51 protein-coding genes, 1 pseudogene and 2 riboswitches (2 of these 54 running past the window's edge) are annotated in these 56,931 nt (G+C 67.1%); of the genes and pseudogenes, 10 read left to right on the top strand and 42 right to left on the bottom strand.

Annotated elements, in window-relative coordinates; all coding sequences use genetic code 11:
• The 4 genes in view from eno to FHR21_RS13070 are tightly spaced (at most 28 nt apart) and all read right to left on the bottom strand, a layout consistent with a single transcriptional unit that may run on beyond the window.
• Positions 1-479 carry the 5' portion of a phosphopyruvate hydratase gene (gene eno, locus FHR21_RS13085; protein WP_184099004.1) on the bottom strand. The gene continues 820 nt to the left of window position 1, outside the view, so 479 of the gene's 1,299 nt are visible here — the first part of the coding sequence; the start codon lies at positions 477-479; its stop codon lies off the left edge, out of view.
• Positions 476-1,456, bottom strand: a complete 981-nt coding sequence (locus FHR21_RS13080) for a phosphotransferase family protein (protein ID WP_184099002.1) — start codon at positions 1,454-1,456, stop codon at positions 476-478. The genes eno and FHR21_RS13080 overlap by 4 nt, the downstream gene beginning before the upstream one ends.
• On the bottom strand, positions 1,457-2,587 hold the full coding sequence (locus FHR21_RS13075) for a lysophospholipase (protein ID WP_221235166.1): 1,131 nt from the start codon (positions 2,585-2,587) through the stop codon (positions 1,457-1,459).
• 28 nt (positions 2,588-2,615) lie between these two features.
• Complete coding sequence (locus FHR21_RS13070; RefSeq protein WP_184099000.1) at positions 2,616-4,250, bottom strand: long-chain-fatty-acid--CoA ligase; 1,635 nt, start codon at positions 4,248-4,250, stop codon at positions 2,616-2,618.
• A gap of 151 nt (positions 4,251-4,401) precedes the next feature.
• Between FHR21_RS13070 and FHR21_RS13065 the strand changes: the two genes are divergently transcribed.
• Entirely contained in the window at positions 4,402-4,836 is a 435-nt protein-coding gene (locus FHR21_RS13065) for a MarR family winged helix-turn-helix transcriptional regulator (RefSeq protein WP_184098999.1), read from the top strand.
• Here the strand turns inward: FHR21_RS13065 and FHR21_RS13060 are convergent.
• Positions 4,833-5,408: an NADPH-dependent FMN reductase gene (locus tag FHR21_RS13060; RefSeq protein WP_184098997.1), complete on the bottom strand. Its 576-nt coding sequence runs from the start codon at positions 5,406-5,408 to the stop codon at positions 4,833-4,835. The two genes, FHR21_RS13065 and FHR21_RS13060, sit on opposite strands and share 4 nt — an antisense overlap.
• 75 nt (positions 5,409-5,483) lie before the next feature.
• A complete protein-coding gene (locus FHR21_RS13055) occupies positions 5,484-5,990 on the bottom strand; it encodes a MarR family winged helix-turn-helix transcriptional regulator (RefSeq protein WP_184098995.1) in 507 nt (168 codons plus the stop codon).
• A 128-nt stretch (positions 5,991-6,118) separates the two neighbouring features.
• Here FHR21_RS13055 and leuD point away from each other — a divergent pair, with 128 nt between their 5' ends.
• Complete coding sequence (gene leuD, locus FHR21_RS13050) at positions 6,119-6,703, top strand: 3-isopropylmalate dehydratase small subunit (protein WP_184098993.1); 585 nt, start codon at positions 6,119-6,121, stop codon at positions 6,701-6,703.
• Here the strand turns inward: leuD and leuC are convergent.
• Positions 6,700-8,118, bottom strand: a complete 1,419-nt coding sequence (gene leuC / locus FHR21_RS13045; protein WP_184098991.1) for a 3-isopropylmalate dehydratase large subunit — start codon at positions 8,116-8,118, stop codon at positions 6,700-6,702. The two genes, leuD and leuC, sit on opposite strands and share 4 nt — an antisense overlap.
• 201 nt (positions 8,119-8,319) lie before the next feature.
• On the opposite strand from leuC, the gene FHR21_RS13040 reads away from it, so the two are divergent.
• Together FHR21_RS13040 and FHR21_RS21175 are read left to right on the top strand one after the other, a co-directional pair.
• Positions 8,320-9,231: a DMT family transporter gene (locus FHR21_RS13040; protein ID WP_184098989.1), complete on the top strand. Its 912-nt coding sequence runs from the start codon at positions 8,320-8,322 to the stop codon at positions 9,229-9,231.
• Between the two features lie 231 nt (positions 9,232-9,462).
• Positions 9,463-10,431: a helix-turn-helix domain-containing protein gene (locus FHR21_RS21175; RefSeq protein WP_184098987.1), complete on the top strand. Its 969-nt coding sequence runs from the start codon at positions 9,463-9,465 to the stop codon at positions 10,429-10,431.
• A 5-nt stretch (positions 10,432-10,436) separates the two neighbouring features.
• Here FHR21_RS21175 and FHR21_RS13030 read toward each other — a convergent pair whose 3' ends face one another.
• From FHR21_RS13030 to FHR21_RS12885, 30 genes and pseudogenes are all read right to left on the bottom strand, one after another.
• A complete protein-coding gene (locus FHR21_RS13030; RefSeq protein ID WP_184098985.1) occupies positions 10,437-11,996 on the bottom strand; it encodes a fatty acid--CoA ligase in 1,560 nt (519 codons plus the stop codon).
• A gap of 104 nt (positions 11,997-12,100) precedes the next feature.
• Positions 12,101-12,718 (bottom strand): DUF938 domain-containing protein, encoded by a 618-nt coding sequence (locus FHR21_RS13025; RefSeq protein WP_184098983.1) that lies wholly within the window; start codon positions 12,716-12,718, stop codon positions 12,101-12,103.
• Positions 12,719-12,732: 14 nt separating this feature from the next.
• Positions 12,733-13,185, bottom strand: a complete 453-nt coding sequence (locus tag FHR21_RS13020; RefSeq protein WP_184098981.1) for an ABA4-like family protein — start codon at positions 13,183-13,185, stop codon at positions 12,733-12,735.
• A 94-nt stretch (positions 13,186-13,279) separates the two neighbouring features.
• Positions 13,280-14,800 carry an aminomethyl-transferring glycine dehydrogenase subunit GcvPB gene (gene gcvPB, locus FHR21_RS13015; RefSeq protein ID WP_246427216.1) on the bottom strand — a complete coding sequence of 507 codons (1,521 nt, stop codon included), beginning with the start codon at positions 14,798-14,800 and terminating at the stop codon, positions 13,280-13,282.
• Between the two features lie 32 nt (positions 14,801-14,832).
• A complete protein-coding gene (gene gcvPA, locus FHR21_RS13010) occupies positions 14,833-16,191 on the bottom strand; it encodes an aminomethyl-transferring glycine dehydrogenase subunit GcvPA (RefSeq protein WP_184098976.1) in 1,359 nt (452 codons plus the stop codon).
• 3 nt (positions 16,192-16,194) lie between these two features.
• The gene (locus FHR21_RS13005; protein WP_184098974.1) at positions 16,195-17,016 is read right to left on the bottom strand and encodes a glycosyltransferase family 2 protein; all 822 of its coding nucleotides are present in this window, start codon (positions 17,014-17,016) and stop codon (positions 16,195-16,197) included.
• A gap of 76 nt (positions 17,017-17,092) precedes the next feature.
• Positions 17,093-17,464: a glycine cleavage system protein GcvH gene (gene gcvH, locus FHR21_RS13000; protein WP_184098972.1), complete on the bottom strand. Its 372-nt coding sequence runs from the start codon at positions 17,462-17,464 to the stop codon at positions 17,093-17,095.
• 2 nt (positions 17,465-17,466) lie between these two features.
• On the bottom strand, positions 17,467-18,621 hold the full coding sequence (gene gcvT, locus FHR21_RS12995) for a glycine cleavage system aminomethyltransferase GcvT (protein WP_184098970.1): 1,155 nt from the start codon (positions 18,619-18,621) through the stop codon (positions 17,467-17,469).
• Positions 18,622-18,675: 54 nt separating this feature from the next.
• A riboswitch (glycine riboswitch) is annotated at positions 18,676-18,781 on the bottom strand.
• A 2-nt stretch (positions 18,782-18,783) separates the two neighbouring features.
• Positions 18,784-18,873, bottom strand: a riboswitch (glycine riboswitch).
• A 63-nt stretch (positions 18,874-18,936) separates the two neighbouring features.
• Positions 18,937-19,596, bottom strand: a complete 660-nt coding sequence (locus FHR21_RS12990; RefSeq protein ID WP_184098968.1) for a Rossmann-fold NAD(P)-binding domain-containing protein — start codon at positions 19,594-19,596, stop codon at positions 18,937-18,939.
• A gap of 54 nt (positions 19,597-19,650) precedes the next feature.
• Positions 19,651-20,823 (bottom strand): deoxyguanosinetriphosphate triphosphohydrolase, encoded by a 1,173-nt coding sequence (locus FHR21_RS12985; RefSeq protein WP_184098966.1) that lies wholly within the window; start codon positions 20,821-20,823, stop codon positions 19,651-19,653.
• Positions 20,820-22,514, bottom strand: coding sequence for a tetratricopeptide repeat protein (locus FHR21_RS12980; protein WP_246427218.1), 1,695 nt, complete (start codon positions 22,512-22,514; stop codon positions 20,820-20,822). Before FHR21_RS12980 ends, FHR21_RS12985 begins: the two co-directional genes overlap by 4 nt.
• Before the next feature lie 80 nt (positions 22,515-22,594).
• Positions 22,595-24,070, bottom strand: a complete 1,476-nt coding sequence (gene ftsZ / locus FHR21_RS12975) for a cell division protein FtsZ (RefSeq protein ID WP_184098962.1) — start codon at positions 24,068-24,070, stop codon at positions 22,595-22,597.
• Between the two features lie 151 nt (positions 24,071-24,221).
• Positions 24,222-25,478, bottom strand: coding sequence for a cell division protein FtsA (gene ftsA, locus FHR21_RS12970; protein WP_184098961.1), 1,257 nt, complete (start codon positions 25,476-25,478; stop codon positions 24,222-24,224).
• Position 25,479: 1 nt separating this feature from the next.
• Positions 25,480-26,418 (bottom strand): cell division protein FtsQ/DivIB, encoded by a 939-nt coding sequence (locus FHR21_RS12965; protein WP_184098959.1) that lies wholly within the window; start codon positions 26,416-26,418, stop codon positions 25,480-25,482.
• The gene (locus tag FHR21_RS12960) at positions 26,415-27,338 is read right to left on the bottom strand and encodes a D-alanine--D-alanine ligase (protein WP_184098957.1); all 924 of its coding nucleotides are present in this window, start codon (positions 27,336-27,338) and stop codon (positions 26,415-26,417) included. The genes FHR21_RS12965 and FHR21_RS12960 overlap by 4 nt, the downstream gene beginning before the upstream one ends.
• A pseudogene (murB, locus tag FHR21_RS12955) lies at positions 27,335-28,219 on the bottom strand (UDP-N-acetylmuramate dehydrogenase); the annotation flags it as partial. The pseudogene murB and the gene FHR21_RS12960, both read right to left, overlap by 4 nt.
• A 104-nt stretch (positions 28,220-28,323) precedes the next feature.
• On the bottom strand, positions 28,324-29,757 hold the full coding sequence (murC, locus tag FHR21_RS12950) for a UDP-N-acetylmuramate--L-alanine ligase (RefSeq protein WP_184098955.1): 1,434 nt from the start codon (positions 29,755-29,757) through the stop codon (positions 28,324-28,326).
• Positions 29,757-30,935 carry an undecaprenyldiphospho-muramoylpentapeptide beta-N-acetylglucosaminyltransferase gene (murG, locus tag FHR21_RS12945; protein ID WP_184098953.1) on the bottom strand — a complete coding sequence of 393 codons (1,179 nt, stop codon included), beginning with the start codon at positions 30,933-30,935 and terminating at the stop codon, positions 29,757-29,759. Before murG ends, murC begins: the two co-directional genes overlap by 1 nt.
• Positions 30,936-30,945: 10 nt before the next feature.
• Positions 30,946-32,163 carry an FtsW/RodA/SpoVE family cell cycle protein gene (locus tag FHR21_RS12940; RefSeq protein WP_246427205.1) on the bottom strand — a complete coding sequence of 406 codons (1,218 nt, stop codon included), beginning with the start codon at positions 32,161-32,163 and terminating at the stop codon, positions 30,946-30,948.
• A 17-nt stretch (positions 32,164-32,180) separates the two neighbouring features.
• Entirely contained in the window at positions 32,181-33,485 is a 1,305-nt protein-coding gene (murD, locus tag FHR21_RS12935; protein ID WP_184098949.1) for a UDP-N-acetylmuramoyl-L-alanine--D-glutamate ligase, read from the bottom strand.
• Positions 33,482-34,552, bottom strand: coding sequence for a phospho-N-acetylmuramoyl-pentapeptide-transferase (gene mraY, locus FHR21_RS12930; RefSeq protein WP_184098947.1), 1,071 nt, complete (start codon positions 34,550-34,552; stop codon positions 33,482-33,484). The genes murD and mraY overlap by 4 nt, the downstream gene beginning before the upstream one ends.
• Positions 34,552-35,928 (bottom strand): UDP-N-acetylmuramoyl-tripeptide--D-alanyl-D-alanine ligase, encoded by a 1,377-nt coding sequence (locus FHR21_RS12925; RefSeq protein ID WP_184098945.1) that lies wholly within the window; start codon positions 35,926-35,928, stop codon positions 34,552-34,554. The genes mraY and FHR21_RS12925 overlap by 1 nt, the downstream gene beginning before the upstream one ends.
• On the bottom strand, positions 35,925-37,364 hold the full coding sequence (locus FHR21_RS12920) for a UDP-N-acetylmuramoyl-L-alanyl-D-glutamate--2,6-diaminopimelate ligase (protein ID WP_184098943.1): 1,440 nt from the start codon (positions 37,362-37,364) through the stop codon (positions 35,925-35,927). The genes FHR21_RS12925 and FHR21_RS12920 overlap by 4 nt, the downstream gene beginning before the upstream one ends.
• Positions 37,364-39,058: a peptidoglycan D,D-transpeptidase FtsI family protein gene (locus FHR21_RS12915; protein ID WP_184098941.1), complete on the bottom strand. Its 1,695-nt coding sequence runs from the start codon at positions 39,056-39,058 to the stop codon at positions 37,364-37,366. The genes FHR21_RS12920 and FHR21_RS12915 overlap by 1 nt, the downstream gene beginning before the upstream one ends.
• Positions 39,059-39,064: 6 nt before the next feature.
• Complete coding sequence (locus FHR21_RS12910) at positions 39,065-39,706, bottom strand: hypothetical protein (protein ID WP_184098939.1); 642 nt, start codon at positions 39,704-39,706, stop codon at positions 39,065-39,067.
• Positions 39,700-40,680, bottom strand: a complete 981-nt coding sequence (gene rsmH / locus FHR21_RS12905) for a 16S rRNA (cytosine(1402)-N(4))-methyltransferase RsmH (protein WP_184098937.1) — start codon at positions 40,678-40,680, stop codon at positions 39,700-39,702. Before rsmH ends, FHR21_RS12910 begins: the two co-directional genes overlap by 7 nt.
• Positions 40,677-41,177, bottom strand: coding sequence for a division/cell wall cluster transcriptional repressor MraZ (locus tag FHR21_RS12900; protein WP_184098935.1), 501 nt, complete (start codon positions 41,175-41,177; stop codon positions 40,677-40,679). Before FHR21_RS12900 ends, rsmH begins: the two co-directional genes overlap by 4 nt.
• A 276-nt stretch (positions 41,178-41,453) precedes the next feature.
• Positions 41,454-42,590, bottom strand: coding sequence for a Gldg family protein (locus tag FHR21_RS12895; RefSeq protein WP_184098933.1), 1,137 nt, complete (start codon positions 42,588-42,590; stop codon positions 41,454-41,456).
• Positions 42,587-42,982 carry a hypothetical protein gene (locus FHR21_RS12890; RefSeq protein ID WP_246427204.1) on the bottom strand — a complete coding sequence of 132 codons (396 nt, stop codon included), beginning with the start codon at positions 42,980-42,982 and terminating at the stop codon, positions 42,587-42,589. The genes FHR21_RS12895 and FHR21_RS12890 overlap by 4 nt, the downstream gene beginning before the upstream one ends.
• Complete coding sequence (locus tag FHR21_RS12885) at positions 42,979-43,947, bottom strand: cysteine synthase A (RefSeq protein ID WP_184098931.1); 969 nt, start codon at positions 43,945-43,947, stop codon at positions 42,979-42,981. Before FHR21_RS12885 ends, FHR21_RS12890 begins: the two co-directional genes overlap by 4 nt.
• Positions 43,948-44,142: 195 nt before the next feature.
• Here FHR21_RS12885 and FHR21_RS12880 point away from each other — a divergent pair, with 195 nt between their 5' ends.
• Positions 44,143-46,212, top strand: a complete 2,070-nt coding sequence (locus FHR21_RS12880) for a TonB-dependent receptor (RefSeq protein ID WP_184098929.1) — start codon at positions 44,143-44,145, stop codon at positions 46,210-46,212.
• 40 nt (positions 46,213-46,252) lie between these two features.
• Here the strand turns inward: FHR21_RS12880 and fabG are convergent, their stop codons facing one another.
• The 3 genes from fabG to FHR21_RS12865 all read right to left on the bottom strand — a co-directional run bounded on the left by fabG (position 46,253) and on the right by FHR21_RS12865 (position 48,895).
• Positions 46,253-46,993: a 3-oxoacyl-[acyl-carrier-protein] reductase gene (gene fabG / locus FHR21_RS12875; protein WP_184098927.1), complete on the bottom strand. Its 741-nt coding sequence runs from the start codon at positions 46,991-46,993 to the stop codon at positions 46,253-46,255.
• A gap of 26 nt (positions 46,994-47,019) precedes the next feature.
• Positions 47,020-47,958, bottom strand: coding sequence for an ACP S-malonyltransferase (fabD, locus tag FHR21_RS12870; RefSeq protein ID WP_184098925.1), 939 nt, complete (start codon positions 47,956-47,958; stop codon positions 47,020-47,022).
• Between the two features lie 109 nt (positions 47,959-48,067).
• The gene (locus tag FHR21_RS12865) at positions 48,068-48,895 is read right to left on the bottom strand and encodes an LD-carboxypeptidase (protein WP_184098923.1); all 828 of its coding nucleotides are present in this window, start codon (positions 48,893-48,895) and stop codon (positions 48,068-48,070) included.
• 156 nt (positions 48,896-49,051) lie between these two features.
• On the opposite strand from FHR21_RS12865, the gene FHR21_RS12860 reads away from it, so the two are divergent.
• From FHR21_RS12860 to rplI, 4 genes are all read left to right on the top strand, one after another.
• Positions 49,052-50,440: a Mur ligase family protein gene (locus tag FHR21_RS12860; RefSeq protein WP_184098920.1), complete on the top strand. Its 1,389-nt coding sequence runs from the start codon at positions 49,052-49,054 to the stop codon at positions 50,438-50,440.
• Between the two features lie 159 nt (positions 50,441-50,599).
• Positions 50,600-50,959: a 30S ribosomal protein S6 gene (rpsF, locus tag FHR21_RS12855; protein WP_184098918.1), complete on the top strand. Its 360-nt coding sequence runs from the start codon at positions 50,600-50,602 to the stop codon at positions 50,957-50,959.
• A gap of 13 nt (positions 50,960-50,972) precedes the next feature.
• Positions 50,973-51,197, top strand: a complete 225-nt coding sequence (gene rpsR / locus FHR21_RS12850) for a 30S ribosomal protein S18 (protein WP_003040094.1) — start codon at positions 50,973-50,975, stop codon at positions 51,195-51,197.
• A 13-nt stretch (positions 51,198-51,210) separates the two neighbouring features.
• Positions 51,211-51,855 carry a 50S ribosomal protein L9 gene (rplI, locus tag FHR21_RS12845; protein WP_184098916.1) on the top strand — a complete coding sequence of 215 codons (645 nt, stop codon included), beginning with the start codon at positions 51,211-51,213 and terminating at the stop codon, positions 51,853-51,855.
• A gap of 108 nt (positions 51,856-51,963) precedes the next feature.
• On the opposite strand, the gene folE is transcribed toward rplI, so the two are convergent.
• Positions 51,964-52,563, bottom strand: coding sequence for a GTP cyclohydrolase I FolE (gene folE, locus FHR21_RS12840; RefSeq protein ID WP_184098914.1), 600 nt, complete (start codon positions 52,561-52,563; stop codon positions 51,964-51,966).
• 436 nt (positions 52,564-52,999) lie between these two features.
• On the opposite strand from folE, the gene FHR21_RS12835 reads away from it, so the two are divergent.
• Entirely contained in the window at positions 53,000-56,047 is a 3,048-nt protein-coding gene (locus FHR21_RS12835) for a TonB-dependent receptor (protein WP_184098912.1), read from the top strand.
• A gap of 114 nt (positions 56,048-56,161) precedes the next feature.
• On the opposite strand, the gene FHR21_RS12830 is transcribed toward FHR21_RS12835, so the two are convergent.
• A protein-coding gene (locus FHR21_RS12830; protein WP_184098910.1) for a TonB-dependent receptor crosses the window boundary here: on the bottom strand, positions 56,162-56,931 show its 3' end. Its footprint extends 1,849 nt past the window's final position; only the last 770 of its 2,619 coding nucleotides appear in the window; its start codon lies beyond the right edge, outside the window; the stop codon is at positions 56,162-56,164.

The following is a 56,931-nucleotide window of genomic DNA, read 5'->3' as shown; positions in this document are numbered from 1 at the left end:
GTGCGCCGCCCGGCATGCGCGCCGCCGCCGAAAATCTGGATTTCGGGAAGCGGCACGCGCACCTTGCGCCCCTCCGCCAGATAGCGCCACAGCGGCTCGCGCGCATCGGCGGCCGCGGCGTGCAGCACCGCCATCGACACCGCGACAACAGCGTTCGCGCCGAGGCGCGCCTTGTTCGGCGTGCCGTCGAGGTCGCACAGCAGGCGGTCAACCGCGGCCAGATCACGCGCGTCCATGCCGGCGATAGCCCCCGCAATCTCGGCACCGATCCCGGCGACCGCGCCATTGACGCCATAACCGCCAAACGCGTCGCCGCCGTCGCGCAGGTCGATCGCTTCATGCGCGCCCCGCGAGGCCCCGGCGGGGGCGATGGCGCGGCCGACCGCGCCCGATTCGAGCACGACCTCGGCCTCGACGGTGGGCCGGCCGCGCGAATCCCAAAGCTGGCGGCCTGTGACGGAGGCGATACGCGAAGTCATGCAGAAGTCCTTTTCCAGTGGGCGACGAGCGCGTCGACAGGTGCGAGATCAAGCAACAGCGCGCGCGCCTGATCGCGCACGATGCGCTTGTGGTCCGGGTCGGTCAGATAGGGGGCGGGCGACTTGCCTTCGACGCGCGCGAGAAGCAGCGCGGCGGTCAGTTTTCCAGCGCGGGGCAGAAGGTCGGCGGGGTCTTCCCAGTCGATCCCGCTGCGATAGGCAGCGACCAGCGTGGCCGCCGCTGTATTCAGCCGCGCATCGGCCAGCCACACCGCCTTCAGCAGCAGATGCGTCGTGCAGAAGGCGAGATCGAAGGCCGGATCGCCATAGACTGCGCATTCGGCGTCGAGGAACACCGGGCCGTCGGCGGCGACGAGGATATTCTTGGGGCTGACGTCGCCGTGCACCAACGCGATCTTGCGCGCCGACAAATCATCCGCGAGCGCGCGCAAGACGGGCGCCAGCTCGGCGTCGCGATCGGCGACATGGAGCAGGAAGGGATCGACGCGCAGCGCACGGAACATTGCATCGGTCGGGAAGGCCGTGCGGTCAGCGGCGCTGTTCGCCGTCGCGGCATGCACTGCGGCGATCCGGGCTCCCACCCCTGCGGCGAAATCGGCATTCACGCGCCCGGCGGTGAGTTCGTCCTTCCAGACCGGGCAATCCGGCAGGAAGCGCATCGCAAAGCCATAGCCCGGCAGCTCGGCGAGCACCTCGGGCGCCATGCGCGGGTCGACACTCCTCGCCCGCTTCAACCAGCGCACCTCGCTCGCCCCGCGCTCGACGGGCGCGTGCCATTCGGCGGCGACGCGGAGCTGTCCGAGCGGGCGCTTGACGACGACCGGCCCCGATGGTGTCTCGACCTTCCATACGTCGCACGACACGCCACCGGTCAGCGGCTCGAGAGCGACCTCTCCCTCTCCGACCAAGCCGGCACCGCGTAGGTCCGCGATAATGTCGGCGCCGGCCATCGCCATTTACAGCTTCTCCCGAATCCACGCACCGACGAGGTCGGCAGCGTTCTGTCGCTCCTCGATCGAGTCTTCGAAATAATGCGCGCCCTTGATGAGTTCGATCTGCTTGTCGGTCGAGCCGAGGAAATCGAAAATCTTGCGCGCGTCGCTCGGGAAAACGCCGGTGTCGGCCGTCCCCTGCACGACCAGCGCCGGTGTGTCGTGCTTGGCTAGATGCGGCTGACCCTGGCAGGGCGAGGTTTCGAGGCTCCACATGTTGAGCCAGGTCTTGATGGTATTCGCGCGCCCGATGCTCGGCGTGCGGTTGGCAATCGCCGGGTCGCCGCGATAGCACCAGTTGGGCTTGCGATCCGACGGGTCGATCGCGGGATCGACGCAGCGAATGTCGCCCCAGCAGCGGAACATCGGAAAGATGCGGTCCGGAATACCCGCATCGTTAAGGCGCTTGAGCTCCGCCTTCGCCCAGTCGGTGATCCGCTGGTTCCGCGCACGTTGCGCGGCGCGGTATTTGGCGATGAACGCATCCGAATAGGGCGGGCCGTTGTCGGAGTTGAATGGGTCGAGTTCGGGGTCGGTCAGGGTCGGATCATTCTCGTTGATCACCGACGCGTCCATCCAGTCGGTCAGCACTTCGGGCCGCCCCTGGTGCGCGTTGAAGCTGATATAGAGGTCGCCCTTGATGATCTGGGCGAGCGCGTCCTGTCCCGCCGACGGCAGCCGGTCGGTCAGCGTCGGCGCGATCGCTTCGGCCTGATAGGCGCCCATCAGCGAGCCGCCGCCCGAATTACCGAGGATGACGATCTGCTCGACGCCCGCTTCTTCCTTCAACCACTTCATGCCGACGCCGATGTCGAGCACCGCATGTTCGAGCAGGAACTGGTCCTCGACGCCGCGATAGCGCGTATTCCAGCCGAGGAAACCGAAACCCTGCCGCGCGAAATAGGGGGCGATATAATGCTCGGAAAAGTCCACATTATAATGGGTGGCGATGATCGCGACCTTCGGACGCTTGCCCGCCTCGGTCCAATAGATGCCCTGGCACGGATGCCCGCCCGCCTGGATGCGCGGCGCGGTCGGCGACACGCGGCCGATGAATTGCGCGTCCAGTCCTTCGATCCCGTTCGGGTCCACCATCATCGTCTCTCCTGATTGTCTGCTTGGGTCAGCGGGTCACGTCGAAAGGCAGCGTGTAGCCCTCCAGCCCGGCACGGATCGCCTTCTTGTCGATCTTGCCGGTCGGGCCGAGCGGAATGCTGTCGACGAACAGCACGTCGTCGGGCATCCACCAGCGCGCGATCTTGCCATCGAGATAGGCCTTGAGATCATCGGCCGAGGCCTGCGCGCCGGGCTTGAGTTCGCACAGCAGGATCGGGCGCTCGTCCCATTTGGGATGCGCGACGCCGACCACCGCGGCGTTGGCGACGGCTTCATGCCCCATTGCGATATTCTCGATCTCGATCGAGCTGATCCACTCGCCGCCCGATTTCACCACATCCTTGGCGCGGTCTGTGATCTGCATATAGCCTTCGGCGTCGATCGTGCTGACATCGCCGGTGTCGAAGAAGCCCTCGGCGTCGAGCACATCGCCGCCCTCGCCGCCGTAATAGGCGCCCGCAATCGTCGGCCCCTTGATCATCAGCCGCCCCGGCGTCCGACCGTCGTGCGGCAGGCGGTTTCCGTTATCGTCGACCAACTTCATATCCAACCCGCAGAGCAACCGGCCCTGCTTGAGCTTGTAGGCCATCTGCTCGTCGTCGGGCATGGCGGCGACCGATGCGGTCGGCACCGATACTGTTCCGAGCGGCGAGGTTTCGGTCATGCCCCAGCCCTGGATGACGTCGACGCCATAATCGTCGCGGAAGGTGCGAATGATCGATTCGGGGCACGCCGAGCCGCCGATCGTCACCCGCTGCAGCGTCGTGAAGCGCTTGCCGTTCTCCTGCATGTACTGGAGCAGCATCTGCCACACGGTCGGCACCGCGGCCGAATAGGTGACGCCCTCCCGCTCGATCAGATTGTAAATGGATTCGCCGTCCATCCGCTGCCCCGGCAGCACGAGCTTCGCGCCGACCGCGGGCGCCGAATAGACGACGCCCCAGGCATTGGCATGATACATCGGCACGACGAGCAGCACCGTGTCGCGCGCCGACAGCGCGAGCGCGTCGCGCTGCAAGGTCATCAGCGCGTGGATGTAATTGGAGCGGTGCGAATAGAGCACGCCCTTGGGATTGCCAGTCGTCCCGCTGGTGTAGCAGAGGCCGCAGGCGACATTCTCGTCGAAGTCGCCCCATGCATATTCGGCGGGCCGGCCGGCGATCCAGTCGTCGAAGGCGATCGCATCGAAGCTGGTCTTCGGCAGCGATGCGCGGTCGCAAAAGAAGATGACCTTCTCGATCGACGGCACCTGCGGCAGCAACTCTTCGACCAGATCGGCGGTCGCGGGGTCGGCGATCAGCAGACGGTCGCCGGCATGGTTCGCGATATAGGCGATCTGCTCGGGGAAGAGCCGCGGGTTGAGCGTGTGGAGTACGACGCCCATCCCCGCCGCACCGTACCAGGCGGCAAGATGGCGAGCACCGTTCCAACCCATCGTCGCAACGCGGTCGCCGGGCTGTATCCCCTCCGCCGCGAGCGCGTTCGACACGCGCTTCGCGTCCGCGCGGATGTCGGCATAGGTCGTTCGCGTGACGCGTCCCTCGGCATCGCGCGATACGATCTCGCGCCCGCCATGCCAGTTCGCCGCATGGTCGATGATCCGATCGACCGTCAGCGGCACATTCTGCATCAGACCGTCCATGCCGCGCGTCTCTCCCATATCCTCGACATAATAGATAGTATACTAAGTATTTTCCTATTGCAACGCCGCTCTGCCTTGCGCCGCCTTTCCTGCTCTTCTAGCGTGGCGGTGCCGACGCGCCGTCGGCAACAGGGGCTATCGTCGGCGTCGCATGCGCACCAATCAACTCATCATCGCACTTTTTCAACGCTTCTGCTGGCTCGACGAAGGCCTGCAGGCACGGCTTCACGACCGCGGCTGGCCCGACATCAGCCGGCCGCAATCGATGGTGATGACGAATATCGTCAGCGGAATCGTCCGCCCATCGGATATCGCCCGCAATCTCGGCGTGTCGCGTCAGGCCATCCACAACACGATCAACCAGATGGTCAAGCTCGGCATGGTCGAACTGGCGCCCGACCCGGAGGATCGGCGGCACGTGATCGTGTCGTTGACCGAAACCGGGGCACAGATGCGGCAAGACGCCCAGCGGGCGATGGATCAACTCGCCGACCAGCTCGCCGAGCGGCTGGGGCACGAACGGTTCGACGCGCTGCTCGCGACGCTCGAAGCCGACTGGGGCGACAATATGGAGCGGCAGCCCTAAGCGGAGAGAGCGCGCGCCACGGCGACCAGCCGCGCGGCGGTCAGGTCGACCAGCGATGCCGGCAGCGCCTCCTTGAGATGACCGTCTTCGTCGAAGGCGGCATGCGCGTTCGGGATGAGCACCTGCTCGGGGATCACCAGCGTCTGGATCGTCGACAGGATCTGACGCAGGTGAATCAGCCCACGTAGCCCGCCGAACGGGCTGATCGACGCCGCCATAATCGCGCTCGCCTTGCCGCGGTAGGCGCTGAGCGCCACGAGCGATTCGCCCCCCGTCGGGCGCGACGCCCAGTCGATCGCATTCTTGAGCAGCGGCGAAACCGAGCCATTATATTCGGGCGACACGAAGAGCAGCCCGTCCTGTGCCGCGAATATTTCCTTCAGCCGCTGCGCATCGGCGGGGAAAGCGCCGGCCTCGATCGCGGCCGAATAAAGCGGCAGGTCGAAGTCGGCGAGGTCGACGTCGGTCACCGCAGCGCCCTGCGCTTGCAGCGCGCGGATTGCGAGCTTGCCGAGCATCCGGTTGAACGACCCTTCGCGCGTGCTTCCCACGACGACCGCAATCTTCGCCAATTGTCCCTCCCGGTCCATAATGATTAGAATGCTAATCTATTTTGGAAAGGATCTGCAACCCTTTTGACGCGACGATCAGGCCTTGATGTCGGACAGCGTCGGAAGCTTGGCAGTCTCATCGGCCAGATTGGCGATCACCCGCCGCATCAGCACCCGCAGCGTCTCGACCTCCTCGTTGGTCATGCCGCGGGTCGCGACCTTATGCACCTCGGCGTTCAGTGGTGCGAGGATCAGTTCGAGTTCCTTGGCGTGCGGCGTCAGATGGATGAAGGTCTTGCGGCGATCCTCCGCCGTCTTCTTGCGCGTGATGAAGCCGGCTTTCTCCAGCCCCTTGAGCGCGACCACGGTCGTCGGCTCGCGCATTCCCACCCGCTCGCTGAGTTCGCGCTGCGTGATCCCGTCCTCGCGCCACAACTGGCGCAGGAAGCGCCATTGCCCTGCCGATACGTCGTGCTCCAGCGTGCTGCGCTCCAGCAATCGCGAAAAGGACCGGAAAACGATGCGGGCGAGATAGCCGATGCTGTTTTCCGGGTTGGTGTAATATTCCGCCGGATGCCGGAAAGGCTGGTTCTTCTTTGCCAAAAGATTCTCCCCTTTGCCCAAACCTTAGAGCCCTATGATTCAAGCGGCAATAGCTTCCGCCCGCCGATATCATTGGACAGCATCCCGATTCCAATATACTTAGTATACTAAGTTTTGGAACGGGACATATGGAAAAATTCGATCGACTGACCGCCCCCCCTGCCCCGTTGTCCCTCGCCAATGTCGATACCGACATGATCATCCCGGCACGCTTCATGAAGGCGTTGTCGCGCAGCGGGCTCGGCCGGCATCTCTTCCAGGAACTGCGCTATGCGGCCGATGGAGCGGAGCGCGGCGATTTCATCCTGAACCGCGGACCATGCCGGCACGCCCGGATATTGATCGCCGACCGCAATTTCGGATGCGGCTCGTCGCGCGAGCATGCCGTGTGGGCGCTCGCCGATTTCGGCATCCGCTGCATCGTCGCGCCAAGCTTTGGCGACATATTCTCGAACAATGCGCGCAAAAACGGCCTGCTGCTGATCCGTCTTCCCGAGGCGGCATGCGAAGAACTGCGCGACGCGGTGACGCGGGCGCAATATGCGCCGATCACCATCGACCTCGTCGAACAGAAAATCCGGCTCGCATCGGGTGAGGCGATCGCGTTCGTCGTCGATCCGGACGACCGGCGGACGCTGATGGAAGGGCTGGACGACATCGCCCGCACGCTGCGGCACGAAGCTGCGATCGCATGCTTCGAGGCGCGCGCCTAAGCCAGGCTCGCCGGATCGGCGATGCAGCCGGCAATGGCGCTCGCAGCGGCGAGCGCGGGACTCATCAGATGCGTCCGTCCGCCCCGCCCCTGCCGATTCTCGAAATTGCGGTTCGATGTCGCCCCACAGCGTTCGCCGGGCTGCAGCCGGTCGGGGTTCATGCCGACGCACATCGAGCATCCGGGCTCGCGCCAGTCGAACCCCGCGGCGCGCAGTACGGCGTCGATGCCCTCCGCCTCCGCCTGCCGCTTGACCAGCCCCGAACCGGGGACGACCATCGCGCGGACGTGCGGCGCGACGCGACGGCCGCGCACGATGTCGGCGACGATACGCAGATCCTCGATCCGGCTGTTGGTACAACTGCCGATGAAGACCCGGTCGAGCGCGGTTCCGGCGATATGCTGCCCCGGCGACAGGTCCATATAGGCGAGCGCCCGCTCGGCCAGCCCGCGCGCCTCGGCGCTCGGCAGCGACGCCGGATCGGGAATCCGCCCGCCGATACCAACGACCTGCGACGGATTGGTTCCCCAACTGACCATCGGCCCCACCGCGCCCGCATCGAACAGAACTTCGCGATCGAATATAGCCCCCGCGTCGGTTGGCAACCCGCACCACTCTGCCAGCCGCTCGTCCCATGCCGCGCAGGCCGGCGCCGCGGGACGCCCCTCCAGATAAGCGAAGGTGGTTTCGTCGGGCGCGATCAATCCGGCGCGCGCGCCCATCTCTATGCTGAGGTTGCACAGCGTCATCCGCGCTTCCATCGACAGCGCGCGCACGGCGGAGCCCGCATATTCGATGACATGGCCGGTCGCCCCGTCGACTCCGATCAGGGCGAGCAGGTGAAGGGCCAGATCCTTGGCATGGACGTGCGGCGCCAGCCGCCCCTCGACGCTGATCCGCATATTGCGCGACTTGCGCTGGCGGATGGTCTGGGTCGCGAGCACATGCTCGACCTCCGACGTACCGATCCCGAACGCGAGGGCGCCGAACGCGCCGTGGGTCGAGGTATGGCTGTCGCCGCAGACGATCGTCATTCCCGGCTGCGAACGTCCCTGTTCCGGGCCGACGACATGGACGATGCCGCCCCGCCGATCGCCCATCGGGAACGCCTCGATCCCGAAACGACGCGTGTTGGCGGCCAGCGTTTCAAGCTGGGCCCGCGCCTCCGCGTCGGCCGTGCCCGCCGGCCCCGCCGCCTGCCCGGCGGTCGGCACGACATGGTCGGAAAGCGCCAGCGCCAGTTCGGGCCGTCGCGCCGGACGACCCGCGGCGGCGAGCGCCGCGAAAGCCTGCGGCGAGGTGACCTCATGCAGCAGGTGGAGGTCGATGTAGAGCAGCGTCTCGCCATCGTCCTCGGCGACGGCATGCGCGTCCCAGATCTTGTCGTAAAGCGTGCGCCGGGGCGACCTTGTCATGGAGATATCTGCCCCATATCCGAAAATACTTAGATATCTAACTTATAGACTTTGCGCAGCCGATGGGGCAAGGGCTTTTCCGGAAGCGTCACCTACGCAAGCGCGCCGCCACCACCGATATCGCCAATCCGTCCCTTTGCTTCAAAGCCTGGAAAGACCCGCCTTGACCGATCGCAGCCCCGCCGCGCGGAAATCGCCGGAATGAACCCGATCTGGCTGCCCGCCTCGCTGCTCGGCGGCCTGTTCCAGGCATGGCGCACCGCGCTTCAGGAGCGGCTGCGCGCAGAACTCAGCGTCAGCGGGGCCGGGCTGGTGCGCTATCTTTATGGCCTGCCCTTCGCGATCCTGTTCGCGGTGCTCTGGCTCTCGGTCCGCGGCGATTCAGTGCCGCCGCTCACCTCGGCTTTCCTCGGCTTCGCAGTCGCCGGCGCACTCACCCAGATGGCAGGGACGATCCTGCTCATCATGGCTTTCGGCCATCGCGGCTTCGTGGTCGGCACCGCCTTTTCCAAGACCGAGGCCATTCAGGTCGCGCTGGTGACGGCGCTGTTCCTCGACGAGCATCTGCCCCCGCTCGCATGGGCCGGAATCCTGCTGGGCGTGGCCGGTGTCTTGACGCTGGCGCTCGCGGGAAGCGGCCTTACCGCCCGCCAGCTCGGGCAGGCGTTGCGCCAACCCGCGGCGCTCTGCGGACTGGGTGCAGGGTCGATGTTCGCCCTGGCGGCCATCGCGATCAAATTCGCCACCGCCAAACTGGCCGGGGTCGATACGGTCGGGTCGGCGCTCGTCTCGTTGGTCGTGGTCATGACGATCCAGAGCGTCCTGCATCTCGCGTGGATCGTCGCCCGTGACCGCGGCACGCTGCGCGCGGTCGGGCGGTCCTGGCGCAATTCCGCGCAGGTCGGGCTGCTTTCGGCGCTCGGCTCGGCCTGCTGGTACACCGGCTTCGCGGCCGCCCCCGCCGCGCTGGTACGGATCGTCGGGCAGGTCGAGGTGATCTTCACCATCGGCTTCGCGCGATTCTATCTGCGCGACACCATCCGCTGGCACGAAGTCGTCGGCCTGCTGCTCGTCGCGGCAGGCGTGATCTTCGCCCTTCTCGCCGCGATGTGAAGGCGTGGCATCCGCCGCCGGGCGGAAAATCCAGAGCATGAGGCGATGCCATCCCACCGCCTCATGCTCTGGTTCCCGCCCGACCTCCCAAGGCCCCCACCAGCATCGGCGCTAGCATGTGGCTCGCGACAGGCGTTAGGCCGACAGTCTCATCCATTGGGCCGGACGTCTCACGATTGATTGACCCGCCCAACGAACGGCACTAGCTTTACGAGCAGAGGGGGACCGGGTGTGGGGGAGGACAGCCGCTCGCATTGGCAAGCCGCGCGCTTCATCGGCGTGACCACCGAGGTTGCGCCCGTGAAGGAACGGTTCGACTTCTGGCATGCGCTGTTCCCGCACATCGACATGCGGCGCACCACAGGCGAGGACGGCTATTGCGCCGCGGCCTTGGCCTGCGCCGGCGATGACGGCATCGCCTTCACCGATCTGGTCTGCGCTCCCACGGCATCGCGCTTCTACGATGGCCGGGTCGATCATATGCAGCTTTGCGTCATCGCAGAAGGTCAATTCGGGGTCGTCCATGGGCGAGACGAGCGCCTGTGGCTCGGTCCAGGGGCCGGACTCCAACTGCTCGATTGCCACCGCACGGCGCAGACCTATTCCGAGATCAGCTATCGCGCCTATCATATCACGCTGCCGCGTGCCGCGGTCTATCGGGCGATGGGCGGCGATCCGATCGCAGGGACCGGCGCCCTCCGCTCGCTACCCGATACGCCGCTCGCCCTGCTGCTCAAGGATCAGCTCGGTGCGCTCGCACGCCATGGCCCGAACATGAATGCGGCAGAGGCGGCGGCGGCGATGAAGCTGCTCAGCGGTCTGGCCCTCACCTTTCTCGAGGGGTTCAACACATCCTTAGAGGATGAAAGAAAACGCATCGGCGATGCGCATTTCGCCAGCGCCTGCCGACTGATCGAGGCGCAGCGGGGTGACGCGGGATTGACCGCCGATACCATCGCGCAGTCAATCGGCTGCTCACGCGCCAGCCTCTACCGGCTGTTCGAGCAGCGTGGCCTGTCGGTCGCCGAGCATATCCGCGCTGTCCGGCTCAATCACGGCCGCGCACTGCTGCGCGACCCCCGGCTCGGCATCGGCGATATTGCGCTGCGTTGCGGCTATGACGATCTGTCCGCCTTCGGCAAGGCATTCCGTCGCCGCTTCGGCATGACCCCGCGCGACTGGCGGATGACCGTCAGCTAACCCGCTCAGTTCACCATTCGCTCATAGCCTTCCCAATAGGGCGCGCGCAGGTCCTTGCGGAGGATTTTGCCGGAGGCGTTGCGCGGCAGCGCCGCGATCATGTCGACGCTGCGCGGCGCCTTGAAGGCGGCGATGCGGTCGCGGGTCCAGGCGATGATGTCGTCCTCCTCCACCGTCATCCCCGGCTTGGGCACGACCACGGCCTTCACCGTCTCGCCCCATTTGTCGTCCGGGATGCCGATCACCGCGACCTCCTGCACCGCGGGGTGACCATAGATCGCGCTCTCGACTTCCGCCGGATAGACATTCTCGCCGCCCGTGATGATCATGTCCTTCACCCGGTCGTGGATATAGAGATAGCCGTCTTCGTCCATATAGCCGGCGTCGCCGGTGCGGATCCAGCCATCGCCCGTCATCGTCTTTGCGGTCGCCTCGGGCAGATTCCAATAGCCCTGCATATTGTTCGACGAGCGGGTGACGACCTCGCCCACCTCGCCCGTCGGCACCTCCGCGCCATCGGCCCCGACAATCCGGATCTCGACGCCGGGAAGCGGCTTGCCGGCCGAACGCATCCGCTTGTTGCCTTCGGGGTCGTGATCCTCGGGCGGCAGCATTGAAATGGTGCCTGTCGTTTCTGTCATTCCGTATGCTTGGATGAACTGGGCGCCGAACATCTGAATGCACTGGCGCAGCAGTTCGAGCGGGATCGGCGCGGCGCCATAGAGGATATATTTGAGCCGGCTGTAATCGACGCTGCCGCAGCGCGGATGGAGGAGCAGCATCTGAAGCGCCGCGGGGACGATGAAGAAACGGGTGACGCCGTGCTGTTCGACCGCGTCGAACACGCCGTCGGGGTTGAATTCAGCGAGGATGACGCCCGGCAGCCCCGCCGCGAGCGCCATGATGCCCAGCCCGGTGCCCCCGATGTGCGCGCAGGGCATGGCGACGAGCACCGCCTCGTCATCTTCCCATTTGGTGTAGGGCATGTCGAGATCGGCGGAATGCTTGCGCAGCCCGAAGAGGTTGGTGTTGGTAAGCACCGCGCCCTTCGGGTTGCCGGTGGTTCCCGAGGTGTAAAGCTGAAGTACCGCATCGTCGCGGCCCGACGGCGCGAAGGCGATGCGCGCCGCCGCATCGATCATCGCGCGCGCGGCGTCGGCGCCGACGATCCTCGGACCGTGGTCGAGCCGCCCGGCAAGCTGCTGGGGCACCCCGTCGAAGCCGGGGCCGGTGAAGACGATCTTCGCCCGCGTATCGTTGACGATGAACGCCCATTCGGCGGGCGACAGGCGCCAGCCGATCGGCGCCATCACGATCCCGGCGCGCGCCGCGCCGAAAAAGAGGGTGAAATAGAGGTCGCTGTTCTTGCCGATCCAGGCGATGCGATCACCCTTCTTCAGCCCTGCGGCGAGCAGCGCGCTCGCGACCCGCGCGGTGCGATCCTCGATCTCGCCATAGGTAAAGACGCGACCCTCCTCGCGCATCGCTACACGGTCGGGCCGGTCCTCCGCCCAATGGGTGAGAAATTCGTCGAAGGTAAACAGCGCCGACACATCGCCCGCCATGGCATCGCTCTCCCGAATCGCGTTGCGTTTTGCAATCGAGCGAAACGTAAAGCCTGCAAGCGCAAGGTAAAGCGCCGATCGGTCTACCCTGTCAGCTCTGACAGTCAGCGCTTGCGGAACAGCAGCATCAGATTGTTGGCCGGCATCGCGCGGCGCTCGGCAAAGACGAGCCCGGCTTCGATGGCGGCAGCCTTGACACGCTCGAGGTCGCGCAGCCCCCAGTCGGGGTTGCGGGCGCGCAGATTCGCGTCGAAATCGAGATTGCTGGGCGCGGTCGGCACCTCGGGGTCGAGATAGGGGCCGTAGAGGATCAGCGGCGCGCCGGAACCGAGCAGCGCCGCGCTGCCCGTCATCAGCCCGAGCGCCGCCGCCCAGGGGCTGATATGCACCATGTTGATGCACAGCACCGCGTCGGCGCGATCGAGCGGCCAGTCGGCAGCCGCGGCGTCGAGAGACAGCGGCGGCGCGACATTGGCCGGCCCCGCCTCCGCGCTCCACGCGGCAATCGAGACCAACGCGTCGGGGTCGGAATCGCTCGGCTGCCAGCGAAGCTGCGAAAAGGCGGCAGCGAAATGGACGACATGCTCGCCCGACCCGCTCGCAATTTCGAGCACCATGCCCTCCGCCGGCAACCATTCGCCGAGCACCGCGGCAATCGCATCGCGGTTGCGCAGCGTCGCGGGGGCGTGGCGGCGGGCACCGCGCCCACTATCCCTGGGCATCCAGGGCTGCGGGCTCACTTCGCTCGGGCCAGTGCACGCGCGCGGCGCTCACGCACGATCAGCCACGCGAGCAATCCGACCGGCCCGGCGAGCAGCGTCAGGACGAGGAAGGGGAATTGGACGATGCGGCTGAAACCCTTCTGATCGGCGTCGCGCGCGATCCACATGCCGGCGAACAGGTCGAAGGCGAGATAGTGAACCCAGCCAACCAGCATGCCGCCCTTGGTCGCGAACAGCGCCATCACCCCGGCGAGGCTGGTGAAATCCATCGCCGCCTTCGGCCCTTCGGCATCCCACCCGCCGAAGACGAGCCCGCCAAGCAGGATCGCATAGGTCAAGCACAGCAGCGCGACGCCGACATAGAGGATGAGCGAAAGGATGCGCGGCCCGCGCGGCAGGAAGGCGAGCGCGGCCCAGCCGAGCAGCGCCCAGCCATTGGTCAGCGAATAGAGCGTTTCCCAGCTCATGCCCGTTCTTCCCCTCTATCCGCCATCGCGCCCCACCGCGGGCTTTGCGTCCTGCCGCCAACGCCCCCAGCCTTCGCAGGAGCGACGATGATGGTCAATCGCCGGCCGCGCCATCACTCCAGCTCAGCACAGGCCGCCGCGCCGCCAGCGTCTCGTCAAGGCGCGCGCGGGGAGCGAAATGCGGCGCGGACTTGAGCGCGGGGTCGCCATTCTTCGCGCGCAAGGCGATGCTGCGCAGCGCGCCGATGAACTGGTCGAGCACCGCCTTGCTCTCCGTCTCGGTCGGCTCGACGAGCATCGCGCCATGGACCACGAGCGGGAAAAAGACCGTCATCGGATGATAGCCCTCGTCGATCAGCCCCTTGGCGATGTCGAGCGTCGAGAAGCCTTCGGCCAGGCCGCGATCGCTGAACAGCGCCTCGTGCATGCACGGGCCGGAGGCACCGAAGGGCGCGTCGAGCACATCGTCGAGGCTGCGCAACAGATAATTGGCGTTGAGCACCGCATCCTCGGCCACCTGCTTCAGCCCGTCGGCGCCGTGGCTGAGCATATAGGCGAGCGCGCGGGTGAACATGCCCATCTGACCGTGGAAAGCGGTCATGCGTCCGAAGGTCTTCGGGTGATCCTCGCCCGCATTCTCCTCTTCGATCAGGCGGAAGCTTTCCCCGTCCTTCGTGACGAAGGGCAACGGCGCGAAGGGCGCGAGCGCCGCCGACAGCACGACCGGACCCGAACCGGGCCCGCCGCCGCCGTGCGGGGTCGAGAAGGTCTTGTGCAGGTTGATGTGCATCGCATCGACGCCGAGGTCGCCGGGACGCACCCGCCCGACGATCGCGTTGAAGTTGGCGCCGTCGCAATAGACGTATCCGCCCACCGCGTGGACGGCGTCGGAGATCGCCTTCATGTCGCGCTCGAACAGGCCGCAGGTGTTGGGGTTGGTAATCATCACCCCGGCGACGTCAGGACCCAGTCGCGCCTTCAGCGCCGCCAGATCGACGCGGCCTTCCGGGGTCGCGGGGATATCCTCGACCGCGAAGCCCGCGAAGGCGGCGGTCGCGGGGTTGGTGCCATGCGCGCTTTCGGGGACGAGCAGCACGCGCCGGTCCTCGCCGCGCGCTTCGAGCGCTGCCTTGATGCAAAGGACGCCGCAAAGTTCGCCATGTGCACCCGCCTTGGGCGACATGGCGACGCTATGCATCCCCGTAAGCGTGATCAGCCATTCGGCCAGTTCGTGGATCACCGCATAGGCGCCCTGCACCGTTTCCTGCGGCTGGAGCGGGTGGACGTCGGCGAAGCCCGGCATCCGCGCGACCTTTTCATTGAGGCGCGGATTATGCTTCATCGTGCAGCTTCCGAGCGGGAAGAGGCCGAGGTCGATCGCATAATTCTGTCGCGACAGGCGCGTGTAATGCCGGACCGTTTCGGACTCGCTGAGTCCTGGCAGGCCGATAGGGGCGGAGCGCGCGAGCGCGCCGAGGTCGGCGGCGGGAGCGTCTTCGTCGAAATCGACGCCGGTGGTTCCGGTCGAGCCGATTTCGAAGAGCAACGGCTCCTCGAGCATCAGCGCGCGGTTGCCGGTGAAGGTCGTCGTGTCGTCGGCGCCGCCGGCGTTCATTTCGGGACGCCAGCCGGCGGAGTTGAGCGCGGTCATGCCAGCACCTCCTTCAGCGCCGCGGCAAAGGCGGCGATATCCTCTTCGGTCACGGTTTCGGTGACGGCGACGATCAGTCCGTTCGCGAGGCCGGCATTGTCGGGATAGAGGCGACCAAGCGAGACGCCGCCGAGAATGCCCTTTTCGGCGAGCGCGTGGATGACCGGGCGCGCTTCAACGGGCAGCAGGAGGGTGAATTCGTTGAAGAAGCCGCGGTTCAGCACCGACACGCCCGGCACCTTCGCCAATTCGGCCGCCGCCGCCTTGGCGCGACCATGGTTGATCGCTGCGAGCCGGCGCAGTCCAGCCTCGCCGAGTAGCGTCATGTGGATGCTGAAGGCCAGCGCACAAAGACCGGAATTGGTGCAGATATTGCTCGTCGCCTTTTCGCGGCGAATATGCTGCTCGCGGGTCGAGAGCGTCAGCACGAAACCGCGCTTGCCGTTGGCGTCGACGGTTTCGCCGCACAGGCGGCCCGGCATCTGACGGACATATTTGCTCTTGCAGGCGAAGAGGCCGACATAGGGGCCGCCGAACTGGAGCCCGACGCCGATCGATTGTCCCTCGCCCACCACGATATCGGCGCCCATTTCGCCGGGCGACTGAATCAGGCCGAGCGCGACCGGTTCGGTGACCACCGCGACCAGCAGCGCACCGGCCGCCTGGCACGCGGCGGCGAGCGCGCGCATGTCGTCGATGCGTCCGAGGATGTCGGGATATTGGACGACGACGCAGCTCGTCTCCTTGTCGACCGCGGCGGCGAGCGCTGCCCAGTCGGTGCCTGCCTCCAGGCTGGGATCGCCGTCGACCAGGCTGTCGCCGGTATATTTCGCCATCGTCCGCGCGACGCTGCGATAATGGGGATGGAGCCCCGTCGAGAGCAGCGCCTTGCTGCGGCGGGTGACGCGCCGCGCCATCACGATCGCTTCCCAGCAGGCGGTCGATCCGTCGTACATCGACGCATTGGCGACGTCGGTGCCGAGCAGGCGCGCAACCTGGCTCTGGAACTCGAACAGCATCTGCAACGTGCCCTGCGCGATTTCGGGCTGATAGGGCGTGTAGGCGGTCAGGAATTCGCCGCGCTGGATCAGATGGTCGACGCTCGCCGGGACATGGTGGCGATAGGCGCCGGCACCGAGGAAGAAGGGACCGTCGCCCGCCGCATGGCTTTGCCGCGAAAGCGCTGCCATATGGCGCTCGACGGCAAGCTCGCTCGCGTGGGCGGGCAAGCCCTCGATCGGGCCGGACAGCCGCGCCGCGGCAGGCACATCGACGAACAGATCGTCGATCGACGACGCGCTGACCGCGGCGAGCATCGCCGCGCGATCGTCGGGCGTGAGGGGAAGGTAACGCATGGACTACTCCGGATCGGAAACGGAAGGGGCGGAAAAAAGCGGTGCGAGATCGGCGAGCGACCCCGCGAAGGTGGCGGGCCCGCTGTGGCTGGTGCGAACCCAAGGCGCGAGCCAGATGCGAAAACCGGCCGCGCGTGCGCGATGGCAAAAGGCGTAATCTTCCGACAATTGCAGGCGGCTGTCGGGCTCGATCATCGGCAGGAACAGGCCGCAGACCTCTTCCCCCACCCGCGCATTCACGCGGTCGCGCGGCTCGACGCGAAAGACGAGCTCGGCATGCCGCGCGCACAGCGCCTCCAGCACGTCGCGCCCGACCAGCATGAAACCGCCCCCGAGTTGCAGCAGCTCGACCGGCTCATTCAGCACGAAACGCTGGTTCGCGTGCAGGAAGGTCAGCGCGAAGTCGCCCGTATAGCGGGCGAGCTCAGTCGGATCGCCGCGCGCCAGCCCGCGGTCGACCGCCCGCGCGACCTGCGCCCAATTGACCATCCGCCGCGGCACCGGCGCGCCCAATATCCCGCACTCGGGGCGCTCGGCCATCGCCGCGACCATGGCGAAGATATCCTCGGCCGCGAAATCGATGTCGTCGTCAACGAACAAAAGATGTGTGCAATCGCTCTGCAGAAAGATGTTCGTCAGCATATTGCGCGCGCGGTGAAGCTGCGGCTCGTGCAGGATGAACTCGAAGCGGAGCGGGACGCCCCGCGCCGCGGCTGCCGCCGACAGCGCCAGCACCGCGCGCACATAGCCGCCCTGCGCGCCGCCATAGATGGCGGTCGCGACCATCAGCTTGCAGCCGGCGAGCGCGGGCTCGGCAGCCGTCATGGGCCGGGTGCCAGGGACGCGCGGCGATGCGCCATCACGCTATCCTCCCCCTTCCCGCATCGGGAAGGGACATGGGTCACAGACCGTCGCAGAACTGCTTGTAGGCGGCGGCATTCATCAGACCGTCGAGCTGGCTCTTGTCGGCCAGCGTCATGCGGAAGAACCAGCCTTCGCCTTCGGGGTCGCTGTTGACCAGCGCCGGGTCTTCCTCGAGCTGGCCATTGCCCTCGGTCACGACGCCGTCGACAGGGGCGTAGACGTCGCTTGCGGCCTTGACCGATTCGACCACCGCCGCATCGCCGCCCTTCGCCAGCTCGGCGCCGGTGTCGGGCACCTCGACGAAGACGATGTCGCCAAGTTGGCCCTGCGCGAAGTCGGTGATCCCGACCGTCGCGACATCGCCGTCGACGTCGATCCATTCATGCTCTTCGGTATAGTAACGCGGCATCGTCAGGCTCCCATTTTACGAACATAGCGGTGCGGAACGAACGGCATGGCGGCGACCGCGACGGGGACGCGCTTGCCGCGCACCTCGGCCGCCAGCGCGGTGCCCGGCGCGGCGTGATCGCGCGGGACATAGCCCATCGCGATCGGCGCGCCGACGCTGGGCGCGAAACCACCCGAGGTGACGATGCCGACCTCGCGGTTCCCGTCGAACAGCCGGGCGCCCTCACGCACCGGCAGCTTGCCCTCGACCGTCAGGCCGACGCGCTTGCGCGGTGCCCCGTCGGCCAGATGGCCGAGGATGCGCGCGGCGCCGGGGAAATTCGCCTCCTCGCGTCGGCGCTTCGAAATGGCAAAGCCCAGATCGCCCTCGACCGGATCGGTCGCCGGGTCGAGGTCATGGCCATAGAGCGGCAATCCCGCCTCTAGCCGCAGCGAATCGCGCGCGCCGAGCCCGATCGGCCGGACCGCATCATTCGCGCAGAGCGCGTCGGCGAGCGCCGCGACATGCTCGGCAGGCACCGAAATCTCGAACCCGTCCTCGCCGGTATAGCCCGACCGGCTGACCCCCAACCGCACCTCGCCCCACAGATAGGGGCCGGCCTGCATGAAGACGAGCCGGTCGACGGGGACGATATCGTCGAATTCGGGTCGGATGCCGAGCGCGGTCAGGATCTCGACCGCCTTCGGCCCCTGCAGTGCGAGCAGCGCCTGATCGTCGAGCAGATTCATGTCGACCGCGTCGGGCAGATGCTCGCGCAGATGGGCGATGTCGTCCCATTTCACCGCGCCATTGACGACCATGTAAAGGCTGTGACCGGTGTTGGTGATCATCAGATCGTCGAGAATGCCCCCGTCCTCGGCCAGCAGCAGCGAATAGCGCATCCGGCCGGGCTTCAGCGCCGAAATGTCGCCGGGGACCAGCGTTTCGAGCGCCTCGGCAACGCCGTCACCGCTCAGCACGAGCTGACCCATATGGCTGACGTCGAACAGGCCCGCGCTTTCGCGCGTCCACAGATGTTCGGCCATGATGCCTTCATACTGGATCGGCATGTGATAGCCGGCGAATTCGACCATCCGCGCGCCCTTCGCGCGGTGCCAGGCGTCGAGCGGCAGCGTCGCGATCGCTAGCTCTTCGCCCATTTCCTCGGTTTCGCTCATCGCGGCCTCCCGTCGTTGACATGGCGCGGCCCGGCCCGGTGCCGCCCGTTTCGCCATGCCCCCTCTGTCACGGGAACCTGAGAGTTTTCCTCCGCGATGGCACGGAGTTACCCCTTCGGTGGTCGCGGCGCGAGCCACGACGCTTTCCAGAGCGTCCTCCGGCGCGCGGTCCCTGAGACCTGAGAGTTTCCGGGGCGGTTGCTCCTTCGGTGGCGAGGTTCGGGTTTCCCCGCCCCCGCGCTCTCCCGCGCGGCCGGCCGAATCTCTTGCGAGCTCCGACGGACGCCCGAGCCTTGGCGGCGCCCTTTCGCAGAGTCAATCGGCGAGCGCGCGGATCGAGTCGTTTTCGTGGACATAGGTGCCCGGTTCGCGCCGAGCCGCGAGCGCGAGCATCGCCCGCGCGACGATATCCGCCGGTATCGACCGATAGCGGCGCAGCGAGCCGTGGAGCAGCGCGTCGGTGAGCGGCGCGGCCATCATAGCAATCCCCTCGCCGAGCCGCGCCGGTCCCTCGCGAGCGCCCATCAGCAGACCGGGGCGCAGGATATCGAGGCGCCCGAAGCCGAAGGCGCGCAGCCCCTCCTCCATCTCGCCCTTGGTGCGCAGATAGAAATTGCCGCCCTTCGCCGATGCGCCGACCGAGCTGACGACGATCATGTGCGCGGTACCGCCAAGCCGCGCGCCATGGGCGGCGGCGAGCACGAGGTCGCGGTCGACCGCGCGAAAGGCCGCGCGCGATCCCGCCTGCCGTATCGTCGTGCCGAGGCAGCAGATCAGCGCCGCGGGGCGCTCGGCGGCGAGGATATCGCCCCAGCGCGCCGGCGGTGCAACAAGCCGCGCATGATGGTCCGGCAGATCGTCGACCTCGCGCCGGGCGAGCAGGGTCAGCACACGCTCGCCAGCGGCGCGGACGACCGCCCGGCCGACCAGGCCGGTGGCGCCGACGAGGAAAATATCGTTATCCACGACAGGCATTCTACCGGCCTGTCCGAACGAAGCGAGTATATTCGCCTCCCCGGGATTCGGATGTCAGGCGTGCGCCAATTCCGGCGGCACCGCATCGCGCCCGTAAATTTCGGCATAGCGGTCGATCGCGAAACGGTCGGTCATGCCCGCGATATAGTCGCCGATATGGCGGATCGTCGCGGGCTCGCCCGCAGGCAGACGCCCCGCCCAGTCTTCGCCCATCCGCTGCGGGTCGTCGACATAGGCGGCGAAGAGGCGGCCGACGACCTGCTTCGCGGCGTCCGCCGCCGCGACCTGCGACGAATGGTGATAGAGGCTGGCATACATGAAGCGCTTGAGGTCGCGTTCCTCCGCCGCGAGGTCGGGCGAGAAGGTGCCGAGCGTGCGGCCGGCGGCGCGTACCTCGGCGACACTGGCGACGCCCGCCTCCGCAATATTCGCCCGCGTCGTCGCGATCACGTCGTTGACCATCACCCCGATCTGATCGCGCACCAGTTCGCGCAGCAGCCGGTCGCGCGGCGCGCCGGGGAAACGTCGCTCGACCGCCGCATAATTGGCCGCGACGAACGGCTGCGCCATCAACTGGTCGAGGTCGAGCAGTCCGGCGCGCAGCCCATCGTCGATGTCGTGATTGTCATAGGCGATATCGTCGGCGACCGCCGCGATCTGCGCCTCCAGGCTCGCGTGACTCGTCAGCTCGAGCGGAAATTCGGCGTCGATGTCGGCGAGCGCCCAGCCGGGGCGGCGCACCGGGCCATTATGCTTGGCGAGCCCCTCGAGCGTCTCCCACGTCAGGTTGAGCCCGTCGAAGCGCGGATAGGGACATTCGAGCCGCGCCAGCGTGCGCAGCGTGTGGCCATTATGGTCGAAGCCGCCGTGCGCCTGCATCGCCGCCTTCAGCGCATCCTCCCCCGCATGGCCGAAGGGCGGATGGCCGATATCGTGCGCGAGGCACAGCGCCTCGGTCAGGTCCTCGTTGAGCCCTAGCGCGCGGGCGATGCCGCGCCCGATCTGCGACACCTCGATACTGTGCGTCAGACGGACGCGATAATGATCGCCGTCGGGGGCGACGAACACCTGCGTCTTGTGGCGCAGGCGGCGAAAGGCGATCGAATGGATGATGCGGTCGCGGTCGCGCTGAAAATCGTCGCGCGGCCCGCGCACGACGCGGCCGGGCTCCCCAAGATAGCGCCCGCGCGTCGCCGCGGGATCGCTGGCGCACGCCGCGACGGTCACGTCAGCGGCTCGACGATTTCACCGACTTCGCTGTCGAACAGAAAGCCGTCGCCCTCCGCCTTCTTGTAGTCCGCGAGCCAGGCCTGCGCGCTCTTGCGGTCCTTGAACGGCCCGACGAGCAGGCGGCGGGTCTGGCCCCAGTCGGCGGTCGAGCCCGACTGCCCCTTGAACAGCGCGGCGTTACGCTTCGCGAAGCGATTGTAATCGAAGGCGAGCGCCTTGAGGTTCGACCCGGTCGCGATCTGCACCCAGACGCGCGCGGGGTTAGCCTTTTTCTTCTCAGCCTCTGCCCTCGCCTTTGCCTCGGCTTCGGCTTTTGCTTTCGCCGCCGCCTCTTCCTTTTCGCGCTTGGCCGCCTCGGCGGCTTCGGCCTTGCGCTTGTCTTCGAGCAGCCGCGCGAGTGTGTCGGCGCCGACCGCATTGTCGGGCTTCGCCATCTCCTCGGGCGGAATCTCGATCGAGCTGACGATCTCCGCCAGCGAGGCGAGCGGCGCCGCCGCTGTCGGTGCGGGTGTTGCTGCAACGGCGGGCGGCGCGGTGCTGGCGCCCGGACGGGCCGCGCCATTGCTTCCCATGTCAGCGATCGAGAAGCCAGGGCCGACCGGACCCGAATCGCGATCGACGGCAACGCCGATAGGAGCCGGTGTCGGCGTCGGTGCCGGTTTGGACACGGCAGTTGCCGGAACCGGTGCAGGAGTCGGCGCGGGCCTGGATGCGGCCGGCGCAGGCGTTGGCACGGGCGTGCGCCGAACCGCGACCGCGGCAGGCGCGGGCGCTGGCGTCGGAGTGGGCGCTGCCGCGGTGGCCGGCCTTGCTGCCGCGGTCCGCCTCCGGCTCGCCGTCGGTGCGGGGGTCGGCGCAGGGGTTGCCGCGGCCATCTGGACCGGCGGCCGCCGCGGACCGAGCTCGCCCGAGGGGAAGCGGCCGAAATGCGCCGCGGCGGCCATTTGCGCCGGATTGAGCCGGTCCATGCGGAGAAGATAGGGCAGGATATTCTCGGCGAGCTGCGGCGGCAGCGTCGCGCGTACGATCTGCGTCGCCTCGTCGTTGCGTCCGTTCATCGCGAGGATCATCGCGCGCGAGCGCCACGCCGCGCGATCCGACCGGCGAAGCTGCGGCGCGAGCAGCGCGACTGCGCGGTCGGGGTCGCCGCTGATGCCGAGTGACAGCGCATAGCGCCGCGTCAGCTCGTCGCTCGGCGCTGCCGACAGCGCGAGTTGATAGTCGCGCTGCGCCTGATCCTGCTGCCCGAGCAGATCGCGCGCGAGCCCGCGATCGGCGAGGAAGAGCCGTTCGGGCGCCCCGAGCAATTGCGCCTCGCCGAAATAGTCGAGCGCGCGGGTCGGATTTTCGAGATGGACCATCACCGAACCGAGCGTCGCCTTGACCTGGCCGTCGCGCGACGCCGCCTTTTCGGCGCGGAGCAGGAAACCTAGCGCGGCGCGGTAATCCTCGAGGTCGATCGAGGCGCGACCCGCGTCGAGCAGCGCCCTGGCGTCATTGGCATTGGCGGCGATGCGGCCGAGCGCGGAGGACAGCAGGGTCCGCGCCGCGGTGCGCCGATCCATCGCCGCCTTGGTCGCGGGATCGGGCGGCTTGATCTGTGCCGCGGCCGGCAGCGCGAGCGCCGACGCAAGCAGCAGGCCGAGCACGCGAGCGCGGCGCCGCGCGTGTCCCGGCCTGGCCGTCAAATGTGATCGCCGCATGGGCCAATCATCCCGTTTCCGGGCCGCCCCGCCCATTTCTCTGCGGCGGCCGTCCGATAGCCCCGTTACTGGTTGTTCTGACGCCCCAGGAAGCGCGGGATATCGACGCCGTCGTCCTTGCTTCCCTCATCCGCCTCGGGTGCCGCTCCGCCGCGCGAGAGGCGCGACATCCGCTCGAACAGCGTGCCGCCGCCGACCGACGCCCGCGCGGGCGGTTCGGGAGCCTGCGCAAGCGCGGGGTTGGCGTTCGCCGGCTCAGGTGCCGGAGCCGCCGCCTGCACCTCGGCCTCGCCAAGCACGAGTTCGTCGGCGGTATCGTCATAGGTCGCGGCGACCTGCGACAATTCCATCGGCTCCTCTTCGGCGGCAACCTCGGCCTCGGCCGTGTCGTTCAGCGAAAAGCCGGGGACGGGATCGCGATCCTCGGCAACCGGAGCCGCTTCGGTTTCGGTCGCGGCGAACGGCACTTCCTGAACCTCGGGTTCGATCGACTCCTCGGCGACCGGAGCGGGCGCCGCCGGGCGCGGGGCGAACGAGAAGCTGCGCGCCGCGGGCGTGGGCGCCGCCTGCTCGCCGGTGCCGTCGATGCCGGTGGCGACCACTGACACGCGAATCTTGCCTTCCAGAGATTCGTTGAAGGCGCTGCCCCAGATGATGTTCGCGTCGGGATCGACCAGTTCGCGAATATGGTTCGCGGCCTCGTCGACCTCCATCAGGCGCATGTCCTCGCCGCCGACGATCGATACGATGACGCCCTTGGCGCCCGCCATCGACACGCCGTCGAGCAGCGGGTTGGCGATCGCCTTCTGCGCTGCCTCGAGCGCGCGACCGTCGCCTTCGGCCTCGCCGGTGCCCATCATCGCCTTGCCCATCTCGCGCATCACGCTGCGCACGTCGGCGAAGTCGAGGTTGATGAGGCCGGGCATGACCATCAGGTCGGTGATACCGCGCACGCCCTGCTGCAACACCTCGTCCGCCATGCTGAACGCTTCCTTGAAGGTCGTGTTCGGGTTGGCGACGAGGAAGAGATTCTGGTTCGGGATGACGATCAGCGTGTCGACATGCTCCTGCAGCTCGGCGATGCCGGTCTCGGCGGAGCGCATGCGGCGCTGCCCTTCGAAGGTGAAGGGTTTGGTCACGACGCCGACGGTCAATATGCCCTTGTCGCGCGCGGCCTTCGCGATCACCGGCGCCGCGCCGGTGCCGGTGCCGCCACCCATGCCGGCCGCAACGAAACACATGTGCGCGCCGTTCAGCGCTTCCTCGACCTGGTTGATGCTTTCCTCTGCCGCGGCGCGCCCGACCTCGGGTCGCGAGCCGGCGCCGAGGCCTTGGGTGATCTGTGTCCCCAGTTGGATTCGCCGTTCGGCCGGCGAAGCGTTGAGCGCCTGCGCATCGGTGTTGGCGACGACGAAATCGACGCCCTCGACCCGCGCCGCGATCATGTTGGCGATGGCATTGCCGCCCGCACCGCCGACGCCGATCACCGCGATGCGCGGCTTCAGCTCGTCGACCTGCGGCGGGCCAATATTGATGCTCATCCGATATTCTCCCTGCAGCGGCGAACCCTTGCCGCCTGCCTTACCATGCGACCCACCAGACGGTGGTCCTGCCGCCCGGATTCCAGTCACCGCATTGCACTATTGTGACGCCGGAATCACCCAAAAAATTAACCTTTCGCGCTCGCTGCGATCAAAAACTGCTTTTGAGCGCCGCCGCCAGCCGATGAAGGATCGACGCGCCCTTCGGACGGTGGATGTCCTGCGCCATCATCGGCAGATCGCGCAGGTCGACCGGGTCCGACGCCGCATAGAGAACCAGACCCGCGAGCGTCGCGAAAGCCGGTCCCGAATGCGCATCGGGCAGGCCGTGCAGCCCACGCGGTCGCCCGATGCGCGCGGCCCGGCCGAGCGCGCTCTGCGTGTAGTCGGCGATCCCTTTCAGGTCGGCGCCGCCGCCAACGAGCACCACCTGACGCCCGACTGGCCCGACGAAATGCAAATCCTTCAGCGTCCGGCCGATCTCGCCCATCATCGCGTCGAGCCGCTGACGGATCACCGCGACGAGCTGCGCGCGATTGATGCGCGGCGATTCGGCGCCGGCCGGCGCGCCCGGATCGAGTTCGATCACCTCATTATTGTCGCGCGGGCTCGCCGAAGCCGAGCCGTAGAAGCTCTGGAGCCGCTGTGCCTGACTGCGACGGATGCCGAAGGCGGAGGCGATGTCGTCGGTGATGTCGCTGGCGCCGAAGGGCAGCGACGCCATCTCGACGAGCATGCCGCCCGCAAAGAGCGACACGGTCGTCACCGCCGCGCCCAGTTCGACGAGCGCGACGCCAAGGTCGCGTTCCTCGTCGGACAGGCAAGCGAGCCCCGCGGCGACCGGCGAGGCGACGACCGCGTTGACGTCGAGATGCGCCTGCCGAACCGCGGCCTCCAGATTCCGCACCGGCGCGCCGTCGGCCATGATGATGTGGATGTCGACCCCGAGCCGGTCGGCGTGGAGGCCGATCGGATTCTTGACCCCGGTCAGCCCATCGAGCGTGTAGAGCGCCGGCTGCGCGTGCAGGATCATCCGCCCCTCAGGGTCGATGCCGGCGCGGCCTGCGGCAAGCAGGTCGTCGATATCCTCCTGCTCGATGCGGTGGCCGCCAAGCTCGCTCTCGATCGGCGCCACGTCGCTCAGAAGGCTGCCGGCCGAAAAACTGACCCACACATCGTCGATGTTCAGCCCCGCGATCCGCTCGGCCTGTTCGATCGCTTCGCGCACGATATGCTCGGTCTGCTCCATGTCGGCGACGTAACCGCGCTGGACGCCCCGGCTTTCGCGCTGGCCGGTACCAAGCACGTGGAGCTGACCGTCGGCGGTCTGCCCCGCAATCAGCGCGCAGACCTTCCACGACCCGACGTCGAGCGCGGTGATGATCTTTTCGATGCGCGGCGGCGCCATATTATCCCTCGTTCACCGAACTGGCAGCCAGGGCTTCGGCAGCGTCGCGCGCGTCGTTCAGCTTCGCGGGCGCCACCTGCCCCTCGTGCGGCAGGCGTAGCACGAAACGGCTCGGATCGCGCATGTCGAAGCGCAATATGCCGCGCCCGAGCAGACGGTTGGCGCCGTCCATATGCGCGAATTTGGCAAGTGCCTTCTTCGCTTCGGCCTCGCCTTCGGGAAGCGACAGCGTCTCCCCGCTGCGAAAGCGCAGGTCCCAGCGCCGGTTGCCGACCCAGGTCGCACCCGCCAGCAGTTCCTTGAGGCTGCTCGCCTCGGCGAGCAGCCGGTCGAGATCCTGCGACCGCTGGTTCGCGTGCGGCCCGATGACGAGCGGCAGGTCGGGCATCGTCGCGACGGTGACCGGTTCGAGCACCACGCCCTTTTTGTCGATCAGCGACAGCCGACCATTATGCTGCCAGATCGCGGCCGGCGTGCGTTCGACGATATCGACGACAAGCGTGTCGGGGAGCCGCCGCGATACCCGCGCATCCTGAATCCACCCATATTTCATCAGGTCGGCACGCACGCCTTCCAGATCGACCGCCGCCATCGAGCGGTCCTTCTGCGCGAGCGCGATGTCATAGACCTTGAGCCGGTCGATCCGCTCGGCCCCGACGACCTCGACTTTCTTCACCTGAAAGCCGGCACGGGCGACGGCCTGCGCCCATTCCTCGTTGATTTTCGCCGTGACGCCGGTCGCGTGCGCGCCCACCGCGATCAACGCCGCGAGACTGACGCCGATCGTCCAGTTGGCCACGCGCTGGAGCGTCGCGGGGCTGACCGGCAGCGCATTGATGAAGGCGTCGAGGCGCGAGGTCTGAACCTTGCGCCGCTTTTTCGGCGTCCGCGCCGGGCGGCGCGGCGGCGCCTTGGCGCGCTTGATCCGGGTGCTGCTCATAACGCTTCCTCCACGATGCGTTCGACGAGCTCGGCATAGTCGATGCCGATCGCCCGCGCCTGTTCGGGCACGAGGCTCAGGGGTGTCATCCCCGGCTGGGTATTGACCTCGAGCAGGAAAATACCCGCAAGGCCATGCTCGTCGTCCCAGCGAAAATCGGACCGCGAGGCACCCTTGCAGCCGAGCAAGCGGTGCGCCTCGAGCGCGAGGCCCTTCATCCGCTCCGCTATCTCCGCCGGCACGTCGGCGGGGCAGACATGTTGGGTCAATCCGGGCGTATATTTGGCATCATAATCATAGAAGCCCGTTTTCACCAAAAGTTCGGTCACCCCGAGCGCCTGATCGCCAAGCACCGCGACGGTGAGCTCGCGCCCCTTGATGAAGGGTTCGGCGAGCAGACGGTCGAACTCCTGCCAGGGGCCCACCGCCTCTCGCGCGATCGGATTGCCGTAATTGCTGTCGTCCTTGACGATCGCAACGCCGACCGACGAGCCTTCGTTGACCGGCTTGAGGACATAAGGGCGCGGCAAGGGATCGGTCGAAAAGATACTTTCGCTGTCGACCATGACCCCCGTCGGCATGGGCACGCCATGTGGCACGAGCGCCTGCTTCGTCAATTCCTTGTCGATCGCGATCACCGAGGTAACGAGTCCGCTGTGGGTATATTTGAGGCCCATCAGGTCCAGCATGCCCTGCACCGTCCCGTCTTCGCCGGGAACGCCGTGGAGCGCGTTGAACACGATGTCGGGCTTCGCCTCGGCGAGCCGCAGCGCGACGTCGCGGTCCATGTCGATGCGCGTAACCCGATGCCCGCGCGATTCGAGCGCGTCGGCGATGCCTTGGCCGCTCGACAGCGACACCTCGCGCTCGGCCGACCAGCCGCCCATCAGGACGGCGACATGCCACGGCCCCCGGCTCACTTCGCCACTCCCACGCGCTGAATCTCCCATTGCAGGTCTATGCCGCTCTTCGCCTTCACGCGGCGGCGCACTTCTTCGCCCAGCGCTTCGATGTCGGCGCTGGTGCCGGTGCCGGTGTTGATCAGAAAATTGGTGTGCTTCTCGCTGACCTGCGCGCCGCCGACCGTCAGCCCGCGGCAGCCGGCCGCGTCGACGAGTTGCCACGCCTTGTGCCCATCGGGGTTCTTGAAGGTCGAACCGCCGGTCTTCGAGCGCAGCGGCTGCGAGGCTTCGCGGCTCGCCGAGATGCGGTCCATCTCGGCCTGGATCGCCTGCGGCTCGCCTGGACGGCCGCGGAAGGTCGCACCGATCACGACCGCGCCCTCGGGCAATCCGCTGTGGCGATAGCTGTAGTCGAGATCGGTGAGCGCGAGCATGCGGCGTTCGCCCGTGCGCAGCACCACCTCAGCCTCGACCAATATGTCCTTGACCTCGCTGCCGTAAGCGCCGCCGTTCATGCGCACGAAGCCGCCGACGGTGCCGGGAATCGAGCGCAAGAATTCGAGCCCCGCAACTCCCGCGTCACGCGCGGTCGAGGAGACGAGAATGCCCGATGCGCCGCCGCCGCAGCGCAGCATCGTCGCGTCGATGGCCTCGACCGTCGCAAACGCCTTGCCGAGCCGAACAACGACGCCCGGAAAGCCGCCATCGCGGACAATCAGGTTGGAACCGAGGCCGAGTGCCATGACGGGAATGGCGTGATCGAGGTCGCGGAGGAAATCGGCGAGATCATCGGCGTCCCTCGGCTCGAACAGCCAGTCGGCGGGACCGCCCGACTTGAACCAGACCAGTGGAGCCAACGGAGCGCGAGGCGTTAGCTTGCCGCGGACATTCTCAAATGCCGTTTGCCCTGAGCTTGTCGAAGGGCCGCTCTTCCTTCTTTCCGTCGCAGAAGAAAAAGACTGTCCTTCGACAAGCTCGGGACGAACGGTTTTGGGATCGGAGGTCATTGCTGTCCCTCCACCGCCGCCGCCAGCCCCGCCGCAACCTTTGTGATGTCGCCGGCACCGAGACAGATGATCTTGTCGCCCGCGCCGATGGCGTCCGAGCGGATCGCTTCGGCGACCGCGGCGGCGAGCGCGGCGGCGTCGGCGACGGTCGCGGCGTGGCGGTGGCCGCGGTCGCGCAGGCCCGCGACCAGCGCGTCGGAGGACACGCCCTCGATCGGCGCCTCGCCTGCCGCATAGACGGGAAGCGCGAGGACTATGTCGGCGTCGTTGAACGCCTGCTGGAAGTCATCCATATGATCGCGCAGCCGGGTGAAGCGATGCGGCTGGACCACGGCAACGACGCGCCCCGCCCCGACGCCCTCGCGCGCAGCGGCGAGCACGGCGCGGATTTCGACCGGGTGGTGGCCGTAATCGTCGATGACCGTCACGACACCCTCACCCGCCGCGATCTCGCCGACCTTGGTGAAGCGGCGCTTGACGCCCGCAAAACCGTTGAAGCCGGAGGCGATCTTGTCGTCGGAAACGCCCATGTGCAGCGCCACCGCGATCGCAGCGAGCGCGTTCTGCACATTGTGGCGTCCCGACATCGGCAGGTGGATGCCCGGAATCGTGCGGCTATCGCCATCGCGGTCGCGCACCACGACGTCGAAGCGGTTACCGTCGGGGCACGGCGTCACATTGGTGCCACGCACGTCGGCCTGGGCCGAGAAGCCATAGGTGACGATGCGGCGGTCGCGGATGCGCGGAATAATCGCCTGCACCTCGGGGTGATCGAGACAGAGCATCGCGGCGCCATAAAAGGGCACATTCTCGATGAACTCGACGAAGGCGGCCTTGATCGCGTCGAAGCCGCCATAATGGTCGAGATGTTCAGGATCGATGTTGGTGACGACCGCGACCGTGCCGTCGAGGCGCAGGAAGCTGCCGTCGCTCTCGTCGGCCTCGACCACCATCCAGTCCGACGCTCCGAGCCGCGCGTTCGATCCGTAATTGTTGATGATCCCACCGTTGATGACGGTCGGGTCGATCCCGCCCGCATCGAGTAGCGCCGCGACGAGGCTGGTGGTCGTCGTCTTGCCGTGCGTCCCCGCGATGGCGACGGTCGACTTGAGGCGCATCAGCTCGGCAAGCATCTCGGCGCGGCGGACGATGGGGATGCGCTGGGCGAGCGCCGCCTCGACCTCCGGGTTGCCGCGCTTGACCGCAGTCGAGGTGACGACGACGGCGACGCCCTCGACATTCTCCGGCGCGTGGCCGACCGCGACCTTGATGCCGCGCTTCCTGAGGCCTTCGACGACGTAGCTGTCGGCGATATCGCTGCCCTGCACCTGATAGCCGAGATTGTGCATGACCTCGGCAATGCCCGACATGCCGATACCACCGATGCCGATGAAGTGGATGATGCCGATGTCGGTCGCGACGCCGCGCATCAGCTCGCCTCCCGCCGTGCCGCCGCGACACCCGCCGCCTTGCGCTGCGCGCTCGCGCCGACACGGATCACGTCCATCAGCGGCGGCGGCGCAAAGCTTTCGACGAGATCGGCGAGGTCGCGCGTCGCTTCAGGAAGACCGCAGCGCGCGGCGTTCTCTGCTGCGGTTTCGAGCGCGCCGCGTTCGAGTGCCATGCGCTGAATCTGCTTGGCGAGCGCGGCGGGCGTGAAGTCGCCTTGCGGAATCGACTGCGCGCCATGCGCCTCGACCAGATCGACGACGTTCCAGGTCTGATGATCGTCCATCGCATGCGGATAGGGCACGAAGATCGCGGGGCGTCCGGCACAGGCAAGCTCGGCGACGGTCGAGGCGCCGGCGCGGCCGATGAACAGATGCGCCCAGCGCAGCCGTTCGGGCAGGTCGGCGATATAGGGCGCGCATTCGGCGGCGACGCCAAGCTCGGCATATTTGCCGCGCACCGCCTCCAGATCCTCCTCGCGCGCCTGCTGGACGACCTGCAACCGTTCGAGCAGCGCCTTGGGCAGCATCGCGACGGCGGCGGGAACCACGTCGGACAGGATGGTCGCGCCCAGGCTGCCGCCAACGACGAGAAGGCGCAATATGCCGTCCTCGGGCAGCGGCGGATAGCCGTCGTCGCGGATCGCGATCACCTCTTCGCGCACCGGATTGCCGGTCAGATGGCGCTTCATCGCGAGCTTCTCGGGGAAGCGATGAATGTTGCGATAGGCGACCGCGATGCCGTCGACGCGCGACGCCATCAGCCGATTGGTGCGGCCGAGCACGGCATTCTGTTCGTGGATCACGCTCGGCCTCTTCGTCGCCCGCGCCGCGAGCAGGCTGGGAAGCGAGGGATAGCCGCCGAAGCCGACGACGACCGCGGGGTCGAATTCGCGGATCAGGTCGATGGCCATGCGGCGCCCCTTGCGAATCGCGAGCGCGGCCTTGAGCCAGCCGGCGGGGCCGCCGGTCACGCGGCCGGCGGGCAGGACATGCACCTCCACCTCCGCCGGGGCGCCGGGAATCTTCAGGCCGCGGTCGTCGCTGACCAGCGCGACGCGATGCCCGCGCGCGATCAGTTCGCCGGCGAGCGCATAGGCAGGCAGCATATGGCCGCCGGTGCCCCCGGCGGCGAGCAGGAAGTGGCGCGTTGCGGTCATTTCGGGGCGCTCATTTCTTGTTCCAGTTGCGGGTCATCGACACCCGCGCCGCATAGGGGTTTCGCCGGGTCAGCGACAAGAGCAAACCCATGCCGATCGACAGCGCGATGAAGGAGGAGCCGCCATAGCTGATGAAGGGCAGGGTCATGCCCTTCGACGGAAAGAGCTGGGTGTTCACCGCCATATTGATGATCGCCTGTCCCCCGAACTGCGCGATCAGCGCGGTGACGGCGAGGATCAGGAAGCTGTCCTCCTCGTCGAGCAGGCGGACGAGGACGCGGACGATGATCGCCAGATAGAGGATCGCGATGGCGATGCAGGCGATGATCCCGAACTCCTCGCCGATCACCGAGAAGATATAGTCGGTGTGCGCTTCGGGAAGCTGGAACTTGGCGAGGCCGGCGCCGGGGCCGGTACCGATCAGCCCGCCTGCGGTCAGCGTCGCATGCGCCTTGTCGACCTGATAGCTGTCGCCGCTTTCGAACAGCCAGATGTTGATGCGCTGCTGCGCGACCGGATAGAAGAAATAGGCGAGCACGATGCCGGCGATGCCCGCCGCGCCGAGCATCGCCATGATCCGCATCGACAGGCCGGCGACGAGGACGAGCACGAACCAGGTCGCGGCGAAGATGATCGTCTGGCCGAGGTCGGGCTGGCCCATCAGCAGCACCGCAATCACCCCGGTCAGCACGAAGGAGAGCGGGACCACGGGCAGGCTCTGGTCGTGGAGGCGGAGCGACAGGACCCATGCGAGCGACACGGCGAAGAAGGGTTTCAGGAACTCCGACGGCTGGAGCCGGAAGACGCCGCTGCCGATCCAGCGCTGCGCGCCGTTCACCGCGGTGCCGATCAGCGGCACGAGGAACAGCAGCGCGGCGAAGGCGATCGTGCCATAGATGGCGAAGCGCCGCGCCTGCGGCTTCGGCAGCATCGAAACCCCCAGCATCACCGGCACGCCGACCATGACCCACATGAGCTGGCGATAGAAATAATAGAGCGGGTCGAGGCTGGCGGTCGTGGTCGACAGCTTTTGCGCCGCGACCGGGGAGGCGGCGGCCACCGCGACCAGCCCGATCGCGACCAGCATCGACACGAGCAGCAGCAGCACGCGGTCGATTTCCCAGAACCACAGGCCCAGCGGGGTGCGGTCGGCACGGCTGAGCCGCGGGCCGCGCCGCTTGACGCTGCGGGCCGCCGCGATCACCGGCCGTTCGGCTGTCCTGTCCATCGGGTCCATCCCTCCGCTCATACCCTCAGCGCCTTGACGATATCGCGGAAACTGTCGCCGCGCGCTTCATAATCGCTGAACTGGTCGAACGAGGCGCAGGCGGGCGACAGCAGCACGATATCGCCCGGCACCGCCGCCGCGGCGGCGTGCGCCACCGCAGTCGCCAGATCGCCCGCCATGTCCACGGGAATGGCATCGCCGATTTCGTCGGCGAACCCCTCCATCGCCTCGCCGATCAGATAGGCGCGCTTGACGTGGCCGAACCACGGCCGGCAGGCCGCGAGTCCGTCGCCCTTCGCCTGCCCCCCCGCGATCCAGTGCAAACGCTGGTCCGGCGCCGGCGGAAAAGCCGCCAGCGCCGGTGCAGCGGAAGCCGCGTTGGTCGCCTTGCTGTCATTGTACCAGCCGACGCCACGGGCTTCGCCGATCCATTCCATGCGATGCGGCAACGACCGATAGGTCGCGAGGCCGCATTCGATTGCTTCGTCGCCGAGGCCGAGCACCCGGCACACCGCGATGGCGCAGACCGCATTCTGCGCATTGTGCGGCCCCTGCAGCGCGGGCCAGCGCGCCTGGTCGACGGGGTCGATATCCTTCGCCGAGACGCGGTGGAGACGATGGTTGATGCGCCCCGCGATCGCCTTCGACGGATCGTCGTCGGTCGCTACGATCGCGACCTGGTCGCGGTGCTGGAGTGCGAAGAGCCTCGCCTTCGACGCGGCGTAGCCGGCAAAGCCGTCATAGCGGTCGAGATGGTCGGGCGTCAGGTTGGTCAACACCGCAACATCGCAGGCGAGGCTGTGTGCAAGATCGATCTGATAGCTCGACAGTTCGAGCACATAAACGCCCCCTTCCGGAAGCGGGTCCCGGGCGAGGATCGGCAGGCCGATATTGCCGCCCATCAGCGCGGGAATGCCGGCGCTTTCCAGCATGTGCGTGACGAGCGCGGTCACGGTGGACTTGCCGTTGGTGCCGGTGATGCCGACGACCCGGTGCGCGGGCAATTCGGCAGCCACCTCGGCGAACAGCTCGATATCGCCGATCACGGGCACATGCGCCGTGCGGGCGTGGGCGGCGATCGGGTGGCGGTTCAGCGGCACGCCGGGCGAGACGACGACGCCCGCGAAGCCGATCAGGTCGATCTCCAGCGGATCGCCGATGTCGGCGCCCAATGCCATCGCCGCGTCGCGCGCCTCCTCGCGCGTATCCCAGGCGGTGACGCCGGCGCCGCTGGCGACCAGCGCCTCGACGGTCGCCAGCCCCGAGCGCGCCAGTCCCAGCACCGCATAGCGGCGACCGGCAAAGGCGCGCGAGACGATCACCGCAGCTTGAGCGTCGCGAGCCCCGCGAGCGCGAGGACGATCGAGACGATCCAGAAGCGGATGACCACGGTCGATTCCGGCCATCCGAGCTGCTCGAAATGATGATGGATCGGCGCCATGCGGAAGACGCGCCGACCGGTCCGCTTGTACCAGAAGACCTGGATGATGACCGACAGCGCCTCGACCACGAACAGCCCGCCAACGAGGACCAGCACCAGCTCGTGCTGCGCGGTGACCGCGATCGTCGCGAGCGCGCCGCCCAGCGCGAGGCTGCCGGTATCGCCCATGAACACCGCCGCGGGCGGGGCGTTGAACCACAGGAAGGCCAGGCAGGCGCCGATAATCGCGGCGGCAAAGATCGCAAGCTCCCCCGCCCCCGGCACATGCGGGATGCCGAGATAGCCGGCGAACTTGGCGTTGCCCGACAGATAGACGATCAGCAGGAAGGTCAGGCTGGCGATGATAACCGGAAAGGTCGCCAGCCCGTCGAGCCCGTCGGTCAGGTTCACCGCATTGCCGAAGCCGACGATCAGCACCATCGCGAAGATATAATAGAAGGGACCCAGCGGGATATAGATGTCGCTCAGGAACGGCAGGTACAGGTCGGTGCCGGTGCGCGAGACGATCAACAGCACCGCGATGCCCGCGATGATGAATTCCAGCAACAGCCGCACCCGTCCCGGAATGCCGCGGTGGCTGCCCTTGGTCACCTTGTCGAGATCGTCCATGAAGCCGACCGCCGCGAAGCCGCCGGTCACGAACAGGCAGGCCCAGACGAAGCGATTGGACAGGTCCATCCACAACAGCGCGGAGATCATCAGCGCGATCAGGATCATCAGCCCGCCCATGGTGGGCGTGCCCTTTTTGGCGAGGTGGCTCTGCGGCCCGTCGTCGCGGATCGGCTGCCCCTTCCCCTGCCGCATCCGCAGCATCAGGATAAAGCGCGGGCCGATCCACAGCCCGATGATGAGCGCTGTCGCCACCGCCGCCCCCGAACGGAAGCTCAGGTAGCGAATGAGGTTGAGCGCCCCCGGAAAGCCAAGCCATTCCGCCAGCCAGTATAACATCAATAGTCCCCATGGGTCAGCGCCGTCACGACATGCGACAGGCCGACGCTGTTCGATCCCTTGACCAGCACGATATCGCCGGCACGGATCACGTCCCCCAGCCGCGCGGTAGCGGCCGAGTGGGCGGCCACATGCTCGAAATCGATGCGCCCCTCAAGCGCTTTGGCGAGCGGCGCCATCTCTTCGCCGACAAGCAGGGCGAATTGCACTCCGGCTGCGACGAGCGGAGCGGCGAGACCGGCGTGCCAGGCATCGCCCCCCGGGCCCAGTTCCTTCATGCTCCCAAGGATCGCAACCTTGCGGCCTGCGGATTCGCTCCCGAGTTGCTCGATCGTCGCCGCCATCGACGCCGGGTTGGCGTTATAGCTTTCGTCGATCAGCAGGATCTCACCCCCCGCGACGGGCAGGCGGTGCCGCGCGCCGCGCCCCGCTAGCCCGCCCATTTCCGCGAAGGCGAGGCCCGCGGCGGGCAGATCGCCGCCGACCGCCTTGACCGCGGCGAGCACCGCAAGCGCATTCGACACCCAATGCGCGCCGGCCTGCGCGATGGTGAAGCAGAGTAGCGCATCCTGCACCTGCGCCGTGACCAGCGATCCGCCCTTGCCGTCCGAAAGCCAGTCGACCGCTCGAACGTCGGCGCCCTCGCCCAGCCCGAAGCTGACGATATGCCCCGCATGTTTTTCCGCCTTGGCGCGCAGCCGTGCATAATACGGACTGTCGAACGGGACGATCGCGGTGCCGCCGGGCTCGAGCCCCTCGAAAATCTCGCCCTTGGCGTCCGCAATCGCCTCTTCGCTGCCGAAATACTCCATATGCGCGGGGGCGATGGTGGTGACGATGGCGACGTGCGGACGCACCATGCGGGTCAGCCCGGCCAGTTCGCCCGCATGGTTCATCCCCATTTCGAACACGCCATAATCGGCCGAAGCCGGCATGCGCGCGAGGCTGAGCGGCACGCCGACGTGGTTATTGTAGCTCTTGACCGAGCGGTGCGCCTTGCCGGGGCGGAAGCGGTCGAGTGCGGCGAACAGCGCTTCCTTCGTCCCCGTCTTGCCCGCCGAGCCGGTGACGCCGACGATCCGCGCGCGGCTGCGCGCGCGCGACGCGACACCGAGCGCATTCAGCGCCGCGGCGCTGTCCGTAACGCGGACATGCGGATGGTCGACGGCGGTTTCGCAGAGGATTCCGGCGGCACCCGCGGCAATCGCCTTGTCGATGAATTTGTGCCCGTCGGTCGCCTCACCCTTCATCGCGATGAAGAGGTCGCCCTCAGTCACCTCGCGCGAATCGAAGGCGACGCCCTGCACCGCGAAGTCGGCGCTGGCGGTGCCGCCGGTTGCCGCCGCGAGAGCGCGCGCGGTCCACAGCGCGCTCATGCCGCTACCTCGCGCGCGACGGTCACATCGTCGAAGGGGATGACCCGCATCGCGTCGCCCGCGCCGACGATCTGGCCCTGCTCGTGTCCCTTGCCGGCGATACAGACGATGTCGTCGGCGCGCGCCTCGGCGATCGCAGCGGCGATCGCGGCGCGGCGGTCGCCGATCACCCGCGCATCGGGCGCGCCCACGGCGATGGCGTCGCGGATGGCGGCGGGGTCCTCGCCGCGCGGATTGTCGTCGGTGATGATCGCGACGTCGGCCTTGGCCGCCGCGACGCGGCCCATTTCGGGGCGCTTCGCCTGATCGCGGTCGCCGCCCGCGCCGAAGACCAGGATCAGCCGTCCGCTCGCATGCGGGCGCAGCGCGTCGAGCGCGGCTTCGATCGCGTCGGGGGTGTGGGCATAGTCGATATAGACCGGCGCGCCGGCGCGGGTGATCGCCGCGCGTTCGAGCCGCCCGCGCACCGGCTGGAGCCGGGCGAGATTGCCGAGCGTCTGCGCCGAATCGCCCCCGGTCGCGATGACGAGCCCCGCCGCGACGAGTGCATTGGCCGCCTGATAGGCGCCGATCAGCGGCAGCGTGACCTTTCGGGTCAGCGGCCCCGCCGCGATGGTCAGCGACTGGCCGAGCTGGGTCGGCTCGCGCGCGATCAGGCGCAGGTCCTCGCCATGCGCACCCACCGTCATGATCCGCAGACCGCGCTCCCTTGCTTCGTGCTCGGCCGCCGGCGACCACGGATCGTCGCTCCAGATCACGGCGGTGCCGTCCGCGTCGACCACCTCGCGGAACAACCGCATCTTCGCCGCCATATAGGCATCCATGTCGCCATGATAGTCGAGATGGTCGTGGCTGAGATTGGTGAAGGCGGCCGCCTTCACCGGCAGGCCTTCGGTGCGATACTGGTCGAGGCCGTGGCTCGACGCCTCGAATGCCGCGTGGGTCACGCCTTCGGCGGCGAGGCCTGCCATGTTGGTGAGGAAGGTGACGATATCGGGCGTGGTCAGCCCGGTCGACGCGCTGTCGTTCGACGTCGTGATGCCGAGCGTGCCGATCGAGGCGGCGTGAAAGCCCGCCATGCGCCAGAGCTGGCGCGTCATCTCGACCGTCGAGGTTTTGCCGTTGGTGCCGGTCACCGCGACGCAGGTTGCCGGGAAGCGGGGAAAGAAGCGTGCGGCGATACGGGCGAAGGCGCGGCGCGGATTGGCGTCGGCGACATGGACCGCACCCGCCACCTTCGCCTCGGGCCGCGCGACGACAGCGATCGCCCCTGCCCCGACCGCCGCAGGAATGAAATCCTCGCCGTTGAAGCGTTCGCCGACGAAGGCGCCGAAGATCGTTCCGGGCGCGACCTTGCGATGGTCGATCGCAAGGCCGGTGACGACCGAATCGGCATCGCGCGCCGGCATGGTGTCGAGCAGCGCCGACAACCGCATTATTTCTTGTCCCCGTTTCTCCACAGCAGCGGGGTCAGCTCGGAGACGTCGACGTCGCGGCTTTCGTCGGGATAGACGCCCAGCATCGGCCCTGCGCGCGTGATGACCTTCTTGACCACCGGCGCGACGGTCCAGCCCGCGGTGCGCTGGCCCGAGCTGAAGGCATTGCCCTTGGGCTCGTCGATCATCGCGATCACGACATAGCGCGGATTGTCCATCGGAAAGGCGGCGGCGAAGGTCGAGACGAGCGAGTGGCGGCGATAGCCGCCGGCGCCAGGCTTTTCGGCACTGCCCGTCTTGCCGCCGACGCGGAAACCCGGCGCATCGGCGTTGCGACCGGTACCGTCGGAAACGATCAGGCGCAGAAGCTGGCGCATCCGCGCGCTGGTCGATGCCTTGAAGACGCGGCGCCCCTGCGGCGGCGCCTGGTCGCCGAGCTTGAGCAGCGTGGCGGGGCGCCAGATGCCGCCGTTGACGAGCGCGGCATAGGCGCTCGCGAGATGCAGCGGCGTCACCGCGATGCCGTGACCATAGCTGGTCGTCATCGTCGTCACCCGACCCCAGCTCTTCGGCCACAGCGGGAAAGCGCGTTCCTTGAGCTCGATATGCGGGCGGCCATCGAAGCCGAGGCTGCGGAACAGCTCCTCCATCTTCTCGCGGCCAAGCTGGTCGCCGATCTGCGCGGTCACGATGTTCGAGCTGTGGATCAGGGTCTCGGGAACGTTGAGCCAGCGGTTCATCATGTGCGAATCGCGGATGTGGAAGCCGGCGATGGCGAGCGGCTTGGTCGCGTCGTAGCGCTTCGCCATGCTGGTGACGACGCCATTGTCGATCGCGGCGCCGATGGTCAGCGGCTTGAAGGTCGAGCCGAGCTCGTAGAGATTATAGGTCACGGCGTTGCGCCGCGCCGCGCCATTGTCGGGCACCAGCTTGTTCGGATTGTAGGTGGGCAGCGAGGTCATCGCCAGCACCTCGCCGGTGTGGACGTCGAGGATGATGCCCGCACCGCCGATCGCCTCCAGATTGGTGACCGCATTGCCCAGTTCGCTTTCGAGCACCCCCTGCACGCGCGCGTCGATCGACAGCGCGAGCGGCTGACCGCGCGTCGCGGCGTTGGTCAGCCGATCCTCGAAGGCGCTCTCGACCCCGGTGACGCCCTGTCCCTCGGCATTGGTGAAACCGAGGACATGCGCCGCGAGGGTGAGTTGCGGATAAAGGCGCTCCTTTTCGCGGGGGAATTCGAAGCCGATCTCGCCGATCGCGTTCACCGCCGCGACCTGGTCGGGCAGCGCGCGGCGGCGAATATAGGTCGGATGTTCCCCGGTCAGCTTCGCGAGCAGTTCCTCGCGGCTCATGTCGGGAAAGATCTTGCCCAACTCGGTCGCGAGATATTGCCGGTCGTTGAGCAGCTTCGACGGCACGACGCGGATCGAATAGCCGTCGATCGTCCGCGCAAGCGGGACGCCGTTGCGGTCGACGATGTCGGCGCGCGCCGGGACGAAGGCGGTCGCGCCCGACCGGTGTCCGGCCGAGGTATCGAAAAGCGCGAAAGCGAGGAGTCGGACCGACACGAGGCAAAAGGCCGCCATGAACAGCAGCATCAGGATCATCAGCCGCTGCTGCGCGGTCAGCAATATCTGCTGCCGCACCCCCGCGGTGCGAATCCTTGCCGGACGGACGACCAGCGTGTTCATCGCGCCCTATCGTCCTCCTGCGGCTTCGGCGGCGGCGCTACGCTTGAGCTCCGCCAGCGTCGAATCGGAAAGGAGTTGATCTTCGATCATTCGCATCTGTTCATGGCGCCGCGTCGGAACCATGCGTGCCGCCGAATCCGAGCGGACGACGGCGCGCGTCTCGGCCTGCGCGAGCTGGATCGGCTTGGAGGCGGCCGGCTTCACCGCCGCCGGCTTGGGCGCCGCCGGCGCAGCGACGGCGGGCTTGTCGGCCGCCTTGGGCTGAGCAGGCTCGGCGGCGGCGGGCGACGCGACCGGACTCACCATCGCCATCAGCACCGGTGCGACGTCGTTGGCGCCGCTCGCGCGCGGCAAGCGGTCGAGCGAGGCAAGCTGGCGCTCGCTCGCCAGATATTGATCGGCCGTGGGCGCCGAATAGCCGAAGCTCTCGGCATTCCACCGCTCGAGCTGGCGCATCGAGGCGCGCACCGCGAGTTCGGATTCGAGGTAGCGGATATTGTCGCGGGCGCGGCTGATCTGCTTGTCGATCTGCGCCAGTTCGCTGCGCGTCGCCGCGACCTTGAGCGACACGGGATAGAGCATCATCGCGAAGACCAGAACGAGAAGCACCAGGCCGATTCCCTGAAGCTTGCGTGCCGCCATCAACATGACATCGCCTCCTTCGTGGTGTCGCCGCCGGTCCAGGCGGGCGCCGCGGTTCGCACCGCGCTGCGCAGCGTCGCCGAGCGCGCGCGCGGATTGCGCGCTTCCTCGGCCTTGCCCGGGCGCACCTTGCGCGCCGGGGTGTCGAAAGTTGCGGCCCGCGCCGGAGGGGCGAGCGCGGGCCGGTGGCGCGAAGCGCGGGCATCGCCTCCGCTGCGTTCGCGCAGGAATGTCTTGACGATGCGATCCTCGGCGCTGTGGAAACTGACCACCGCGAGGCGGCCGCCGGGACGCAGCAGCTTTTCCGCCGCGTCGAGACCGGCCTTCAGCTCGTCGAGTTCGCCGTTGATGTGGATGCGGATCGCCTGAAAGCTCTTGGTCGCAGGGTCCTTGGGCGCGCCGGGGGGGTGACGCAGCGCCTTGCGGATGACCGCCGCCAGCTCGCCGGTACGCGACAGCGGCCGCGCGGCGACGATCGCGCGCGCGACGCGGCGCGACTGGCGCTCGTCGCCATAATGATAGAGGACGTCGGCGATCTCGTCCTCGTCGGCGCGGTTGAGCCAGTCGGCGGCGCTTTCGCCTTCCTGCGCCATGCGCATGTCGAGCGGGCCATCCTTCTGGAAGGAAAAGCCGCGTGCGTCGCGGTCGAGCTGCATCGACGACACGCCGATGTCGAAGACGATGCCGTCGATCGCGTCGATGCCGCGCTCGCCGAGCAGCCGGTCGATCTCGCCGAAGCGGCCGTGCACCAGCGTCAGGCGGCCGCCCGCCTCCTCGACCAGCGCCTGCCCTTCTGCGATCGCGTCGGGGTCGCGGTCACAGGCGATGACCTCCGCGCCCGCCGCGAGCATCGCACGGGTGTAGCCGCCAGCACCGAAGGTCGCGTCGACATGGCGCTCGTCCGGGGCGATGGCGAGCGCGGCGAGGACCTCGTCGCGGAGGACCGGATCGTGGCGGGAATCGCGGGGAAGCTCGCTCATTTGCGCCCCTTCCCCTTGGTCTCCGCCCAGTTGGCGGCCAGGCGCCGCAGCACCGGGTCGGCCTCGGCGCAGTCGGCGAGCGCCGGTAGCCACCAGATCTCGAAACGCCGGCCCGAGCCGACGAAGGCGGTCGCGCCGGCATCGCCGACGCGGTCGCGCGCGGTGAAGTTGGGAAGAAAACGCCCGCTGTCGTCGAGCGTATAGGCCTCGGTATAGCTGAAGCGCTGCTTGAACGCCTCATCCTCGTCGAAATCGAGGTTGCGCGCGAGCGCGGTGTCGCGGTCGCGTTCGATCTCGTCGGAGAGGCGGTCGTACTGGTCCTGACCATAGGCGACCAGACAGGGCAGCTTTTCGTGAAAACCGACCCAGAGCACGCGCTGACCGTCCGCATTGAGGGGCACATTGTTGCGGAACTGCGAGGGGACGGCGATGCGTCCCTTGCCATCGATCGCGGCGAAATTGGTGCCGGAGTATCGGCCCGGCGTTACAATCGCCATCGCTGTCGCCCCCGTTCTCGCGCCACCGGGCAAAACTTTCCCGACCGCGGAATCGCAGGATTCCGCGCCAATGGACTCGGGTGGAGAATGCCCCTCTCCGATTCCTGCCTACCAAGTCTCAATCGGGGTGGAAAGGGGTAAATTAGGGTGAAATAGGGAATTCAGCCCCTATTCGTCGCAAAAATGGGGCAAAACCCCTTCGCACAGGGACCATTCGACCGACACACGCCGGGCGACGGTGAAATCGTGCAAAAAGAAAAGCCTATCGGCGTCGGTTCAGGCGGCGCCGATCCAGAGCGGCCGGAACCACGCGGCACCCGCTCCGCCGCCCCGCAGCCGGGCGTCGAGCCATTCCATCGTGTCGGCGCGCCGCAGATGCGCCGCGCCAGGAAGCAGCGGCTGCCAGAGCGGCGCAAAGAGCAGGTCGGCATCGCCGACGAGCCACGCCTCGCCCGCGCCGATACGGCAGTGCGCGATCCGCGCGCCGGCGAAGGCGCGGCAGCCGGGCGGCAGGCTTTCGAAGCGGCCGGCGCTGAACAGCCGCAGCCGCCCCCCTGCCACATCGAAATCCCGCGCCCCGCGCTCGCCGAGCGGCGCGGCGCCGAGCGTCACGCCCCAATGGTCGAGTAGCGGGGTCAGCAAGCTGGTGACCGGCGGATTGCGCGGATCGCCGAGCGGATGGCGTGCCGGCCAGCCCGAGAGAGGATCGGCAAGGATCACCGCGCGGCCGCCGCCGCGCACGAAGGCATCGACCGCGACCAGATCGCGCGGTGCCAGCGCAGGCGGATGCGCGAGCAGCAGCGCGGCGCCGGACGGCGGCACATGGTCGGCCAGGCTGTCGACGAGCTGCACCGGCCCCGCAGCTTCGAGCCGCAGCAGCGCCGGGTCCTCGTCCGCCCCTTGCGCGATCATCGCCGCCATGTCGTCGCCCTGCGCCCAGCGCAGCGGCAGGCTGGTAAGCATGGTGACGGCGGCGGGGCGGGCGGTCGCCGCCGGGCGATAGAGCGTCGCCAGCAGCAGATGTCCGCCCACGAACCAGCCCAGCAGCGCCGCAATGCCCAGCAGGCACCGCACCGCCCGCCCCCGCCGCCGGACGAGCCAATCGGCGGTCAGGGCCGCGACGGCGCCTCCGCCGAAAACGAAGGCGAGTTGCCCCCATGCGACCGAATCCGCGAGCGCCCACGCCAGCGCGCCTTGCAGGACGGCTAACAACAGCAGGGCGGCGGCGGCGGCGCGGCGGCGCGCCGGAACATCCTCGCGCCGCTGCCATCCGGCGAGCAGTAGCATCGGCATCATCAGCAAGGGAAAGGCGAGCGCGGGATCGATGCGTCCGAGCACCGCCTGCCCGCCCGCGACCCAGGCGAGCGCCACCGCCAGCGCCGCGACGGCGGCGGGGCGGACCCACGCGGTCACTGTTTCTTCGACTGGCGCGCGCGCTGCAATTCGGGATCGGGTTGAAGGTCGGGGACGATCGGCGCCGCCTGCGGCACCTTCACCGATACGGCTTCATTCTCGTCCTTCGAGACGGGCTGGACCCCCAGTTCCTCGAGCGGCGCGCTGGCGGGCGGGCTCGCGGCCGCCTCGCCGGGCATCTGGACCTTGTCGGTCGCCGCGGCGCTTTTGGTCGCGCTCTCACGGGCGCGGTCGCCGATCACGCCCGCCAGCCCGACGAGCAGCAGCACGGACAGCAGCCCGGCGACGCCGATCTGCAGCCGTCGCATCGTGTCGTGCGCAGGCGTGAGCATCGCCGGGGCCGGCGGCGATGCCACCGCGGCGGCCGTTTCGATCGCGCCGGGCTTCTTCATGCCAATCCTTTGCTCGCCAGCCATTCGGGGTTGTAGAGTGTCGACAGATAGCGAAACCCGCTGTCGCACAATATGGTTGCAATGCGCTTGCCGGGGCCGAGCTGGCGCGCGAGCGCCATTGCGCCCGCCACGTTGATCCCCGACGACAGGCCGAGGCACAGCCCCTCCTCGTCGAGCAGGCGGCGCACGACCGCCAGCCCCTCGGCGTCGGAGATGCGGAATTGCGTGTCGATCGGCGCGCCTTCCAGATTGGCGGTGATGCGGTTCTGGCCGATCCCCTCCGCGACGCTCGACCCTTCGGGCTTCAGTTCGCCGCACTTGTAGTAATTATAGAGTCCGGCGCCGTGCGGGTCGGTCAGCGCGATGGCGATCTTTTCGTCCTTCGCCTTCAGGCCCAGCCCGGTTCCCGCGATCGTCCCGCCGGTGCCCGCGGCGCAGGTGAAGCCGTCGATGCGCCCGTCCATCTGGTCCCAGATCTCTTCGGCGGTACCGAAGATGTGCGATTTCCGGTTGGCGATATTGTCGAACTGGTTGGCCCAGATCGCATTGTCGGTCTCCTCGGCGATGCGGCGCGAGGTGTGGACGAAATGGCCGGGGTTGGCGAAGGGCGCGGGCGGCACCAGCACCAGCTCGGCGCCCAGGGCGCGGATCGTCGCCATCTTCTCCGCGCTCTGGTTGTCGGGCATGACGATGATCGTCTTGTAGCCGAGCGCATTGCCGACGAGCGCAAGGCCGATGCCGGTGTTGCCCGCCGTGCCCTCGACAATCGTGCCACCGGGGCGAAGGCTGCCGTTCGCTTCCGCGTCGCGCACGATATAGAGCGCCGCGCGATCCTTCACCGAGCCGCCGGGGTTCGCATATTCGCATTTGCCCCAGATTTCGCAGCCGGTTTCCTCACTCGGCCCCTTGAGCAGCACCAGCGGCGTGTTGCCGATCAGCTTCAGGCTGTTTTCCGCAATGATCATGCCCCTTGATCTAGGGCGGCCTTCGGGTCGCCGCAAGACAGCTTCGCTTGGCCCCGCCAAGCCCCGGCTTTGTCGACCAACGGGCCATGGGGTCCGACCAACGCGCGCCGACGTCGCTCACCGGGGTTGATATTGTAACAGTATATCATTACTGCGCAGTCGCAGTCAGCCACCGATAACAGGATCATCCAACTCATGCGCCTTTTCCCCTCCGCGACCCTGACGCTTGCCCTGCTGCTCTCGGCGCCCGCCTATGCACAGGATACCACCGCCCGGGACGGCGAGGATGATTTTCACACCGATCAGGCGATCGTCGTTACCGCCCCCTATGTCCGAAGCCTCGATATCCTCGGCAATATCTCGGTCTTGGAAGGCGAGAAGCTGGCGCAGGACATTCGCGGCCAGATCGGCGACAGCCTGACCAATCAGCCCGGCGTCTCGGCGACCAGCTTCTCGCCCGGCGCCTCGCGGCCGGTGCTGCGCGGGTTTTCGGGCGAGCGCGTCGCGGTGCTCGTCGACGGCATCGGGTCGATCGACGCCTCGACGACCTCCGCCGACCACGGCGTCAGCATCGACCCGCTGACCGCCGAGCGCATCGAGATTTTGCGCGGCCCCTCCGTGCTGCTCTTTTCGAGCCAGGCGGTCGGCGGAGCGGTCAACGTCTTCGATCGCCGCATTCCGCGCGGCGTTCCCGAAGAACCCGTGCATATCGACGCACTCGCAAGCTATGGCAGCGCCGCCGACGACGTCGGCATCGGCGCGTCGGTCGACGTACCGGTCAGCGGCCAGTTCGTCGTCCATGTCGACGGCAATTACCGCAATTCGGGCGACATGCGCGTCGGTGGGCTGATCTATGCCGAGCCGCTGCGCGAGCATCTGCTGTCGCTCGCCTCCGATGCTGCCGACACCGGCGACGCCGCGGAGGCCGAGCGGCTGACGAGCGCCGCCAACAGCCGCGGCCGCGTGCCGAACAGCCGCAGCACGAGCACCAGTCTCGGCATCGGCGGTGCCTTCGTGAACGACGGCGGGTCACTTGGCGTGTCCTTCGGCCATCTCGACAGCGAATATGGCATCCCGCCGCGCGCTGACCTGGGCGAGGAACCGACGATCAAGCTGCGGCAATATCGTGCCGACGTGCGCGGCGAGGTCGAACTTGGCGACGGCTTCTTCGGCAAGCTCCGGCTGCGCGGCGCCTATGGCGATTATACCCACACCGAATATGACGATGGCGTGCCCGGCACGACCTTCCTCAACAAGGGCATCGAGTTCCGCGCCGAATTCGCCCAGAACGACCGCGGCGGCTGGCGCGGCGCGAGCGGCGTGCAATATGGCTCGCGCGATTTCGCCGCGATCGGCGACGAAGCCTTTCTGCCGCGCAACGAGAGCCAGAAATATGCGCTCTTCACCCTCCAGGAATATGAACTCGGCGCCGCGACGATCGAGGCGGCGCTGCGTTACGAGCATGTCGGCATCACCGCGAACTCGATCGGCTATGATCGAGCCTTCAACAGCCTGTCGGGCGCGCTCGGACTCAGCTATCAGCTTGCCGATGGCCTGAAGGTCAGCGTTTCGGGCTCACGTAGCGAGCGAGCGCCGTCGCCCGAGGAGCTGCTCTCCGACGGCCCGCACGCCGCAACCCAGGCTTATGAACGCGGCGATCCGACCTTCGGCAAGGAAACGAGCTGGGGCGGCGAGGCGTCGATCAAGTTCAACCGCGACGGCTGGAAGGCCGGGCTGACCGGCTATGCGAGCTGGTTCGACGATTTCATCTATGAAACCGAGACCGGCGAGGTCGAGGACGACCTGCCACTGTACCTGTTCCGGCAGGACAAGGCGCGCGTCTGGGGCTTCGAGTTTGAGGGCGCCGCACCGCTCGCACAGATCGGCGGCTTCCACATCGGCGCCGACGTCACCGCCGACATGACCCGCGCGAAGATCGACAACGGTCCCTATATCCCTCGCATCCCGCCGCTGCGCATCCTCGGCGGCATCGAGGCGAACGGCGAGCGCCTCGATGTGCGCGCCGAGGTCGAATGGACCGACGACCAGAATCGCATCGCGCAGTTCGAGACGCCGACGAAGGGCTTCACTTTGGTCAACGCCTCGATCAGTTGGCGTCCGCTGCCCGAAACGAAGAATCTGTCGCTGACGCTCGCGGCGAACAATATCTTCGACGTCGACGCGCGGCGCCACGCGAGCTTCACCAAGGATTATGTGCCGCTGCCCGGCCGCGACATCCGACTGACCGCGCGCGCGAGTTTCTAGGAATCCGACGCCCCGGCGAAGTCCGGGGCGTCGGCCTTTCTCAGGACAGCATCGCCATCCCGCCATTCACGTGGATGGTCTGCCCGGTGACATAGCCGGCTTCCCGCGACGCGAGATAGACGACTGCCGCGGCGATATCGCTCCCCTCGCCCATCCGGCCCGCCGGGATGCGCTGGTTGAGCGCTTCCTTCTGCGCCTCTGGCAGCACCTCGGTCATTGCGGTGGCGATGAAGCCCGGCGCGACGCAGTTCACGGTGACATTGCGGCTCGCCAGTTCCTGGGCGAGCGCCTTGGTCATGCCGGTGACCCCGGCCTTCGACGCGGCATAATTGGCCTGCCCCGGATTGCCCGTCGCACCGACGACGCTGGTGATCGAGACGATCCGCCCGAAGCGCGCCTTCATCATCGGTTTCGCCGCGGCGCGCGCGAGGCGGAAATTGGCCTCGAGGTTGATGCGGATCACGTCGGACCATTCCTCGTCCTTCATCCGCAGGATCAGATTGTCGCGCGTGACCCCGGCGTTGTTGACAAGGATATCGAGCTGCCCCAGCGCCTCGACCGCCGAGGGCACGAGCGCATCGACCGCCGCCGCATCACCGAGGTTGCAGGGCAAGGCAACATGGTCACCGCCGAGCGTATCGCGAAAGGCATTCAGCTTGTCGGCGTTGGACCCCGAAACCGCAAGCCGCGCGCCCTGCGCCGCGAGCGCCTGCGCAATGGCGGACCCGATGCCGCCCGAAGCGCCGGTGACGAGGGCGGTCATACCGGTGAGATCGAACATGAGATTTTCTCCTGAAATCGCTTGAATCAGAGCGCCTTGAGCAGTGCCTCGATATCGTCCATCGAGATCACGCTGACCGTCTCGACCTCTCCGCTCGCGCTGCGCTTGACCATCGGCGAAAGGACCTTGCCGCCGAGCTCGACGAAGCGGTCGACGCCGATGCCTTCCATCGCGCCGACGCTTTCGCGCCAGCGAACGCGGCCGGTGACCTGCTCGACGAGGAGGCTGCGGATCGTCGCAGCGTCGCTCACCGGGCTGGCCGTCACATTCGCGACCACCGGCACCAGCGGCGCCGCGGGCGGGTTTGCGGCAAGCGCCTCCGCCATCGCGTCGGCCGCGGGCTGCATCAGCGGGCAGTGGAAGGGCGCCGACACCGGCAGTAGCACGCCGCGCTTGATCCCGAAGTCCTTGACCAGCGCAACCGCGCGCTCGACCGCACCCTTGTGGCCCGAGATCACGACCTGCGACGGGTCGTTGTCGTTGGCGACGGTGCAGACTTCGCCCTCGGCCGCAGCATCGGCGAGCTTCTGCGCGGTGTCGATATCGGCGCCGAGCAGCGCCGCCATCGCGCCGACACCGACCGGCACCGCCGCCTGCATCGCCTGCCCGCGCGTCTTGAGGAGGCGTGCCGTCGTCGCGAGGTCGAAGGCCCCCGCGGCGCAGAGCGCCGAATATTCGCCGAGGCTGTGGCCCGCGACATAATCGGCCGCGGCGGCGAGCGTCACGCCCCCTTCCTTTTCGAGAACCCGCAGCGTCGCGACTGCATTCGCCATGATCGCGGGCTGGGCGTTTTCGGTGAGGGTCAGCTCGCTTTCCGGTCCCTCGCTCATCAGCTTGAAGAGATGCTGGCCGAGCGCTTCGTCGACCTCCTGAAACACCTCGCGGGCCACCGGCGAGGCATCGGCGAGCGCCTTGCCCATGCCGACCGCCTGACTGCCCTGCCCCGGAAAGATGAATGCGCGCATGACAAACCCCTGATCGTCATCCCAGCGCAAGCTGAGATCGGTTGCGTCCTGACTCCAGCGATCCCGGCTTTCACCGGGATGACGGATTTCGATGGCCGCGCCTATTCGCTCACCCGGCGCGATGCAAGCCGAAGGGAACGACCTTGTTCGCTGCGTCGTGGCCGATGTCCGCCCGGCCGAGCCACGGGATGCCGGTGCGGGTGCACCAGTCGCGCGCGATTGCCTCGACTTCGGCGCCGAACGGGCGGTCGTTCTCGGGTACGTCGCTGACGCGCCCGAGCCGCAGCCCCGCCAGTCCGCGCGGTGCGAGGCAGGAGGCGACGTGAAAGAAGGCGCGGTCGAAGGCATAGAGATATTCGCTCACTTCCTCGACCAACAGGATGTGGCCCGACAGGTCGGGTTCGAGCGGAGTGCCGAGCAGCATCGACAGGGTCATCAGGTTGAAGGCGGCGTGGCGCGCGCCGTGCGGGAGGCCGCCCTCGCACGCCGCCGGATCGCGCGCCACGAGCCAGTCGAGCGCGCGCGTCACCGCCGCATCGCCGCCTTCGCGGCGGATGTCGGCGACCATCGGCCCGTGCGCGACATGATCAAACCCTTCGCGATAGAGGCAGCCGAGCAGATTGCCCTGGTCCGAATAGCCTAGGAACGCCTTGCCGCGCGCCGCGTCGGTCATCGCCGCGACCGCCTCCTGCGCGATGCGGCACGCCCCATAGCCGCCGCGCGCGAACCACACGGCGTCGATATCGGGCCGGTTCGCCATCTCGACCAGCGCGGCAAAGCGATGCCCGTCCTCGCCGGCGAAATGGCCGTGCACGGCGAAACATTGCTCGTCGAAGATCAATTCCACCCCCGGATAGCCGAGCGCCGCGATCGCGCGCACGGCCTCGGCATCGTCGGGGAGGATGGGGGTCGAGGGGGCGACGATTCCGATGCGCATGACTTAAAACTACCCCAAGATCCATTCGCATCGAGCGAAGGCGAGATGCCCCCGGCCTTGCGCCGTCCCGCAGGGTATCTCGACTTCGCTCGACACGAACGGAATTCGCGATGGGTGCCGGTTGCAAACCCTTCGTCAAGGCCATAACGCGCCGCCATGGCCGAAAACAAATCCTATTTCTTCTGCGGCATCGGCGGCTCCGGCATGTTGCCGCTGGCGATGATCGTCGCGGCGCGCGGCGCGCGCGTCGCGGGCTCCGATCGCAGCCGCGATCAGGGACGCTCGCCCGACAAGTTTGCCTCGATCGAAAGCCATGGCATCGCGCTCTTCCCGCAGGACGGCAGCGGCGTCGCAGCGGGCCAGACGCTCGTCGCCTCGGCGGCGGTCGAGGACAGCGTGCCCGACGTCGCGGCGGCGAACGCGCTCGGCCTGCTCCGCCTGACGCGCGCCGACCTCAACGCCGCGCTGTTCAACGCGGCGGAGCGGGCGATCGGCATCGGCGGGACGAGCGGCAAGTCAACCGTGACCGGCATGATCGGCTGGATTCTCGACCGCGCCGGCGCCCGGCCGACGGTGATGAACGGCGCGGTCATGCGCAATTTCGCCGACGAGGCGACCCCCTTCGCCAGCGCGCTCGTCGGCGACGCGACCACCTACGTCAGCGAGGTCGACGAAAGCGACGGGTCGATCGCGCTCTATCGCCCCGATGTCGCGGTGGTCACCAACATCAGCCTCGACCACAAGAGCCTCGACGAGTTGCACGGCCTTTTCGGCGATTTCGCGGACAAGGCGCGGGTCGCGGTCGTCAACGCCGACGATCCAGAATCCGCGCCGCTGCTCGCGGGCGGCAAGGTCCTGCGCTTCGGCTTTTCGGACGCAGCAGCGGTACGCGGCAGCGATTTCGAGCCGCGCGCCGACGGCTGCCGCTTCACCGTCCATTTCGCCGGTGATCGTCACGACGTCCGGCTGCGGATGCCGGGCCGCCACAATGCGATGAACGCCCTCGCCGCGATCGCCGCGGCGCGCGCGGTCAACATCCCGGTGGCGCAATCGGTCGCCGCGCTTGCCGACTTCGCGGGACTCGCGCGCCGCTATGAAGTGCTCGGTCAGGCAGCCGGCGTCACCGTCATCGACGATTTCGCCCACAACCCCGACAAGGTCGCCGCAACCCTCGCCGCAGTCGCCGAACTGCCAGGCCGCGCCCTGCTCTTCTTCCAGCCGCACGGCTATGGACCGCTCCGCCAGATGGGCAAGGAACTGGCGGCGAGCTTCGCGCAGGGCATGCGCACCGGCGACCGGCTGTTCGTCAGCGACCCCGTCTATTTCGGCGGCACCGTCGACCGCAGCACCGGCAGCGAGGCACTGGTCGCCGATATCGTCGGCGATGGTGGCAACGCGGTGCATCTGACGACCCGCGCCGAATGCGGCGCCGCGATGCTGGACGAAGCAAAGCCCGGCGACCGCATCCTGATCCTCGGCGCGCGCGACGATACGCTCACCGAGTTCGGGCGGGAATTGCTGGAAAAGCTGGCGGATCGCGCTTGATTTTCGCCTGCGAATCTGTATAGGCGCCCGCATTCGGGGCGAGGCCTTGTGCCGGTCGCCCCGTTTGCTTTGCACGAATAGGCAAAGCCGGACGACAGCCGGAGGGGTTTCGCGATCGGCGCGGAATCAGCGATCGGCCAAATCGAAGGAAGCGCAATCATGCCGTTTTACGAGCATGTCTTTATCGCGCGTCAGGATCTGAGCCAGGCTCAGGTCGATGCGCTGGCGGAAACCGTCACCAACGTCATCGGCGAATATAAGGGCACGGTCCACAAGACCGAAACCTGGGGCCTGAAGCAGCTCGCCTACAAGATCGCGAAGAACCGCAAGGGTCATTACGCGATGCTGTCGGTCGAAGCGCCGGGCGAAGCCGTCGCCGAAATCGAACGCCAGGCGGCGATCAACGAAGATATCATCCGCTGGCTGACCATCCGCGTAGACGAACTCGAAAAGGGTCCGTCGGTGATGATGCGCAAGCAGGAACGCCGCGGCGGCCGTGGCCGCGACAGCGAGAATTAAGGAGCGCAAGACAATGGCACGACCCTTTTTCCGCCGCCGCAAGACCTGCCCCTTCAGCGCGAAGGACGCACCGGTCATTGATTACAAGGACGTCCGCCTGCTTCAGGGTTACCTGTCGGAGCGCGGCAAGATCGTCCCGTCGCGGATCACCGCGGTGTCTACCAAGAAGCAGCGCGAGCTGGCGAAGGCGATCAAGCGCGCTCGCCACATCGGCCTGCTCCCCTACATCGTGAAGTAAGGAGGGCGGTTCGATGGAAGTCATCCTGCTCGAACGTATCGAGAAACTGGGCGGTATCGGCGACGTCGTCACCGTCAAGAACGGCTTTGCCCGCAATTTCCTGTTGCCCAACAACAAGGCGCTGCGCGCGAACGACGCCAACCGCAAGGTCTTCGAAGCTAACCGCGCGAAGATCGAGTCCGACAACGCCGAACGCCGCACCGCCGCCGAAGGCCGTGCCAAGGACATCGACGGCAAGCAGGTCGTCCTGATCCGCCAGGCGTCGAACACCGGCCAGCTCTATGGCTCGGTATCGGTGCGCGACATCGTCGACGCGCTGGCCGAGGACGGCGTCGAAGGCGTCACCAAGGCGATGGTCGAACTCGAACGCCCGATCAAGTCGCTCGGCCTGTTCGACGTCAAGGTGAAGCTGCACCCCGAGGTCGCCTTCACCGTCGGCGTCAACGTCGCGCGCTCGCCCGACGAGGCCGAGATGCAGAAACAGGGTATCGATGTCATCGCCGCGATGTTCGAGGAAGAACAGGCCGCAGCAGCAGCGCTGGCGCTCGAACCCGACAGCGAGGACGAGATCGAGGAGGGCACGTCCCCGTCGGAAGCCGTTGCCGAGGCAGGCGAAGCCGCCGCGGACGAGGCCGGCGAGGAGAACGAAGAGGCCTGAGGCCCCTTTCCTTCTTTCGAGAAACGAAAAAGGCTCTGGAACCCTCTTGGTTCCAGAGCCTTTTTCATTCCAGCGCGTCGTTTAGGTCCGTTCTGGCACGCGATTCCATCAATAGCCCATCAGGCTCAGCACTTCCTTGCGGCTGAGTTGGTCGTGAAGGAAGCAGCCGAGGAGGCGGCTCGTCACCATGCCGACGCCGGGGGTGCGGACGCCGCGGCCGGTCATGCAGCCGTGCTGCGCGTCGATCACCACCGCGACGCCCTGCGGTTGCAGATGGTCCCAGATGCATTGCGCAACCTCGGCCGTCAGGCGTTCCTGCACCTGAAGACGACGCGCATAGCCGTTGAGGACGCGCGCGAGTTTCGAAATGCCGACGACGCGGTCCTTCGGCAGATAGGCGATCGACGCCTTGCCGGTGATCGGCGCCATATGATGCTCGCAGTGCGACTGAAAGGGAATGTCGCGCAGCAGCACGATCTCGTCATAGCCGCCGACCTCTTCGAAGGTGCGCGACAGATGCACCGACGGGTCCTCGGCATAGCCCTGGCAATATTCCTTCCATGCGCGCGCGACGCGCTTCGGCGTGTCGCGCAACCCTTCGCGCGCCGGATCGTCGCCGGCCCACTCGATCAGCGTCCGCACCGCGGCCGTGACATGATCGGGAACGACGATCTTGCCGTCTTCCCCAAGCTCGGCGTCGTGCGTCATGCCCCCCTCTTTCACTGTTGCTTTCATGTCGCACATGTCGGGGCGATCGGCACGATACGCAACCCCACGCGAACAAGAATTTCGACCCCTCCCACAAGTTTACGTTGCGGAATCGGGACTTTTTTCATCCCCGAACTTGCGCGGTTTCTTGCGGGTTACGCCGCAAAACAAGTGACTTGACGCTTTCGTAAAGTCGGCGCACCCTAAAGTCCTTACAGAGCCCGCCCAAGCGGGCCGTAATCCGGAGAGGCCGGCGTTCATCCCCGACGCCGGTGGGAGAGGACGATGACCAGCGTAGCTGGCAGGTGGGACTTGGTCCGGCAAGCGGCCCTTCGGGGCCGATGCTCGCTGCCGCGCGCGGGCGCATCCCCTCCCCTTACCGCAAACTGACCATTTGGGCGGCCCGCACCCGCGGGCCGGAAAAGGGAGGATATAGATGAAGTTCAACGCACTGATCGGCTCGTCGGTTCTGGCGATGGCGGTGGCCACGCCCGCCTTTGCGCAGGACGCGAATGATACGACACGCGATGCCTTTGGCGGCGAGATCGTCGTCACCGCGCAGCGCCAGTCGGAACGCCTGCAGGACGTGCCGATCGCCGTCAGCGCCTTTTCCTCCGAAGCGCTCGAAGCGCAGCAGATCAAGACGCCGTCGGACCTGCAACTGACGCTGCCCAACGTCACCTTCACCAAGACCAATTTCACCGGCGCGAGCTTCACGATCCGTGGCATCGGCGACCTGTGCGTCGGCACGACCTGCGACAGCGCGACCGCGATCCACCTCAATGGCGACCCGCTGTTCTCGACCCGCCTGTTCGAGACCGAATTCTTCGACCTCGAACGCGTCGAGGTGCTGCGCGGCCCGCAGGGCACGCTGTTCGGCCGCAATGCGACCTCGGGCGTGGTCAATGTCATCACCGCCAAACCCAAGCTCGGCGTCTTCGAAGGCTCCGCCGAAGCCGAGTATGGCAATTATGATTCGATGAAGGGCAAGGCGATGGTGAACATCCCGCTGGGTGACACCGCGGCCCTTCGCGTCGCCGGCATCTATCTGAACCGCGACGGCTATACCAAGAACACCTTCCTCAATACCCGCATCGACGACCGCGACCTCTATTCGGTGCGCGGCTCGCTACGTTGGGAACCGACGTCGGACACGACGGTCGACCTGCTCGCATCCTATTTTCACGAGCGGGATCAGCGGACCCGCATCCAGAAACAGCTCTGCCAGCGCGACCCGACGGGCATTCTGGGCTGTTTGAACAACCGCCGCGACAGCGCCCCCTTCAACGGCAACGCGACCTTCACCGCAGCGCTGACGTCCAAGGAATTCCTGGCGACCCAGGGCATTCCGGCGGCGTTCGCGCTGGGCAGCCTCTATGGCCCCGATGTCTATGCCGGAACGACGATTTCGAGCGACCCCAGGGAGGTGAAAACCGCCTTCACGCCCAATTATTTCACCAGCGAACTGACGCTGCAAGGACGCGTCGATCATAATTTCGGCCCGGTGTCGCTGCAGGTTTCCGGCCAGTATCAAAAGATCAAGCTGGAAGCGCAGCAGGATTATAACAGCAATGTCGGCGACCGGTCGCAATATGCGGCGGCGTTGAACACACTGGCATTCTTTGCCGCCAACGGTATCCCGACCGGCCTTCCGTCACCCGCCCCGGCCTTTGTTCCCGGCTCGGCCGCCTATTTCGCACCCGTCGCCGCGGCCCTCATCCCTGACGGTCCCAATGGCGTTCTTTGCACCTCGCAATCGGACGATAGCGGACGCGGCGTGTTCGGCGGCAACGGCATTTGCAGCGACCAGTCGCTGCAATTCGACCGGTCGAACCAGTATAATACCAGTTGGTCGGCCGAGGCGATCCTGTCCAGCGACCTCGACGGGCCGTTCAACTTCCTGCTCGGCGGCATCTATGCCAACTATCACCTGACCGAGAACAGCTATTATGTGAACGCCTTCCCGATTGATTATCTGGCGGGTGTGCTGGGCGCCTTTTCGTCCTTCTCCAACGGCCTGCCGCCGTCGGTCCTGGGACAGCCCTTTTTCCGCAACAACACCGACGATTTGAAGATCAAATCCTATGGCTTGTTCGGCGAGGCCTATTTCGAAGTCACCGACCGGCTGAAGCTGACCGCCGGCCTGCGGTACAACAATGACAGGAAGAGCGTCCGCGCCCGGTCGCTGCTGGCCAGTTCGAACGGCAATATCTTTGCCCCGCACGGCTTTAGCGGCGACCTGTTCGATACGCCCATTGGCGCGGATTTCGACGGCGACAGCGCGACGGAGTGCACGGCAACCTCGCCCGTCGGCCCCGTCGGCTCGGTGCCGGGTTGCGAAGCCTTCCAGAGCCGCAGCGTAGGCTATGAAAAGATGACGGGGCGCTTCGTGATCGACTACAAGATCACCGACGACAATCTCATCTATGCCTCTTACTCGCGCGGTTACAAATCGGGCGGCATCAACCCGCCGCTGCAACCGGTCTTCGCCGTGCCCGAATCCTTCAAGCCCGAACAGGTCGATGCCTTTGAAATCGGGTCGAAGAACAGCTTCGGCAACGGTGCGCTGCAACTGAATGCGACCGCCTTTTACTATAAATACAAGGATCTTCAGCTCAGCAAGATCGTGGCCCGCACCGCGGTCAACGACAATGTCAGCGCCGACATCTATGGCTTTGAGGTCGAAGGCATGGTGCGCCCTGACCCCGACTGGGTCATCAACCTGGGTTTCAGCTATCTGCATACCAAGGTCACCGACGACAAGTTTACCAGCAATCCGCGTGATTTCGGTGGCGGACGCGAAGACGCCGTCATCATCAAGGACATCACCAACGGCGCCAACTGTGCCGTCGGATCGACGTCGGGGAGCGTTGCCGGCGTCAATGGCTTTGTGAACACGGTGAACGGCGTCATCAATGCGGGCCTCGTTCCCGGCTTGCAAGGCGGCGCCGGCCTGCAAGGCACCACCGCTTTCCCGGCAGACGGCGGCATCGCGTCGACCGGCGCCTATGGCATTTGCGCGGTGCTCGGCGCCGCTGCGAGCGGTGCCTTTGTTCCGGCGGGTCTCGACCCCGCGGCCTTCGGCGGAATCGAGTATTTCTCCGCCGGCGTTCCCGTGAACATCAAGGGCAACAAGCTGCCGCAGGCGCCGAACTACAAGTTCAGCGCCGGCGTGCAATATACGGCGCATCTGGGCGGAGACATGACGCTCACGCCGCGCTTCGACCTCGCCTATACCGGCGACAGCTATGGCAGCATCTTCAACGGCAACGTCAACAAGATCCAGGGCTATGCCCAGGTCAACGCGCAGGTGCAGCTCAACGGGGCCGACGACAAATGGTTCGTAAAGGGGTTCATCCAGAACATCTTCGATGCCAACAGCGTCACCGGCCTCTACATCACCGACCAGTCGTCGGGTAACTACACCAACATCTTCACCCTCGAACCCCGGCGCTATGGCATCGCGGCGGGTGTGCGCTTCTGACGACGGACCGGCAGTAACGCCAAACGGAAAACCCCGGCCTCTCTTTCGAGAAGCCGGGGTTTTCTTTTGCCCGAAGGCCGGCAGGGCGACGGCGCCGCCCTGCCCCTGCCCGCGTCAGAATTTGAAGCGGCCGGTCACGCCATAGGTGCGCGGCTGGCTGGGATAGCCCGACACGCTGCCCGACTGGGCAACGGCCGGGAAGATCGTCGTCAGATAGCGCGCATTGGTAAGATTGCGGCCCCACACACCAAGCTCGAGACCGTTCGACAGCGCAAAGGTGAAGGAGGCGTTGAGCTGATTCACCGTGCGCTTGAACTGGTCGGAGAAACCGGCGGGGAAGCCCTGAAGGCCGTCGACCATCCGCGTCGGGCTTTCATAGAGATAGTCGACGTGGAAGATCGCGCGGCTGTCGTCCGCGAACCGGTGCGTATAGGTCGCGCCCATCGACGCCGACAGGTCGGGAATGCCCGCCGGCTTGGTGCCCGAAATGTCGCCGAAGGCCGACCCGACGAAGCTGTCGTATTTCGGATTGAGCCACGTCATCGCCAGCGTCAGGTTGAGCCCGTCGACCGGGCGCACCGATCCGTCGAACTCGACGCCCCAGGTCGACTGCTTGCCCGCATTGGCGAGCGCGAAGCCGGTGCCGGTGAAGATGTTCGACTGGAACCCCTTGATCGACTGCTTGAACACCGCGAGGTTCAGCGCCGCGACCGACCATTGGCCCTTGAGCCCGAATTCATAGACTTCGGATTCCTCCGGCCCCGCGAAGCGCGTGCCGCCGACGAGGTTCGGCGTCGTCAGCCCGGCCGCCTCAATCGCCGGCAGGTCCGAAGCGAGCGGGCGGCTGTCGCGCGACAGGTTGATCGAGCTCGCCTTGAAGCCCG

The organism is Sphingopyxis panaciterrulae (assembly GCF_014199295.1).
GTDB classification, from domain to species: domain Bacteria; phylum Pseudomonadota; class Alphaproteobacteria; order Sphingomonadales; family Sphingomonadaceae; genus Sphingopyxis; species Sphingopyxis panaciterrulae.
Note: the sequence above shows the minus strand (reverse complement) of the source record. Positions and strands in the feature narration are given on the sequence as shown.

Excerpts from the sequence above, each read along its gene's own strand:
- FHR21_RS13080 (WP_184099002.1), bottom strand. The coding sequence starts at position 1,456 with ATGGCGATGGCCGGCGCCGACATTATCGCGGACCTACGCGGTGCCGGC.
- FHR21_RS13075 (WP_221235166.1), bottom strand. The coding sequence starts at position 2,587 with ATGGTGGACCCGAACGGGATCGAAGGACTGGACGCGCAATTCATCGGC.
- FHR21_RS13070 (WP_184099000.1), bottom strand. The coding sequence starts at position 4,250 with ATGGACGGTCTGATGCAGAATGTGCCGCTGACGGTCGATCGGATCATC.
- FHR21_RS13065 (WP_184098999.1), top strand. The coding sequence starts at position 4,402 with ATGCGCACCAATCAACTCATCATCGCACTTTTTCAACGCTTCTGCTGG.
- leuD (WP_184098993.1), top strand. The coding sequence starts at position 6,119 with ATGGAAAAATTCGATCGACTGACCGCCCCCCCTGCCCCGTTGTCCCTC.
- leuC (WP_184098991.1), bottom strand. The coding sequence starts at position 8,118 with ATGACAAGGTCGCCCCGGCGCACGCTTTACGACAAGATCTGGGACGCG.
- FHR21_RS13040 (WP_184098989.1), top strand. The coding sequence starts at position 8,320 with ATGAACCCGATCTGGCTGCCCGCCTCGCTGCTCGGCGGCCTGTTCCAG.
- FHR21_RS13030 (WP_184098985.1), bottom strand. The coding sequence starts at position 11,996 with ATGGCGGGCGATGTGTCGGCGCTGTTTACCTTCGACGAATTTCTCACC.
- FHR21_RS13025 (WP_184098983.1), bottom strand. The coding sequence starts at position 12,718 with ATGCCCAGGGATAGTGGGCGCGGTGCCCGCCGCCACGCCCCCGCGACG.
- FHR21_RS13020 (WP_184098981.1), bottom strand. The coding sequence starts at position 13,185 with ATGAGCTGGGAAACGCTCTATTCGCTGACCAATGGCTGGGCGCTGCTC.
- gcvPB (WP_246427216.1), bottom strand. The coding sequence starts at position 14,800 with ATGAACGCCGGCGGCGCCGACGACACGACGACCTTCACCGGCAACCGC.
- gcvPA (WP_184098976.1), bottom strand. The coding sequence starts at position 16,191 with ATGCGTTACCTTCCCCTCACGCCCGACGATCGCGCGGCGATGCTCGCC.
- FHR21_RS13005 (WP_184098974.1), bottom strand. The coding sequence starts at position 17,016 with ATGACGGCTGCCGAGCCCGCGCTCGCCGGCTGCAAGCTGATGGTCGCG.
- gcvH (WP_184098972.1), bottom strand. The coding sequence starts at position 17,464 with ATGCCGCGTTACTATACCGAAGAGCATGAATGGATCGACGTCGACGGC.
- gcvT (WP_184098970.1), bottom strand. The coding sequence starts at position 18,621 with ATGAGCGAAACCGAGGAAATGGGCGAAGAGCTAGCGATCGCGACGCTG.
- FHR21_RS12990 (WP_184098968.1), bottom strand. The coding sequence starts at position 19,596 with ATGCCTGTCGTGGATAACGATATTTTCCTCGTCGGCGCCACCGGCCTG.
- ftsZ (WP_184098962.1), bottom strand. The coding sequence starts at position 24,070 with ATGAGCATCAATATTGGCCCGCCGCAGGTCGACGAGCTGAAGCCGCGC.
- ftsA (WP_184098961.1), bottom strand. The coding sequence starts at position 25,478 with ATGGCGCCGCCGCGCATCGAAAAGATCATCACCGCGCTCGACGTCGGG.
- FHR21_RS12965 (WP_184098959.1), bottom strand. The coding sequence starts at position 26,418 with ATGAGCAGCACCCGGATCAAGCGCGCCAAGGCGCCGCCGCGCCGCCCG.
- murC (WP_184098955.1), bottom strand. The coding sequence starts at position 29,757 with ATGCGCGGCGTCGCGACCGACATCGGCATCATCCACTTCATCGGCATC.
- murG (WP_184098953.1), bottom strand. The coding sequence starts at position 30,935 with ATGACCGCAACGCGCCACTTCCTGCTCGCCGCCGGGGGCACCGGCGGC.
- FHR21_RS12940 (WP_246427205.1), bottom strand. The coding sequence starts at position 32,163 with ATGGACAGGACAGCCGAACGGCCGGTGATCGCGGCGGCCCGCAGCGTC.
- mraY (WP_184098947.1), bottom strand. The coding sequence starts at position 34,552 with ATGTTATACTGGCTGGCGGAATGGCTTGGCTTTCCGGGGGCGCTCAAC.
- FHR21_RS12925 (WP_184098945.1), bottom strand. The coding sequence starts at position 35,928 with ATGAGCGCGCTGTGGACCGCGCGCGCTCTCGCGGCGGCAACCGGCGGC.
- FHR21_RS12920 (WP_184098943.1), bottom strand. The coding sequence starts at position 37,364 with ATGCGGTTGTCGGCGCTGCTCGACACCATGCCGGCGCGCGATGCCGAT.
- FHR21_RS12915 (WP_184098941.1), bottom strand. The coding sequence starts at position 39,058 with ATGAACACGCTGGTCGTCCGTCCGGCAAGGATTCGCACCGCGGGGGTG.
- FHR21_RS12910 (WP_184098939.1), bottom strand. The coding sequence starts at position 39,706 with ATGTTGATGGCGGCACGCAAGCTTCAGGGAATCGGCCTGGTGCTTCTC.
- rsmH (WP_184098937.1), bottom strand. The coding sequence starts at position 40,680 with ATGAGCGAGCTTCCCCGCGATTCCCGCCACGATCCGGTCCTCCGCGAC.
- FHR21_RS12900 (WP_184098935.1), bottom strand. The coding sequence starts at position 41,177 with ATGGCGATTGTAACGCCGGGCCGATACTCCGGCACCAATTTCGCCGCG.
- FHR21_RS12890 (WP_246427204.1), bottom strand. The coding sequence starts at position 42,982 with ATGAAGAAGCCCGGCGCGATCGAAACGGCCGCCGCGGTGGCATCGCCG.
- FHR21_RS12885 (WP_184098931.1), bottom strand. The coding sequence starts at position 43,947 with ATGATCATTGCGGAAAACAGCCTGAAGCTGATCGGCAACACGCCGCTG.
- FHR21_RS12880 (WP_184098929.1), top strand. The coding sequence starts at position 44,143 with ATGCGCCTTTTCCCCTCCGCGACCCTGACGCTTGCCCTGCTGCTCTCG.
- fabG (WP_184098927.1), bottom strand. The coding sequence starts at position 46,993 with ATGTTCGATCTCACCGGTATGACCGCCCTCGTCACCGGCGCTTCGGGC.
- fabD (WP_184098925.1), bottom strand. The coding sequence starts at position 47,958 with ATGCGCGCATTCATCTTTCCGGGGCAGGGCAGTCAGGCGGTCGGCATG.
- FHR21_RS12865 (WP_184098923.1), bottom strand. The coding sequence starts at position 48,895 with ATGCGCATCGGAATCGTCGCCCCCTCGACCCCCATCCTCCCCGACGAT.
- FHR21_RS12860 (WP_184098920.1), top strand. The coding sequence starts at position 49,052 with ATGGCCGAAAACAAATCCTATTTCTTCTGCGGCATCGGCGGCTCCGGC.
- rpsF (WP_184098918.1), top strand. The coding sequence starts at position 50,600 with ATGCCGTTTTACGAGCATGTCTTTATCGCGCGTCAGGATCTGAGCCAG.
- rpsR (WP_003040094.1), top strand. The coding sequence starts at position 50,973 with ATGGCACGACCCTTTTTCCGCCGCCGCAAGACCTGCCCCTTCAGCGCG.
- rplI (WP_184098916.1), top strand. The coding sequence starts at position 51,211 with ATGGAAGTCATCCTGCTCGAACGTATCGAGAAACTGGGCGGTATCGGC.
- folE (WP_184098914.1), bottom strand. The coding sequence starts at position 52,563 with ATGACGCACGACGCCGAGCTTGGGGAAGACGGCAAGATCGTCGTTCCC.
- FHR21_RS12835 (WP_184098912.1), top strand. The coding sequence starts at position 53,000 with ATGAAGTTCAACGCACTGATCGGCTCGTCGGTTCTGGCGATGGCGGTG.